Annotated in this window: 59 protein-coding genes; 39 read left to right on the top strand and 20 right to left on the bottom strand. The window is 58.4% G+C overall.

Annotation, left to right across the window (positions count from 1 at the left end; genetic code table 11):
* The first annotated feature begins 81 nt into the window (after positions 1-81).
* From V7082_RS09430 to V7082_RS09365, 14 genes are all read left to right on the top strand, one after another.
* A complete protein-coding gene (locus V7082_RS09430; RefSeq protein WP_334147930.1) occupies positions 82-3,849 on the top strand; it encodes a strawberry notch C-terminal domain-containing protein in 3,768 nt (1,255 codons plus the stop codon).
* 561 nt (positions 3,850-4,410) lie between these two features.
* Complete coding sequence (locus V7082_RS09425; RefSeq protein WP_334147928.1) at positions 4,411-5,661, top strand: helix-turn-helix domain-containing protein; 1,251 nt, start codon at positions 4,411-4,413, stop codon at positions 5,659-5,661.
* An 83-nt stretch (positions 5,662-5,744) separates the two neighbouring features.
* Positions 5,745-5,981 carry a hypothetical protein gene (locus V7082_RS09420; RefSeq protein WP_334147926.1) on the top strand — a complete coding sequence of 79 codons (237 nt, stop codon included), beginning with the start codon at positions 5,745-5,747 and terminating at the stop codon, positions 5,979-5,981.
* Positions 5,978-6,418 (top strand): hypothetical protein, encoded by a 441-nt coding sequence (locus tag V7082_RS09415; RefSeq protein WP_334147924.1) that lies wholly within the window; start codon positions 5,978-5,980, stop codon positions 6,416-6,418. The genes V7082_RS09420 and V7082_RS09415 overlap by 4 nt, the downstream gene beginning before the upstream one ends.
* A gap of 2 nt (positions 6,419-6,420) precedes the next feature.
* A complete protein-coding gene (locus tag V7082_RS09410) occupies positions 6,421-7,197 on the top strand; it encodes a hypothetical protein (RefSeq protein ID WP_334147922.1) in 777 nt (258 codons plus the stop codon).
* Entirely contained in the window at positions 7,194-8,204 is a 1,011-nt protein-coding gene (locus tag V7082_RS09405) for a hypothetical protein (protein ID WP_334147920.1), read from the top strand. Before V7082_RS09410 ends, V7082_RS09405 begins: the two co-directional genes overlap by 4 nt.
* Complete coding sequence (locus tag V7082_RS09400; RefSeq protein WP_334147918.1) at positions 8,204-9,199, top strand: hypothetical protein; 996 nt, start codon at positions 8,204-8,206, stop codon at positions 9,197-9,199. Before V7082_RS09405 ends, V7082_RS09400 begins: the two co-directional genes overlap by 1 nt.
* Positions 9,196-9,525 carry a hypothetical protein gene (locus tag V7082_RS09395; protein WP_334147916.1) on the top strand — a complete coding sequence of 110 codons (330 nt, stop codon included), beginning with the start codon at positions 9,196-9,198 and terminating at the stop codon, positions 9,523-9,525. The genes V7082_RS09400 and V7082_RS09395 overlap by 4 nt, the downstream gene beginning before the upstream one ends.
* Before the next feature lie 18 nt (positions 9,526-9,543).
* Complete coding sequence (locus tag V7082_RS09390; protein ID WP_334147914.1) at positions 9,544-10,086, top strand: hypothetical protein; 543 nt, start codon at positions 9,544-9,546, stop codon at positions 10,084-10,086.
* On the top strand, positions 10,076-11,710 hold the full coding sequence (locus V7082_RS09385) for a hypothetical protein (RefSeq protein ID WP_334147912.1): 1,635 nt from the start codon (positions 10,076-10,078) through the stop codon (positions 11,708-11,710). Before V7082_RS09390 ends, V7082_RS09385 begins: the two co-directional genes overlap by 11 nt.
* A 39-nt stretch (positions 11,711-11,749) precedes the next feature.
* Positions 11,750-14,038 carry a DotA/TraY family protein gene (locus V7082_RS09380; protein ID WP_334147910.1) on the top strand — a complete coding sequence of 763 codons (2,289 nt, stop codon included), beginning with the start codon at positions 11,750-11,752 and terminating at the stop codon, positions 14,036-14,038.
* Positions 14,039-14,111: 73 nt separating this feature from the next.
* Complete coding sequence (locus V7082_RS09375; RefSeq protein ID WP_334147908.1) at positions 14,112-14,750, top strand: hypothetical protein; 639 nt, start codon at positions 14,112-14,114, stop codon at positions 14,748-14,750.
* A 61-nt stretch (positions 14,751-14,811) separates the two neighbouring features.
* Positions 14,812-15,414 (top strand): hypothetical protein, encoded by a 603-nt coding sequence (locus V7082_RS09370; protein ID WP_334147906.1) that lies wholly within the window; start codon positions 14,812-14,814, stop codon positions 15,412-15,414.
* A gap of 163 nt (positions 15,415-15,577) precedes the next feature.
* Positions 15,578-16,813 (top strand): Fic family protein, encoded by a 1,236-nt coding sequence (locus V7082_RS09365; RefSeq protein ID WP_334147904.1) that lies wholly within the window; start codon positions 15,578-15,580, stop codon positions 16,811-16,813.
* A gap of 5 nt (positions 16,814-16,818) precedes the next feature.
* On the opposite strand, the gene V7082_RS09360 is transcribed toward V7082_RS09365, so the two are convergent.
* Positions 16,819-17,379 (bottom strand): hypothetical protein, encoded by a 561-nt coding sequence (locus V7082_RS09360; RefSeq protein ID WP_334147902.1) that lies wholly within the window; start codon positions 17,377-17,379, stop codon positions 16,819-16,821.
* 99 nt (positions 17,380-17,478) lie between these two features.
* Here V7082_RS09360 and V7082_RS09355 point away from each other — a divergent pair, with 99 nt between their 5' ends.
* A complete protein-coding gene (locus V7082_RS09355) occupies positions 17,479-19,977 on the top strand; it encodes a type IV secretory system conjugative DNA transfer family protein (RefSeq protein WP_334147900.1) in 2,499 nt (832 codons plus the stop codon).
* A gap of 64 nt (positions 19,978-20,041) precedes the next feature.
* Here V7082_RS09355 and V7082_RS09350 read toward each other — a convergent pair whose 3' ends face one another.
* Positions 20,042-20,503, bottom strand: a complete 462-nt coding sequence (locus tag V7082_RS09350) for a hypothetical protein (RefSeq protein WP_334147898.1) — start codon at positions 20,501-20,503, stop codon at positions 20,042-20,044.
* A 178-nt stretch (positions 20,504-20,681) separates the two neighbouring features.
* Between V7082_RS09350 and V7082_RS09345 the strand changes: the two genes are divergently transcribed.
* From V7082_RS09345 to V7082_RS09325, 5 genes are read left to right on the top strand one after another with little or no spacing between them, the layout of a single operon-like run.
* Positions 20,682-21,266, top strand: a complete 585-nt coding sequence (locus V7082_RS09345; protein WP_334147896.1) for a hypothetical protein — start codon at positions 20,682-20,684, stop codon at positions 21,264-21,266.
* A gap of 9 nt (positions 21,267-21,275) precedes the next feature.
* Complete coding sequence (locus tag V7082_RS09340; protein ID WP_334147895.1) at positions 21,276-22,778, top strand: M23 family metallopeptidase; 1,503 nt, start codon at positions 21,276-21,278, stop codon at positions 22,776-22,778.
* 9 nt (positions 22,779-22,787) lie between these two features.
* On the top strand, positions 22,788-23,183 hold the full coding sequence (locus V7082_RS09335) for a hypothetical protein (protein ID WP_334147893.1): 396 nt from the start codon (positions 22,788-22,790) through the stop codon (positions 23,181-23,183).
* 8 nt (positions 23,184-23,191) lie between these two features.
* Entirely contained in the window at positions 23,192-23,761 is a 570-nt protein-coding gene (locus V7082_RS09330; RefSeq protein WP_334147892.1) for a hypothetical protein, read from the top strand.
* Positions 23,761-24,438 carry an ABC transporter substrate-binding protein gene (locus V7082_RS09325; RefSeq protein WP_334147890.1) on the top strand — a complete coding sequence of 226 codons (678 nt, stop codon included), beginning with the start codon at positions 23,761-23,763 and terminating at the stop codon, positions 24,436-24,438. Before V7082_RS09330 ends, V7082_RS09325 begins: the two co-directional genes overlap by 1 nt.
* A gap of 43 nt (positions 24,439-24,481) precedes the next feature.
* Here V7082_RS09325 and V7082_RS09320 read toward each other — a convergent pair whose 3' ends face one another.
* Complete coding sequence (locus tag V7082_RS09320; protein WP_334147888.1) at positions 24,482-24,805, bottom strand: helix-turn-helix domain-containing protein; 324 nt, start codon at positions 24,803-24,805, stop codon at positions 24,482-24,484.
* 192 nt (positions 24,806-24,997) lie between these two features.
* Complete coding sequence (locus V7082_RS09315) at positions 24,998-25,249, bottom strand: hypothetical protein (RefSeq protein WP_334147886.1); 252 nt, start codon at positions 25,247-25,249, stop codon at positions 24,998-25,000.
* A gap of 152 nt (positions 25,250-25,401) precedes the next feature.
* On the opposite strand from V7082_RS09315, the gene V7082_RS09310 reads away from it, so the two are divergent.
* From V7082_RS09310 to V7082_RS09300, 3 genes are all read left to right on the top strand, one after another.
* On the top strand, positions 25,402-27,759 hold the full coding sequence (locus V7082_RS09310; protein WP_334147884.1) for a DNA topoisomerase: 2,358 nt from the start codon (positions 25,402-25,404) through the stop codon (positions 27,757-27,759).
* Between the two features lie 56 nt (positions 27,760-27,815).
* Positions 27,816-28,238: a single-stranded DNA-binding protein gene (locus V7082_RS09305; RefSeq protein ID WP_334147882.1), complete on the top strand. Its 423-nt coding sequence runs from the start codon at positions 27,816-27,818 to the stop codon at positions 28,236-28,238.
* 158 nt (positions 28,239-28,396) lie between these two features.
* Positions 28,397-28,720, top strand: a complete 324-nt coding sequence (locus V7082_RS09300; protein ID WP_334147880.1) for an HU family DNA-binding protein — start codon at positions 28,397-28,399, stop codon at positions 28,718-28,720.
* On the opposite strand, the gene V7082_RS09295 is transcribed toward V7082_RS09300, so the two are convergent.
* From V7082_RS09295 to V7082_RS09280, 4 genes are all read right to left on the bottom strand, one after another.
* Positions 28,707-30,026, bottom strand: a complete 1,320-nt coding sequence (locus V7082_RS09295; protein WP_334147878.1) for a type II toxin-antitoxin system HipA family toxin — start codon at positions 30,024-30,026, stop codon at positions 28,707-28,709. The two genes, V7082_RS09300 and V7082_RS09295, sit on opposite strands and share 14 nt — an antisense overlap.
* Positions 30,027-30,413: a helix-turn-helix domain-containing protein gene (locus V7082_RS09290; protein ID WP_334147876.1), complete on the bottom strand. Its 387-nt coding sequence runs from the start codon at positions 30,411-30,413 to the stop codon at positions 30,027-30,029.
* A 62-nt stretch (positions 30,414-30,475) separates the two neighbouring features.
* On the bottom strand, positions 30,476-33,286 hold the full coding sequence (locus V7082_RS09285; RefSeq protein ID WP_334147874.1) for a hypothetical protein: 2,811 nt from the start codon (positions 33,284-33,286) through the stop codon (positions 30,476-30,478).
* Positions 33,287-33,994: 708 nt separating this feature from the next.
* Positions 33,995-35,218, bottom strand: coding sequence for an RNA-guided endonuclease InsQ/TnpB family protein (locus V7082_RS09280; RefSeq protein ID WP_334147872.1), 1,224 nt, complete (start codon positions 35,216-35,218; stop codon positions 33,995-33,997).
* A 21-nt stretch (positions 35,219-35,239) separates the two neighbouring features.
* On the opposite strand from V7082_RS09280, the gene tnpA reads away from it, so the two are divergent.
* Positions 35,240-35,653, top strand: coding sequence for an IS200/IS605 family transposase (gene tnpA, locus V7082_RS09275; protein WP_334147870.1), 414 nt, complete (start codon positions 35,240-35,242; stop codon positions 35,651-35,653).
* 723 nt (positions 35,654-36,376) lie between these two features.
* Here tnpA and V7082_RS09270 read toward each other — a convergent pair.
* Positions 36,377-36,952, bottom strand: coding sequence for a hypothetical protein (locus V7082_RS09270; RefSeq protein WP_334147868.1), 576 nt, complete (start codon positions 36,950-36,952; stop codon positions 36,377-36,379).
* A 306-nt stretch (positions 36,953-37,258) separates the two neighbouring features.
* Here V7082_RS09270 and V7082_RS09265 point away from each other — a divergent pair, with 306 nt between their 5' ends.
* The 6 genes from V7082_RS09265 to V7082_RS09240 all read left to right on the top strand — a co-directional run bounded on the left by V7082_RS09265 (position 37,259) and on the right by V7082_RS09240 (position 39,890).
* Entirely contained in the window at positions 37,259-37,537 is a 279-nt protein-coding gene (locus V7082_RS09265) for a type II toxin-antitoxin system RelE/ParE family toxin (RefSeq protein WP_334147866.1), read from the top strand.
* A gap of 13 nt (positions 37,538-37,550) precedes the next feature.
* Entirely contained in the window at positions 37,551-37,835 is a 285-nt protein-coding gene (locus V7082_RS09260) for a HigA family addiction module antitoxin (RefSeq protein ID WP_334147864.1), read from the top strand.
* Positions 37,836-38,017: 182 nt separating this feature from the next.
* The gene (locus V7082_RS09255) at positions 38,018-38,386 is read left to right on the top strand and encodes a hypothetical protein (RefSeq protein ID WP_334147862.1); all 369 of its coding nucleotides are present in this window, start codon (positions 38,018-38,020) and stop codon (positions 38,384-38,386) included.
* Positions 38,387-38,473: 87 nt separating this feature from the next.
* Positions 38,474-38,722, top strand: coding sequence for a type II toxin-antitoxin system Phd/YefM family antitoxin (locus V7082_RS09250; RefSeq protein WP_334147861.1), 249 nt, complete (start codon positions 38,474-38,476; stop codon positions 38,720-38,722).
* Positions 38,712-39,005 carry a type II toxin-antitoxin system RelE family toxin gene (locus tag V7082_RS09245; RefSeq protein WP_334147859.1) on the top strand — a complete coding sequence of 98 codons (294 nt, stop codon included), beginning with the start codon at positions 38,712-38,714 and terminating at the stop codon, positions 39,003-39,005. The genes V7082_RS09250 and V7082_RS09245 overlap by 11 nt, the downstream gene beginning before the upstream one ends.
* Positions 39,006-39,251: 246 nt before the next feature.
* Entirely contained in the window at positions 39,252-39,890 is a 639-nt protein-coding gene (locus V7082_RS09240; protein WP_334147857.1) for a hypothetical protein, read from the top strand.
* Here V7082_RS09240 and V7082_RS09235 read toward each other — a convergent pair whose 3' ends face one another.
* Positions 39,891-41,096, bottom strand: coding sequence for an IS256 family transposase (locus tag V7082_RS09235; protein WP_334147855.1), 1,206 nt, complete (start codon positions 41,094-41,096; stop codon positions 39,891-39,893).
* Between the two features lie 139 nt (positions 41,097-41,235).
* Here V7082_RS09235 and V7082_RS09230 point away from each other — a divergent pair, with 139 nt between their 5' ends.
* The 7 genes from V7082_RS09230 (at position 41,236) to V7082_RS09200 (ending at position 44,635) form a co-directional block, all read left to right on the top strand.
* On the top strand, positions 41,236-41,547 hold the full coding sequence (locus V7082_RS09230; RefSeq protein WP_334147853.1) for a hypothetical protein: 312 nt from the start codon (positions 41,236-41,238) through the stop codon (positions 41,545-41,547).
* Positions 41,548-41,581: 34 nt separating this feature from the next.
* A complete protein-coding gene (locus tag V7082_RS09225; protein WP_334147851.1) occupies positions 41,582-41,824 on the top strand; it encodes a hypothetical protein in 243 nt (80 codons plus the stop codon).
* A 31-nt stretch (positions 41,825-41,855) separates the two neighbouring features.
* Positions 41,856-42,410 carry a DNA-directed RNA polymerase subunit alpha C-terminal domain-containing protein gene (locus V7082_RS21545; protein ID WP_442909775.1) on the top strand — a complete coding sequence of 185 codons (555 nt, stop codon included), beginning with the start codon at positions 41,856-41,858 and terminating at the stop codon, positions 42,408-42,410.
* A 258-nt stretch (positions 42,411-42,668) separates the two neighbouring features.
* A complete protein-coding gene (locus V7082_RS09215; RefSeq protein WP_334147849.1) occupies positions 42,669-43,007 on the top strand; it encodes a hypothetical protein in 339 nt (112 codons plus the stop codon).
* Positions 43,008-43,138: 131 nt separating this feature from the next.
* The gene (locus tag V7082_RS09210) at positions 43,139-43,441 is read left to right on the top strand and encodes a type II toxin-antitoxin system RelE/ParE family toxin (protein ID WP_334147847.1); all 303 of its coding nucleotides are present in this window, start codon (positions 43,139-43,141) and stop codon (positions 43,439-43,441) included.
* Positions 43,431-43,739 (top strand): HigA family addiction module antitoxin, encoded by a 309-nt coding sequence (locus tag V7082_RS09205; RefSeq protein WP_334147845.1) that lies wholly within the window; start codon positions 43,431-43,433, stop codon positions 43,737-43,739. The genes V7082_RS09210 and V7082_RS09205 overlap by 11 nt, the downstream gene beginning before the upstream one ends.
* A gap of 20 nt (positions 43,740-43,759) precedes the next feature.
* Positions 43,760-44,635: a hypothetical protein gene (locus tag V7082_RS09200; protein ID WP_334147844.1), complete on the top strand. Its 876-nt coding sequence runs from the start codon at positions 43,760-43,762 to the stop codon at positions 44,633-44,635.
* Positions 44,636-45,702: 1,067 nt separating this feature from the next.
* Here V7082_RS09200 and V7082_RS09195 read toward each other — a convergent pair.
* Together V7082_RS09195 and V7082_RS09190 are read right to left on the bottom strand one after the other, a co-directional pair.
* Complete coding sequence (locus V7082_RS09195; protein WP_334147842.1) at positions 45,703-46,968, bottom strand: Y-family DNA polymerase; 1,266 nt, start codon at positions 46,966-46,968, stop codon at positions 45,703-45,705.
* Between the two features lie 108 nt (positions 46,969-47,076).
* Complete coding sequence (locus tag V7082_RS09190) at positions 47,077-47,586, bottom strand: hypothetical protein (protein ID WP_334147840.1); 510 nt, start codon at positions 47,584-47,586, stop codon at positions 47,077-47,079.
* Positions 47,587-47,773: 187 nt separating this feature from the next.
* On the opposite strand from V7082_RS09190, the gene V7082_RS09185 reads away from it, so the two are divergent.
* Positions 47,774-47,908 carry a hypothetical protein gene (locus V7082_RS09185; protein WP_334147838.1) on the top strand — a complete coding sequence of 45 codons (135 nt, stop codon included), beginning with the start codon at positions 47,774-47,776 and terminating at the stop codon, positions 47,906-47,908.
* A gap of 25 nt (positions 47,909-47,933) precedes the next feature.
* Positions 47,934-48,293 carry a hypothetical protein gene (locus V7082_RS09180; RefSeq protein ID WP_334147837.1) on the top strand — a complete coding sequence of 120 codons (360 nt, stop codon included), beginning with the start codon at positions 47,934-47,936 and terminating at the stop codon, positions 48,291-48,293.
* Positions 48,294-48,341: 48 nt separating this feature from the next.
* Here V7082_RS09180 and V7082_RS09175 read toward each other — a convergent pair whose 3' ends face one another.
* The 8 genes from V7082_RS09175 to V7082_RS09140 all read right to left on the bottom strand — a co-directional run.
* Positions 48,342-49,817 (bottom strand): protelomerase family protein, encoded by a 1,476-nt coding sequence (locus tag V7082_RS09175; protein WP_334147836.1) that lies wholly within the window; start codon positions 49,815-49,817, stop codon positions 48,342-48,344.
* Positions 49,818-49,885: 68 nt separating this feature from the next.
* Complete coding sequence (locus V7082_RS09170; RefSeq protein ID WP_334147834.1) at positions 49,886-50,503, bottom strand: hypothetical protein; 618 nt, start codon at positions 50,501-50,503, stop codon at positions 49,886-49,888.
* A complete protein-coding gene (locus V7082_RS09165) occupies positions 50,500-50,697 on the bottom strand; it encodes a hypothetical protein (RefSeq protein WP_334147832.1) in 198 nt (65 codons plus the stop codon). The genes V7082_RS09170 and V7082_RS09165 overlap by 4 nt, the downstream gene beginning before the upstream one ends.
* The gene (locus V7082_RS09160; protein WP_334147831.1) at positions 50,697-51,077 is read right to left on the bottom strand and encodes a hypothetical protein; all 381 of its coding nucleotides are present in this window, start codon (positions 51,075-51,077) and stop codon (positions 50,697-50,699) included. The genes V7082_RS09165 and V7082_RS09160 overlap by 1 nt, the downstream gene beginning before the upstream one ends.
* Positions 51,078-51,247: 170 nt before the next feature.
* On the bottom strand, positions 51,248-51,508 hold the full coding sequence (locus tag V7082_RS09155; protein WP_334147830.1) for a hypothetical protein: 261 nt from the start codon (positions 51,506-51,508) through the stop codon (positions 51,248-51,250).
* Positions 51,509-51,527: 19 nt separating this feature from the next.
* The gene (locus V7082_RS09150) at positions 51,528-51,725 is read right to left on the bottom strand and encodes a hypothetical protein (RefSeq protein WP_334147829.1); all 198 of its coding nucleotides are present in this window, start codon (positions 51,723-51,725) and stop codon (positions 51,528-51,530) included.
* A 208-nt stretch (positions 51,726-51,933) separates the two neighbouring features.
* Positions 51,934-52,209 carry a hypothetical protein gene (locus tag V7082_RS09145; protein ID WP_334147828.1) on the bottom strand — a complete coding sequence of 92 codons (276 nt, stop codon included), beginning with the start codon at positions 52,207-52,209 and terminating at the stop codon, positions 51,934-51,936.
* 86 nt (positions 52,210-52,295) lie between these two features.
* A partial coding sequence (locus V7082_RS09140; RefSeq protein WP_334147827.1) for a hypothetical protein occupies positions 52,296-52,507 on the bottom strand: 212 nt, incomplete at its 5' end.

The following is a 52,507-nucleotide window of genomic DNA, read 5'->3' as shown; positions in this document are numbered from 1 at the left end:
TGAATACCGTATCTGATCAACTTTCTCGTCCAAATGGCAAGTTTGCGACAAAGCCATGCGGAGCGGCATGATTGCGAGATCGTGTATTCGTCCGCGACGAGCGTCAAATCGGGCAAGAACCTGCCCATTTACCGCCCGGCTCTGCCCGACACCGGCCTCGCGCATGAAGAATTGATGCTGGCCATCGAGCAGATGCCTTTAGCGATGCAGGAAGTGCTCGCTTCGGAAATGGCTCAAGGCGGCTCGTTGATCGAGCGCAAGATGCCTGATGCGGGGGTGGATCGCGATCTTGTCGTGCTTGCCGATATCTCCGCCGAGAAGATGGACTATGCCCGCAAGGCCAGCGACTTCATCGCCAGCAAGTTGCAGGAAATGCAGGAAATGTCTGCGGAGATCGCGCAGGCGGCAAAAAAGCAGTTCAAGGATCACGTTGGCGGGATGGCCGCTGCCGGGTCGCTCGACAAGATCAGGGTCGAGACCACCAGCCCGATGAGTCAGTTGGACAGCTTCTCGCGCTATCTCATGGGCTCGGTGAAGGGCATGTTCGTGCGCGAGCTTATCGAGGACAGCATCGCTCGCGGTGAGAAGCCGACGGTCGTTGTCGAATATACCGGGGACAGCGTGTCGGAATGGCTGATCGGCAACCAGCATCATCTCATGACGGGCGGACAAGGCGTGCCCGTCGCCGGGCACCCCAACATGGGCGATGTGCTCAAGCGGTTTGCCGAAAAACTGCTGATCATGAAAGGCACAGACGCTCTGGGAAACCAGTCAACCCTCAAGGTCGAGGGCTTTGACGGATGGCTTGCCGATTTTTTCGAGAGCATCGATCATTTCGACCTGTCAGAGTTGCGGATTAACGTATTCGACCGGGTTAGGGAGGCGTGCGAAGAGCTTGGCATGACCTTCGAGGACATCACGGGCCGCACCTATGAGTTCATCGAGGGCGAGGATGGGGTCGTTCGCGCGTATAATCGCGACATTCCCCCGGTGATTGATGCGGTCGAGCGCTACAATCGTGGTCAGACGGACGTTCTCGGCCTGAATTCGGGGTCGGCAACGGGTGTTTCGGCGCAGGCCAGCCCCCATAACGGCCCCGATCTGCGACGGCGCAGCATGATCAAGCTGGCCTATCAGCGCGAAATCACCGACGAGCGGCAGGTAGAAGGGCGTATTCACCGCGCCGGGCAGGTGTCTCCGCCGCGCTATATCACGCCCGTGACGGGATTTGCCGCTGACGACCGGATTGCCAATCTGTTCAACAGGGCGAACCGTTCGCTTACTTCTTCAACCTCGGCCACGCGCGACAGCAAGACAAATGCCAAGCACGCCGTCGATATTCTGAACCCGGTAGGCGAAATGGCGGTCGGTGCGGTGATGCAGCACAACCCGCAAATCGCGGCAATGCTCGGTTTCAGCGACAAGGAGCAGGACATGGCCCGCAAGCTGCTGGGCCGGTCTGTGCTTCTGCCACTCGATACCCAATCCGCGGTGCTTTCGGACGTGGACGCTACCTTCCACCTGATTAGCGACCAGTTGACGGCAGAAGGCCGCAACCCGCTCGAATTGGGCCGCTATGACTGGAAAGCCAAGATCGAAGAAGTCGAGGTTCTTGATGGTGGCGGGGTAGGTGTTGACGGCCTGTCCGCAAACAGGCTCGTGCTCAACCAAGTCACCTATGACGAACCAATCCGGTCGCTGCCGGTATCGCGGGCCTTGGAGCACGTTGATGACTATCTGGTACGGCGGCTTTCCGATCCCTTCCAGAATATGGCGGATTTCTTCGGTTACACCGAAGCCCTGCGCGCTGCGGGAGGGATGAACCTAGAGCACCATCTCTTCGGGGGTGTTACCGGACGCTCGAAGGAGGGCATGCGCTATCTCTTCCCGAGGCCGTTGCCGCAGGAAGTCAGCGCGCACCTTTACGGGCGAATGCGTTCTGAGGTTCTGGACAAGGAACGCAAGGTCAAGCGCACGATCAACGACGAGGAGCTGCGGGAGATCAGCGAACAGGTGGCCGAGCAGGCCATGAAATCGTCCGTTGGTCCCTTTGCGGAATTCCTTCGGTCGCCCCAGACATTGGACAAGGACGGCTCGTCGTTGTTCGAGGACTTCAAGATGGCGATGCCGTTACGGGCGCTCTACCGTCGCATCGAACAGGCAACCCGTCTCGAACCGATCCTGCGCGAGATCGAGCCCGGCAGGATGGTGGCCCTCGACAGCCGGGCAGTGAGCCCATGGGTTGGCGGTATGTGGGCCGACGCCTATCGGAAGGCCAATACGGACGGGTTCATTCCGGCCCTGATCGTCTCCGCGCGCTACGACGAAGACGCACCCTTCGCGGAGTCGAAGATGAACTTCTCGGTCTACGTGCCGGGCAATCAGCACATCGAGGGTCTTACTGTCTCGATGCTGAGCACCGCCATGGAGCACAATGACGCTTCGCGGGAGCGGGGCCTCGTGAACATCCGCAACTTCCTCTCCGATCTGGAACTGGCGGCTGATCCGCACCGGTACACGAGCGATCAGCGGAAGAAATCGGCTGCGGATGCCATCAGGGACCTGATGGGCGAAGAGGGCGCTCGCAAGGCGTTTCTGGCCGCAGCCGAACTGGCCTCGCAGCCGGAACTTGGGCCTGTCGTTTCGGCAGACCGCACGGTGAACAAGGTGGCCGTGGAGGCTCTATCGGGCATCGCAGCCGCGCTGCCGGCGAAATCGGTCAAGAAGAGCCGGCTGACCATGGAGGGCAATCTGTTCGCTGCCATGTCCATTGTGTCCAACGGGCACGGCAACAACATGGGCGAGAAGGTGGTCTACACCGATGCTGCCGGGAACAATCGCAACGCGATCCTTCTCAATGATCGCGGCGCGAAGGACATGATCCCCATTGTGAAGGCGAAGGCATCGCAGCGCTCGGTGCTGGCCACGGGTATCAACTCCCCGGATGATATCATTGCCTATCTGCGCGTCACCAACGCTGTCCTTTATGGTCTGCCTCGCTACGGTGGCACGCAGGAGGCGGCTCACGCCTTTGCCGAGGCGCTTCACCGCCTCTATCCCAAGGCGTATCCGCAGGACAGGATTGCGGAGATCGCTGCATACCCGGAGGCGGAAATCCACCGCATCCGCGCTCACGTGCAGCCCGTGGACAGCATCAAGAGCTACCCGCCCTCCTTGATGGCCGGCGGCGACATTTGGCGCTGGGCGGCTGACGAGAGCCAGCGGGCCACGGTAAGCAAGAGCAAAGGCGGCAGGATTGCGCTCAAACCGGGGGAGGGGGGCTCTACCCGGATGGAGGTCGTGATTGCGGACGATCCGAATGCCATGGGCGTTCGGGAAGTGTCCATCACCCAGCGTCATGACACCGAGAGGATCGCCAAGGCTCTGTGCGAGAGCATGGATAAGAAGCAGATGGGCGTCATGATGTTCGCAGAGGGGGTTGCGGTCGTTGCCATCAAAAAGGACCACCCGGTACTGCGCAATGGCGACCATCCGATAATCAGTCACCTGTCCCAGAATTTCACGAACAAGAAGCTTACGAAGGGGACACTGAGCGGCACGTTTTACCTCAACGATCCGCGCGAAATCCAAATGGTCGCGGATTTGATGCAGGAAACCGCCCGCGAGAACCACGGCGAGATCATGATCGGCGGCACGCTCAAGCAGGTGCAGAACGCACTTGCCATGCATGTGCGCGAAACATTGGATGCTCGTCTTGCGGCAGAGCGGGAGCGAATGGCGCAAATCGAGCGCGACCGTGAGGCTTCGCTAGCCGCACCTACCACATTTCAGTCCGACGCTACGGTGGTGCAGCGCCCGCAGATGGGGTTGAGCCATGCGCCGGGTTGACGCACGAGCAGCGCACCTGCCGCCAATTCCGCTTCCGGGTGCAAATGCGCCCGGAAACCGTTGCGGTATCCGGGCGCTTTGGCCAACCCGAACCGGTACAGGTGTGCCGGATGGGTTATCGGAAAATGTAGCCATCGCCCATATCCGCCGCAAGGCTTTGATCTGGGGTGAAAAAGTTTTCTTGTCAAATATCTGGAAGATATTTTACGCTGTGGGTGATTTGGCCGAGTCGGGGGCTTTTACGTGTCCCTGCGCGCCAAGGAGCGCATACTCGCGACTATGCCCGATTCGTCCGAAAGGGGCCAGTTCGCGGATCACCAGAAAGGAGGGCTTATGGAGAAAAGCAGAACCCAAAAACGATAAAACCGATGCGGGTTTCCCACGCATCGGGTTCATCGTTTGCGGTAGATCGGTCGAAACGCCAATAACGACCGAGGCGCCTTAAAGTCCCGCTCAATCTACCGCATTCGATAGAACCCAATCAACCCGAAAAGTGCATTTTCGGGAATGAATTTTTGCGTGCCGAAATTCGCGTCTTTCGAACCCAATGAGGACTGAAAGATGCAAAGCTTATCAAGAGCTTATGTGCAGCCGCCCCGACCTGTGCCTAAAAAGACCAAGAGCACCACATCCCGTCGAACCCGGATACAGGGTGCTTTGCGCGCCGCCCATGAACTCGGCCTGATCACAGACGCGGTGTATGGGACCGCCGCAATGATGGCGTCCTATGTGAAGGATGATTTCGACCGCGCGCTCTGCGCTGTGGAGGTCCAGAGGATCGCCCGCGACCGAGGGCGCGACGAGCGGACCATACGCCGCCATATCCGCGCCTTGGAGAAGGCGGGGCTGGTAGAGAACCGAACAGCCGGGAACGGCCTGCGCGGCTGCTTCAATGGTGGGACTGTCGTCTTCGGCGTCTGCTTCGAAAGGGCCTATGATCGCTGGGACGAACTATGCAGCGACGTAAACGCCAAGCGGTTGGAGGAAAGCCGCCTTTTGAGCCTTCGACGGGCAATATCGTTCCTGCGCCGTCGCCTGCGCTCGACCTGCGAGGAATTGCAGGACATGGGTGTGCTGGAATGGCTCTCGACCTTGCCCCGCCGCTATCAAGGTCTCTCGCCAAACGAACTGGCCCGACTGGTGGAGGAATGCGAGCGGCGGCTGGAAGCGCTGACCGAGGTACGCCGGCAAGCTGCGCGGGCCGTAGCCGAGATAGCGGACGTGTCAGAACCGGCGAAGACCAGCCAGAACGACACGCCGCAGTCAGCGGAACCCGATCATCGGCCTGTGGATAAGTATAGCGTTGGTCGGCCAAAAATGTCCGATGGACCGGACAGAAATGACCGACCTTATACTCTTACTAAAAAAGATAATAACGAAAGAATGATAAGTACGACGCGGCGTGTGGATAAAGCTGCGGGGACAGCGCAGGCATCAACGTCTGTGTCGGGCAACGAAAACAGGCTCAACGTTGCTGCATGCCTTGCCGCTATACCGCCTGAGTGGCGCGAGTGGATCGACATATATCGCGAATCCGGAATGGACGAAACGAGTGCATTCGTTCTTGTTGCCAAGCAGTTCTTCAACCGGATGGGCGGCAGCGAGAGAGCGTGGCTGATAGCCAAATCACGAGCCGGTGATCTGATAGCTGCGATGCTGGTGCTTGTGGCCGTCGCAAATCCTGTCCGCTGCATGGATGCGTGGTTGCTCGCGATGGTGCATCGCGCGGAAAATCAGGCGGTCAACTGGACAACGCCGTTCCGGTTCCTCGCGCGAACATCGCACCTTTCCCCGGCCATGGCAGCGGAATGACGGCTTGCTTTGAATAGCTTGTGATTTCGGCTCCGATCCGGTAAAAAATGCAGTGGCAACTTTACCGTTGATTGGAGCGCAGGATGGACGAAGCGGAAATCTGCCGTGAATGCGCATCACTGGCCGCGCAACTGGCGGACAGGATTGCAAAGGAACCGGCACCAATTCGTCTCATCGAAGAGGACACCCAGACCCGCGAACAGCCCGGAGCAGGGTCATCGCTTGTTGGACGCCGTGTCGTTCTCTGCGCGACCTTATTGAACCCCCCCATCTGCCAGATGGCGGAGATGATCGAGGACTACGCAGGAGCACAGCGATGAAGAAGCAACTGGCCAGCATGGCGATCTGCCTTGGTATTCTGACAAGCACGGCAGTGAGCGCCTACGCGCAGACGAATTGCAGGGTGGAGCAAGCCGCCCAGGCTGCTCTGGAGCGCGAGATCGAACTGATCAAGGCGCTGGCCACCGATCCGAAGGATAGTTTCCGGGGACCGGAATCGTGCATCAGCGGCGATATCCTGTCGTCTTTCGATCTCTCCAATGCCATTCCCGATCTGGCCGGGATGATGCAAAGCCTTTCCATGGACGCGATCAACAACGCGATCCAGTCGGCGCAACAGCAGGTCTGCCGGCAAATCAACGAGGCTGTTTCGGGAGCCATCGGCAAGGCGCAGGGGGCCATCAGCAATTTCAACTCGAACCTGACAGGCGAGCTTGATGGCATCTTGTCGAATGGTTGGAGCGATCTGAGTTTCTGACCATGATCGCCCGTTCCCAGCTCGCATCGGCATGCATGGCGGCGGCTCTTCTGGCCGCGCCAGCGCATGCCCAGACATTCGAGACGGCAATGGCCGGTCTCGCGCAATCGCTCGAACGCGCTGTCTCGGGACTGCGCATCGATACCCGCCAGCATTCGCTTGACGGCCAGCAGCTATCCAACTCGGCCACCGCTTCGAACATGGCGCTGTCGAATGTTGTAGTGGAGATGGAGCAGAACGTCGCCTTGCGGGATGCAGTTGCTCGCTACGAGAGCATGCAGAACGACATCAATGGTCTATGCGCGGCAGTGGCGGCGCAGCGGAACGTCTCGACCGCCTCCGACGCGACATCCAGCGCTTCGGCGTCTCTCGATGAGTATGAGCGAAATTGGCTGGCCGTAGGCGGGGATCGCAGTCAGACGCTGGCGCAGACGCAGCGCATTCGACGCACTGCGTTCTGCACCGATAGCGAGCTTGAGGCAGGGCTGTGCCTGCCGGAAGCCAGCAGGTCGATGGGCGGCATGCCAGCCGGTGACAGCGCTGCCGATGCTTGGCTCCTGCGGCGCGAATATGGAACCGCCGAAGCGCAATATGGCACCATATTCATGGACACCATTGCGCCCTTCCCAACAATCGAGACGCAAGAGGAAGCCTCCGGTTCGGTGCAGGGGCTGCTCAATCGCGCCGCCGCAAGACGCGAAATGGCGCTGATCGCCATTGCACGAGGCGGCTTCACCGATGTGCTGATGCGCGGCCTCGAAGGAGGACTTGAGCAATGATGAAGACGAAATGGATGCGGCGCGGCGTAGCGCTTATAGCTCTTGCAGCGGGTTTGGCCGCTCCCGGCGTGGCGCTCGCCCAGACTTGTGCCGGTGTCGAGTCGCGTGTCAACAGCGCCACCAGCCAGCTACAAGGCGCGGTGACGAGCCATATCACGACGAGAACGTCAGCGATGGTGGCGCAGGAGATCTACCAGCGGCAGCGCCTGCTCTCGGCCATGCATGTTCTCGTCCGTCAGGATGCTGTTTCCTCCGAACAGGTAACGAATGCGGATCGCGCCGCGAATGAAGCGTTGGCGAACGTCATCATTGAGCAGAGCGTGAACGACCAGATGCGGCAGGCGGTGGCCGACTATGGGTCCACCGGCCACAACGCATGCCAGCTTGTCGAGCAGGGACGGAACGTCGCCGCCATGTATGCCGCCTACGGCTCTGCACGCGCCCAGATGGCCGAGAGCATCCGCGAGCAGCGCACCGCGACGAACGATGCGGAATTCCGCGAACGCCTTGCCGAGTGGAGCGAGTTGGTCGCGAATGCCGACGACGCAACCATCGCCAGCGTTCTTAACGGCGATACGGATGCGGCTCGCGAGTTTATCGCCATCGTGGCTGGTCCGCCTCGACCTCCTGTTCAGGCAGGGACGGGCAGCGTCCGCTCACAGCAGGACCGGGTGCTGGCGATGCGCGATGACGCGCGCAATTCGGCTGGTGTCTATGTCTTGGCCGATATCGCGGCCAATCAGCAGCTTCGCACGGCAATGGAGGATATGTCGGAAAACTGGGTCGCGGACGGCGGCGAAGAATGGGCCTCACGGATGGCGACCGAAAATCAGCGCACCGTCCTGCTCGATACGGCCCGGATCGAAGCCCAGAACATCGCCATGTCAGCGTTGGAATTGCGACAGCAGGTGATGGAGGAATTCGCGCTGGCGAGCTTCGCCCTGTCATATGTCGATGATCTGGCGTCCCGGCCAGCACCCGTCCAGCAGGCAGGAGGGGTCCAGTGATGCGCAAGGTGTTGCTGAAAGCGGCTTTTGCGGCGCTGACGGCCACGGCTGGCCTGATCCCGTTTTCGGCGCAGGCAGGTGGCGTGACGTGTTCGGTCACTGATCCGATCTGGCGATCCGGGCATAATTCCGCTCAAGCGGCGCTGATCAGTGCAGTCGATGCCTCTGCGGCCCAGATCACGACCGAGCGGATGCTGACCAATGAGCAACTGATTTCCGCGATCCGGGTTGCCACGCGCCAGTCGAGCGTGAACGCGGAAAGAGAGGCGAACGCTCGTGCGAGCACCGCAGAGGCGGTGTCGCAGGCATATATCGAGCAGCGCACGGCAGAGCAGATCAGGCAGGCGCACGAGACTTACGGCCCGCAGGGGCAGATGGTGGGCGCGTGCGACATGATCGCGAGCCTTGGTCAGGCGGAGGCAGCGCTGGCCTCCCGAGCAGAGCGTGCCGGCGAGGTCATGTCGAGCGATGCCATCGACGTTCAGCCGGGCAACGCTACGACGCCTTTGCAGGCGGCGGCGCGGCGGTTGCAGTTCGACGCGCCGGAAGCCGTCTCGGCGGCAGCTTTCTTCGACAGATCGACATCGAGCGCGATGCGCGATGCCTACATGAACAATCTGATCGGGCTCCCGTTCGCACGGCCTGAGAGCATGGACAGCACGTCCGATCAGCTTCAGTTCATGAGGGTGAGGCGATGGGAAGCTCTGCGCAGCCCGGCAATCGCGTCTCTGGCGGCTGTGCGGGCCGCTTCGGAGGCGGGCAGCGGCTCCATGAGCTACATGGAGGCGCTGGATTACTACATAAACCAGTTCGGGGGCGGCGACGGGTATGAGGAATGGTCAGCAGCCCTCGTAACCAAGTCGGAGCCGGGGCTGTTGAAAGAAATCGCCCGGCTGCGCGCCATCAATCTGACGCTGACCAAATACAGGCAGGAAGGCGCTGATCGCAGGCAGGCGATCATCGCGTCCCTTCTGGCCGGGGCGGCTGTCCGATGAACCGGCTCACTCCCCATGATGCGGTTGTGCGCACCGTCCTCCCTCAAATCTCGGACGATGAGGGTGAGCCCGGCTATTACCCGGATGGCTTCGATCCAGAGATCGAGACCTATGCCGGCGAGCATTGGGTCTCCCGGCTCAATCGCGATTGGGCGGGCCGGGCAGGGGAGGCGGAATTCATCGCCCCCTTGTCCGTGATTGCCGGACGCATAGCGGCGATCAGGGGAGTTGCCATGCCGGAAATCGCTCCGGCGACGGATGAGGGAACCGTGCTCTATCAACCAGAGCCCTTTGTTGACGATCTGGATTCGTCGGAGAGCGAATAGGCAGGCGACTTAATGGAGATGTTTCGCGATCAGGATATCGGAAAGCTCGTCCACACCGCCTATCGCACGGTGGCGACTGGCACGCTCGAAAGCCTGCTGACCGCAAAGCTCGAATATCTGCGCCGCCGCAAGGACGGGACGCTGTTCGGCAAGAACAGCTATCTGGTGGTCTATGATCGCCGGCAGGCGTCCAATGAGAACGATCTTGGACACTGGCTCTATGCCGAATGGTCGGACGATCAGATCGCCCGGATGGAAGGCGATCACGTCAAGAACCGGGGCGACCGGGTGATCGTGGGTATCGGGCAGGTCAAGAAGCGCGCCGATCAGAAGCCGGCGATCTCGATCACCAAGATCGCCGTAGGGCTGATCGAGGACATGCGCAACTTCTACTATGTCGGCGGAGCCTGTCTGGCCTCCAACGGGATGGTCGTCACCAAGGTGACGGAGATATCCGAGTCCAAGTTCTACGCTGACGCACAGCGCTTCAAGGCCGATGCGCGCGATGGCGTCACCTATTCCACCAATTCTTTGCCGGGGAGCGGAAGCGATGGCGGCTAAATGGTTCGACTTCAAGGATTACGATGCCAAACTGGAGCGGATATCGACCGCGCCGGGGCATTACATACTGCGGCTCGAAATGCCGACAGCGCGCCTGCCGGAGCCGGAGGGTGACACGCTGGTTGGCGATATGCTCATGGATATGGGGTGGACGGTCGAGGCGGGCGACGACAAACGGGTGGTGCTGGAAAACCACCAGCCGCTCAACACCGCCATGCAGATCGTGACGGCGATCCGCAGCTTCTTTTCCGAAGCGGAAGTGGCTGCTGCACACAAGCCGCTTCCTCAATTGCGGCAAGGCGAACGCGCCGAGGGCATCGAGGCACCGAAAATCATCAGCCTGAAGGAACTCGAAGGCAGCATTCACGGCGTCGAAAAGAACAATTTTGATCGCATTCGAGCCTCCGTCTCCAAGGCCATTGCCAATATGGCCGAACGGGAGAAGCGGGCGGACAACGTGCTGTTCGCCGGCAAGGGTATGGCGGTGGGGGATCATCTGACCGACAGGATCGCCCAGCAAAAGGGCTGGATGGATTTGGAGGCGTCATATCTGGCCTACAGGACCATTGCCGAAGCAGCGGCGATGCCGAACTCAGGCATGGCCACACGCCTGACACAGCTTGGCAGGGCGCTCGCTGCCAGCGACGAGACGGAGATCAAATCCGCCGAGACGTGGATCATGGATGCGATCTTCGAGAACGCGGAAGGGCTTGGCGATCAGCAAGAGAAGCTGCGGCAGGAGCGCCTTTTCCAAGCCATATCCCTCCGGCTTGGTGAGGACAGCCTGATCCGCCCGCGCGATTTCGTGGCAGGCATGGTGATGAAGAATTCGTCGCACATGTCGGCGGCGATGATGACCGGCATAGCTGTCGGCCCGGATGACAGCTTCGAGGCGGCGGCAGCAAAGGTGCCCTTCCGCGTCCTGCGCGACAATTCAGTGCCGACACGCACACTCGTTCAGAATATGAAGGCCGTCGCCAAGGCGATCCGATACATCGCATCGGAAATGGAGATGGAGCCCAATGCTCTGTTCCCCGGTCAGGAAAACGTGCCTGCCCGGTTCTCCTTCGATGCGGTGAGTGCCGATAAAGGCGCAGAGGGTCGGGTTGCCTCCTTTCAGCAGAAAGCGGACGGGCAGGAAGGAGAAAACGACGCCACACGGCCACTGGTGCTCTCCCTGTCGGTTAAGAGAGGCGGCACTTTCATTCATGAGCTTGGCCATCTGGTGGATCAGGGGAACAAGCTCTCGGACGAGGAACGCCACGATATCCTTCGATCTTCCGGTGTCCTGATGCGGGTGAGGGAAGAGCTTGAACGCATCTTCCCCAATGGCGGCGAGCAATACGACTATTTCGCCATGGAAGAGGAAATCTTCGCGCGGACATTCGACGCCCATTTCGTCAATCTGGCGCGATCCCGAGGCGACAAGCTGCTTGAAACCATTGGGGGGAGGCAGGTCACTTATGGTGCCGATTTAGCCGCCCCGTTTGGTGATCTGGAAACCAGCAGCCGCTTCATGGACATGCTGAAATCAACGCTGGAAGCCAAGAAGGAAGCAAAGCACAGCGCGACGATCAAGCCGGCCAGCCCGATGGCGGAAATCCACGGGTCGATTGCTCCCTGACCCGAGGGTGAGGCGGGACCGGGCTACTGAGGGGCCGAGATGGAAGAACAACAATACGATTTCAGCAGCCTGTTCGAGCGTAGCGAGGGCGACTATGCCGGATCGCTGTTGGAGCGGTTGTTCGGAGGGGTTATCCCTTACTTGCAGGGAACCGCCGACGATCTGGGTGCCGGCAACTGGCTCTCCACCATCTTCGGCCTGTTCAACACTGCCGGCCTGCTGGCCGTGCTGATCGTGACCTCTTACACGATCTACACAGTCATCATGGACACCGCATCCGATGGCAAGGTCTTCGGCCAGCGGACGGACACCAAGTACACGATCATGCGGACCATGGCCGGCCTGATTGCGTTCGTGCCGGTGTCGGGTGGGTATTCGCTGGCGCAGGTCGCAATGCTGTTCCTCGTCCTGCAAGGGTCCGCATTAGGCGATGTGGTCTGGGCGCGGACGGCAGATGTAGCATTGAGAGGCCAGCCGTTGTTGGTGCAGCCAGCCGGCCAGACGGTTAGCAACTATGCTGTGCAGGGCCAGTTCGCCAGAGCCTATGACGCCTTGGTACTCGGGCATCTGTGCGCCATCAACGCCAACAGCATGGCATCGGTCCTTGGCGGCGACCGCGATCCCGATCTCTCTTCTCCAATCGTCGCCAAGAGTTCAGGCATTGTTGAAGTCAAAAATGACGCAGCGTGGCTCGGAGAGGGCGGCGTAAGTTTTTCATCCGGTGCGCTGCAACACGCCATCAGGTTCGAGGACACTTCGCAGTCATATTCCGGGCGCGACAATTTCTGCGGCGGGGTGGAGAACAGTGCTCTGATCCGCAATTCGGTGCCGGGCGTGGTCTCCTTTGTGGATCAGGTTGCCGGCGCGCGTGTGAGAGCGCAGTTCGAAAACTACGTGAGCACCATCAACACCCTGTCGAGCGATGCCCACAATCTCGCCATGCAGATCTACAACGGGCAGCGCGATGTGCAGGCTATGCGCGATGCGGCACGGGCGGCTGTTCAGAAGGCCACCGCGAACTATGTCTCTGGGGCAAGCGCGAATCTTGCCTTCGATAGCGACCAAGCCAATTCGCTGCACCAAGAACTTCTTAGAGATGCCAGTAAGAATGGCTGGACTTTTGCGCCGGCATGGCAGCGAGGAATCTCCATGGGGGCCTCTTGGTATGGATCGCCGGATGGTGATTTGCGCATCCAAGCCTATCGCGAGGCAAATCTGGTTGAGTTTTTGTCAGGGCAGGGGCATCGGACTGGCTTTTTCGGAGACTCGACCACAAACGCGATGCTGGCAAAGGCCACCGACGACTTCGAGACATGGGATATGATGAGCCCGTATCTGGCCTCGCTTGCCGATGCTGATACAGGAGAAAACGAGGAGGAAGGCAGCTATTCGTCTCTGAATAGAAATTCTGATGACCGCGTGATGGGTCGGATGATGAATTGGGTCTACCAGACCATGCTTCAGTTTTTCAGCCCGACCAAACCCGGATCGGAAGAGGCATATGGCTATGTCGATCCCATGGTGCAGGTCACGCAGCAGGGCAAGGTTCTGATGATCTCCGGTGCGGCGGTCTCGTTGGGCGGAGCGGCAGCATCAGGTGTGAGTTGGGTTCCGTTTATTGGTAAAATGGCGGATGCGGTGAGCGGATGGATGATCTCTGCGGGCACAATCTTGTTTGTGCTCGGGTTCGTGATCGGCACTTTGGTGCCCATGATCCCGCTCGTCTATTTCTATTCAGCGGTTCTTTCTTGGGTGATGCTGGTGGTGGAGAGCATGTTTGCCGTGCCGCTGGCTGTTCTGACCTTGTTTGCGCCCGCTCGCGAAGGAAGCCTGATAGGCTCGTGGAACCGGATACTGCTTTCCATCTTTGGCATCTTTTTCCGGCCATTCTTCACGGTAGTCGGGCTGATCTTTGCCATGATGGTCATCAGCTTTTCGCTGCTCTACCTTTACGATCTGTTCTATATCCTCATGGAATTCCTCGTGCCGGGAGAGACGATCTGGAACGTCTTCTCGATGATGGGCTTCCTGACGATGTACGTCATCGTCACAACCGTTACGGTGCTTCTGGGCGCGCAATTGATCAGCGAGCTTGGCGATGGGGCCATGAACTGGCTTGGAGTGACTTTCGGTGCGCTCTCGACGCGGCTCGATGTGGGCAGAGCGGCTGTTGGTGCAACGAGTGCAGGTAGCGTCGCTGAACAGGTGGGCGGCACCTTTGGTGCAGCGGGCAACACTTTGCGTGGGGGATCGCAGAAAGCAATTGCTGGGTCGGCTCGTCTAATTTCCTCGCGGATAGGCAGGATACGCGGAACGGGAGGTTCTTGATCTGACGAAATTACGTATTATATAATGCAATTGTAAGGATCACAAGCGGCTTCAGCGTCGCGGGAGTGATGCAATGAACGTAGAGACAAGAGAGACGGGTTCGGTTTTTGGGCGGATTGTCGCTGGCTTTCGTCGCTGGCAGGATCGTCAGGAGGCCAAGGCACGCGCACGCGCCGAGCGTCTTTCCGCCTTTCGCACCGAAGCCGAGCGCCTGTATCGCCTGACGATGAAGCCACTGTCGCAGGCGGAGCTTGATGCCTTGGTCGCGGAGAAGGGCAGGGACGCTGCTTTCACTGTCCTCGAAAAGAGGCTCAAGGGCCAGATAGTCGAGATCGTCCGCAGGGCGAACGAAGACTTCCGATTTGGTCTTCCGACTTTCAGTGCGGTGTGCCGCACGCTGCAAGAGCTTGATCTGGCCGGCATCGACAACATGCACGGCTTCGAACTGGTCGGCTGGTCCGATACTGGCCGGATCGTGCAGGACACGGTGAAGATTGCTGAACAGCGCCGTGCGGAAAGCCAGAGGCGAAGGGCCGAGCGCGAAAAAGCCGAACTGGCGGCATTGAAGGAGCCGATGTACTACATCCACGGACCTACCAACCGGTCTGTCGATAGGATCACATACATGCAGCTTCATCCCTCAATCAAGTACGACTGCAAGCCAGTCTACAGGGCCGAATACTATACGGCGATGGCGGAAGGGCGGCTCTAAGCCGCCCTTTATTATGCAATAATAGGATCACAAGCGGCTTCAGCGTCGCGGGAGTGATGCAATGAACGTAGAGACAAGAGAGACGGGTTCGGTTTTTGGGCGGATTGTCGCTGGCTTTCGTCGCTGGCAGGATCGTCAGGAGGCCAAGGCACGCGCACGCGCCGAGCGTCTTTCCGCCTTTCGCACCGAAGCCGAGCGCCTGTATCGCCTGACGATGAAGCCACTGTCGCAGGCGGAGCTTGATGCCTTGGTCGCGGAGAAGGGCAGGGACGCTGCTTTCACTGTCCTCGAAAAGAGGCTCAAGGGCCAGATAGTCGAGATCGTCCGCAGGGCGAACGAAGACTTCCGATTTGGTCTTCCGACTTTCAGTGCGGTGTGCCGCACGCTGCAAGAGCTTGATCTGGCCGGCATCGACAACATGCACGGCTTCGAACTGGTCGGCTGGTCCGATACTGGCCGGATCGTGCAGGACACGGTGAAGATTGCTGAACAGCGCCGTGCGGAGAGAATAAGGCGCGAAGAGGAAAGAAGGCGCGCCCTCGAAATGAGAGCGGCGCAGGAGCCCATGTACTATATCCATGGCCCGACAAACCAGCGGATTGAGACGATCAGGTATATCCAGCTTCATCCTTCGGATAAGCAGGCATGCAGACCGGTTTATTGACCCGGAAATCCACAAAGGGCGGCACTAGGCTATCGCCTCAAGGTGGCCCATCGGAAGGACGAATTCCGGAAGACAGACATTAGCTGGTGATCGGGATCGGCAGCGCGGCACTGGATGAAGCGAACTTAGGCCAGCATTGAACGACCAGTTTAGGCGCGAGACCATGAAAATCGCAGATGAGGTCGTGGAGAAAAAGCGCAAGCTTGATGCGCTGAAGGCGAAGATCAGACCCGGTGCGCTGGACAATCTGGACAGCGTACAGCGTATCGACATCACCTACACGTCGAACGCCATTGAGGGGAACACGCTCACGGCTGGCGAAACCGCGCTGGTCATCGAGAAGGGAATAACGGTTAGCGGAAAGCCCCTGAAAGATCACCTTGAAGCTGTTGACCATGCCCGTGCACTCGATTGGGTGATCGAGATCGGCATGCAAGGCCGTGTTCCATTGCGCGAGACCGACATAAGAACCTTGCACCAACTGGTCGTCGCCAAGTCCAAGCCTGAGATTGCTGGCCGCTATGCGGATACAGTTCGGTTTGTGAACACCAGCGCTGGGGCGCACCATTTTCCGTCCCATGTGGACGTGCCGACGCTGATGAAAGACTTCACAGACTGGCTGGCCGAGGCGGACGATACCCCGGAAATAGCGTTCGAGGCTCATAGACGGCTAGTTGGCATTCACCCGTTTAATGACGGAAACGGGCGAACGGCTCGCCTGCTCATGAACCTGATCCTCATCCGTGGCGGATACCCTCCAATCGCTATCCGACCGGAGGATCGCCCCGAATATACAAATGCCTTGGAGGCCGGGCAGGCCGGTGGCGACTACGGCGCATTTCATGATCTCCTGTATCGGCGGTTGGATCACACGCTGGACCAGTACATCGCTGCGGCGACCGAAGCGGCCCGATCTGATCATCGCATTGCTGTGGCCGATCAAATGGAGCGAGCGCAGGCCCTAGCCAAAGCCCTTGATCTCCCGCGCGCCATGGATACCGCAGAAGCTCTGGAATGGCTCAAGTGGCAACCTGAAACCGAGGTACATTATCAGGGGCCGGCAGAGCAGGCGGGCATTGCTGCACAGATTGCTTCGGCGGCTGAAAGGACCACGCTCTATGAAGCCTCGAATGTTCCTGTAGCCACCATTGGCAGGGAAATCCGGTTTGAATTCAAGAATGACCCGCCCTTGTGGGCTATCCAGATTGCCGATCAGTCTGCTCAGACGCTCTTCGAGCGCGCCTCCACTGATAGCCTTCGCGATCTCATGTTAGAAAATGTCGGCTTGACTGCGCAGTTGGTGCGCGATGCAAATGAGCGCCAGCAAGCAGGCCAACAGGACGGGGAAGAGCGGGCCGCAAAACCTAAGCGGCCTTCCGGGTCGAGCTTCACGCCGTAGGACCTTCAGGAGCGAAGTTCACTCCTTATCCATTCTGAAATCGGCGGGCTGGTTTCGAACATGCGCCGGTTGATTGCTTGCCAGTGCCGGTAGCGTAGCGATAGTGCGCGCACGAACAGTGTCGTCCCGAACAGAAGCCCACCGATCAGGGTGAACATATTGCCTGCGAGGAAGCCGAGAGCCCCGAATCCTACGCAGACGGCGAACGCCATCATCGCCAGTTGATCCGATGCCCTCTTGAGATAGGCGGCGTCGGATTGCGCCTCATTGATGATCTTATCGATGCTGACCGTGTAGCCGCAGGCAGGGCAGACCAGCGATCTTTGTGGATGCAGTGCGGCGGGGAGTGTCTCTCCATCCTCCGTCTGCACATAATCGGCAGTGTCGTAGACATCCTCTATCCTGAGCAAGCTGCCGTCATTGGGGCAGGTGCGGCGGGCACCTTCGATTGCGGCGCGCAGACGATTGAATTCCTCGTCCACCCGCAAGGGAGAGCGTTGCACGCGAGGCATGCGGAAGCGCAGGAAGCGCTTTCGCGATTTCTTGTCTCCGTCCGTGTCGGACATGGGGAATCCCTCTTTTACTCTCCCGCATATTCGGTAAAGTATCCTACGGAGATTTTACGGGCAAGCTAAAGCTGGCCCGGATCATGGAAGGGGAGCCCCATGGCCCGATCCGACAGCAAGAAGCGGTTTTCTGGTGTCAGCCGGCAGCATCGGGTAAAGATTGATGCCCGGCGCGACGATACGCGCACATTCAGCCAGAGGATGCTTGAGGAAACCGCCACGCCGGGCGGCACCCTCAAGGTGTTTGGCTTTCTCGCCTGCGCGGCCCTCGTCCTTTCATGGGCTCCATTCATCCCTGAGATCATATTCCTGATCTCGCTGGGCGTGTTCTTCCGCTACTACCGTTTCGGAAAGAAGTTCTGGGACATGCCCTTCCGTGTCCCGTCCTACCTGAACACCAAGATCGCCGGCTCAAAGGTGCTCGATGCTTCCACACAGGCCACCGCAGCGGGCAATCTGTATCTGGGGATGGATGAAGAGACGAACGAGGAAGTGTGGGCCTCGACCAGCGACGTGAACAAGCACGTACTCATGATCGGCACAACGGGATCGGGCAAAACAGAGGCCATCATGGGCCATGTGTTCGGCCTGATGGCGCGGGGTTCGGGAACGCTCATCGTTGACGGCAAGGCATCGGTCAACACCTACGATTCGACCTATAAGATCGCGCGTCTGTTCGGGCGTGAGGTCGATCTGTTCGCCATGGACTATCTGACAGGCGGCAAGGACGTGATTGGACCTCAACAGGATCGCCGGTCGCACACTTTCAATCCGCTCGCCTTCGGAGGTTCGGCGCAAAAGGCGGAAATGATCGTGTCGCTGCTCGACAGCGACGGGGATATGTGGTCGGGGCGTGCGATCTCCTTCATCGAAAGCATCATTCCACCGCTCTCCTATCTGTCGGAGCGGGGCTATGTGCTGCTCAATCCGTCGCTTCTGGGCGACTTCTTCCTGCTCGAAAACATCGAGAACCTCGTATGGTTCGGTGTTTTCGTGGACCTGAACGGTCGCATCATTGACCTGAAAAACAACTCCAAGGCCGAGTGGGAAGAGCTACAGCAGCGCTGCAACGGCATCATGCTGTATCTGGACAACCTTCCATCGTACAGCCTGTGCCGGCCGACCAAGCCGCATAAGCCGCAGCGGCTGGATGAAGATATGGTCGAAGAACTGATGGCCAAATACGGGGGTGGGCCTGCGGAAAGCGATGGCGACGCCACAGCGCGCCAGAAGGTTTCCGAGCAGCACGGCTACATCACGATGCAGCTTGTTCGCGCCATCAACAACCTGTCGAACAACTATGGCTTCATCTACGGTGCCGAGATTGGCGAAATCAGCTTTGAGGACTTGGTGCTCAACCGGCGCTCATTGGTGGTGCTCCTGCCGTCGCTTGAGCGTTCGACCTCGAACCTCGAACAGCTTGGGAAGCTGACCGTGCTGGCGCTGAAATCGGTGCTGGGCTCGCTGCTCAATACGCGACCGGAAGGCTCGCGGCGCGAGATCATCGAAGGCAATCCGTCGAACTCCAAGATACCGTTCGGTGCCATTCTGGACGAAGTGGGCTACTATATCGTCAAGGGCGTCTCGGTCATTCCAGCGCAGGCCCGCTCACTTGGCGTGGCAGTGTATTTTGGGACGCAATCAATTCCCGATCTGATGAAAGCCGATCAGGGGGAAGGCAAGGCAATCATCGACAACACGGCGCTGAAGCTGTTCGGTCGCCTCGCCTCAGACATGGAATCCGACACCGCAAAGACCGCCATCAACGCTGGGGGCAAGGCATATGTGCAGGTGGCGGATTCCATGCACTATGAGCGCAACCTTGGGGTCATGGGCTCTTCTCTCAAACTGGAAGAGCGCTCGGCACTTCAAGAGCAATATCAGATCTCTTACGACGATCTGACGAGGCAAGAGAACGGCCAATTTCACCTGATCGTCGGTGCAAAGGATTTGGATGACAAGGGTTTTGAACGAGGCGGTCAGCGCGTCATTCGCATGCTGGCCTTCTATACCGCCAACATCGAAAATGTTGAGGATTGGCGTCGAAATCCCTTTGTCATCGTCAAGCCGCCATCCGTGGACGAAGTGGTGCGCATACGGGAAGCTGAAACGGCTTCACGCGCATTGCGCAGGTCGCTTTCGGCGGTCATGGAAAATCCGCCAGAAGGCTTGCTCATGCGGCTTGCGGAGGCCGAAACGACCTTCATGGCGCAATTCCTCAAACATCGCCGTGAGGCCGTGGAGCGAGGCGAGTGGCCCACAAGCGCTGAAGAGCGCGAAGCGGCTGTGAAAGCTTGGTACAAGAACCATCTTGCCAAAGTGCTCATCGAGCGGGACATCGAGCAAAATCACAGGGTTCATGAGAATTGGTCCCGCAAATTGCAGGCGCTTGCGGCCAACACCGCACCGTCGCCCGTCAGCAGCAATATGTACCTAGCTGCGCAATCCGTTGCCAACGACTGGCATCAGGAGATCATCGGGGGGTTGGAAAGCCAACTCACGGGAGCCTCAAACAGGCCGAAAGTGTCTATGGAAGCGGTACTCGTGCATCAGGAACTCGCACGGGATGCTGCCGAAAAGGTTATTGCTGCGGAGTAGGGGAGGGAGAAGCGGGGCGTCCGAAGCGGTCAGACGCCCCGCTGCCTCGAAGCTGGACTCTTTATCAGAGGGGGCTTGGCGGGGGGGCTAAGGAACCCACTCTTTCACTGTCCAGATCGAGGGATAGGAAATCGCACATATCCTCGATGACCAACTCGGAATCAATAATGTCGCGAAGGGCGAAGGAATTGCCCCTCGTCTCAGGGGGTGTCTCGTCCTCAGAATAGCTGACCCACAGACTGTCGTTGAATACCTCATAATGGGCGTAGATCGGCACCAATCCTGCCGCTTGCGCGCGTGGATTGTTCCCGAACCGACTGAAACGCAGATGTAGGCGGCGTTCGCCGCTGTCCTGATCTTGCCAGACAGTCACCGTACCTGTGCGCTCGTCGCCGGCCAGTTCCGGCGCATCGACGTGGATTTCGAAAGCTCCTGCCGGCAGTTCAAATATCTGTGTGAGGAAGCGCGGAGCCGCAGAAGCCTTGAAGGCTGCTGCCACGCGGTCATGAGGTGTGAGATTGGCCATCAGTGTGTGCTCGTGGCTTCAGATGAACGTGTTTTGAACTTGGCGATCCCTGTAAAGCAGTTTACGATAGAAACAGTCTTTACGGAAGAGGGAAGCCATGCCTCGCAACCATACCATATCCCGTGCTGCCGGGTCCGTGTTTCCGCTACGGCAACGCGCGTTTCTCGCCGCCGCATGCATGGCCGGCGTGATCGGGCTGACAAGTGCTCCGGCTTCCTCGCAGGAAGGCGGGTCGATCCCTGACGATCCAGCTTGGATTCCAATGCAGGAACTGACGACAGGAATAAAGCCACCGGACAACGTGGTTGTGCGGATATGGCAAGATGTACTGCAAGCGGAAGCCGACACCATCCGCTCAGGCGACGGCCAGATTTATGTGAGAGGGGAACGCACAACCCTGCCGGACGATGGTTTCCGCCCTTCCGACTTTCTTTGGGCACGGTTTGAAGCCGAAGGGGCGGAATATATCGTCTCCATCATGGGCCAGCGCCCACCGGCCTGCGATAATGGCCCAAATAGTGCGACTGCTACGACAATTCATTCAGTCTGTCCCGCTCGACTGACCACCATCCCGAAGGATGGCTCTAATGCAACCACGGTTGAGCAGCCGGGCGCATGCGCCATTTGGCCGAGCCAAGCTGTGGAGCCAGAGCCGAACACGGGATCGTTCGCCAAGATGGAAGGCGACATCATCTCACTTGAGGCGATGCAGAACGGGACGCCTGTTCCCGACTGTCGCCTTACATTCTCCCTTGAAGAGTAGGGGGGGCTCATGCGGCACTTCATAAAGGGCCTGTTTGCGGCCTTTGTGATCCTGATCGCCTTAGCACAACCTTCGGTGGCGAGGTCGTATCTGGCTCCGAACATTGAATACAGTCAGCAGGAAATTCAAGGCTTCTTCGAAGCCAGCGGCAACGCTTATCTGGCTGAGAACGCCGCGACATTCGCGGCCATGTCCTACAACGTTGAGAGTGGCGGCAACTCGGCCATCAACAACGGTAGCTGCTGCACGGGTCTCATGCAGATGAACCAGTCCAATTTAAGGACATTCTGCAACTGCACGCCCGCCGAATATGCAGCCATGAGCGGGCAGGAGCAGATCAATATCTATGCGAGATACTATGAATCGATAGCGAACGCCTCGTCAGTCCAGACATTGCTGGACATGCAGGCAAATGGTCAGTCTCTCGGCGGTTATCAGGTCGATGGAGCCATGATAGCCGCATGCATTCAGCTTGGAGTCGGCAACTGCCAGAAATCCATCAATAACGGCTGCTCTGGCGTCACGCCGGCAGAAGGTGGCGACGGACACGTCAACATCTGCACAATGGCGGCAAAAGCCAATGGCGGCAGTGGCGGCGGCGGCGGTGGTGGTGGTGCATCGGGAGGCATGTGCCTCCAAATCCCGATCATGTCGCAGGCCGGAGAAAGGGCGACCTCGCCATTCGGCGTTGATCGGACTGGCCGTGCGTCTGCCGGCTACCATCTTGGGCTCGATCTCGTTAACTCGGCAGGCGCAGGCGACCCGATCTATGCGGGAGTGCCGGGGCGCGTCGTCTATGCGCAGAACAATGCCACCAATTCGGTCTTCGTGGAGACGAGTGACGGCAGCATGCGCTTCGGATATCTCCACGGCAACTCAATCAACGTCCGCGTCGATGATGAGGTTCAGAACAACACGCAGGTCATCACCATGGGTGATACGGGATCGAAAGGCGCGGTCCACCTGCATCTTTACACGGCTCTGTCCGGTGATCTGGTCAAGAGCATGGGCGAGGCGGCTGGTGTCGTCTGGCCCCTCGCGGATGGCGATTTCTGGGGCGACAAGCGGTCGGGCGGGCTATCGGGTGCCGGACTGGCCGAAAGCGCGCCGGCACCGTTCTACATGGTCAACCCGGAAACCTATCTCCACCACCGGGTTCCGTTTGCGCAGGACGTTCTCAATTCGGAGCAATATCGGCGTCAGGGCTTCAGTCGGCCCGATGGAATGACACTTGAGCCGACCTGCGCGCCGCCGCCAGATTTCTTCTCGCGGGGGCCGCTTCGCTCCGATAATGGCGGCTCGACGGTAAACGGCGGCATGGCCGCTACCGGGCAGGCCGCTGGCAGCAATCCGCAGACGCTCGTGAATATGGCGGCTTCGGACGGAAGGGACGCCATTATTCAACGTGGCCTGTCCTCGATTGGAGAAACAACGCGCAACCTCAATTACGGCCAGTCCCGCCGCACTGCGGCTTCCGTCTGGGCGGGAATGATCTTTGCGTTCGAGCGGTAGGGCGGAAGCATGATGACTGTTCTTGGGATCAGGAAGGGAGCATTGGCAGCGCCTATGGCGCTGTCCCTTGCCATCGGGATTGGCTGCTGGGGAGTGCAGGCACAGGAAGGCGATCCTCCGCATGTCGATCAAAGCCCTGCGCAAGAGCAGACAGGCGGTCGCCAGCGTGCCGATCAGCAGCAATCGCCGTCTCTTCCGCCGATGACGGAGCGGGAGATGCAGCGCATGGAGCGCGACCGCGACCTTACCGATCCGCTCGAAACGGACCCGCTCCTTGGTCTGGAAATCGAGACGCTGCGCGCGATTATGCGGCAGATGGAAGAAAGCATCGAAGTGCTCTCCAATCACGTCGAAGCGCTTGAAGGGCGCATTGCCGTGCTTGAGAGGCGGAGTGGCAGAGAATAGAGCCAGCCATGCCCGATCTTGACGAAATCCTGATAGGTCTCGGCACAGAACTACTGCCAACAAGCGTCCAGTTCGCCATGGTCCTGATGGCGCTCGTCGGCTCCGTGGTTGTCGCCATCGCGCTTTTCGATATCTACAGGATGATCTCCGACGACACCACCGTGAACCAGAACGGCACCACGGTCGGTGGCTCCATGATCCGCATCTTTCTCGGCGGGTTAATGGTTACGCCGTCCGTTACGCTCTGGCGCGCGGCGGACGCGCTTTTGCAGGGCGGCAATGTCACCCAGAGCGACCTACTTGGCTACATTGGCGGTGATATGGGCACCAACTATTGCGACCGCTTTGCGTCTGCAATCCAGTTGCTCTTCATCCTGATCGGCCTGATCGCCATTTATGTGGCCTACCGCAATGCCGATGATCAGGCACGCGGATTTGACCGCAACGGCTATCGCACAGCCGTGCCGTATTTCTTCGGAGGGCTGGCCTGCTTCTTCATAAACGACATCATCGGGATCATCGGAGCCACCCTCGGGATAAGCGTCGGTTTCCCTCAACTGTGTGAGGCGCTTGGCTGATGGACGTGGCTCGCCGGCGCTTTCTGGCGCTTGCCGCATGTGTTTTCGGTCTCTACGGTGGCGTGGGCCATCCGGGGCGAGCGTTGGCGAATACGCCGCAAACGCTCGCCAGCACCTTCATCAGCGATCTGGTAGCTGCGGCCCGGCGCAATGACGTGGACGCGGTGGAGGCGGTTCTGGATCGCTACGTGGACATGGCCTACATCGCCAATGCAGCAATAGGCGACAGGGCGGAAGGGATCAGCCCAGACACGCTGCGCCGAATGATCCTTGCTTTAAAGCGCCATCTGGCTCAGCAGGCGGCAAGCTTCATGGCCTATGGCCACTTGGGCAATGTCCAATGGGGGCAGGAGAGGCAAAGGGGCAGGACCGGCGTGGAAATCTCGGCCCGCTTCATCAGCAACAGTCGGGAACTGGATCTTCCGCAAGGCGGGCTTGCCATCGGCTTCTTGGTTGGTCCTGACGCCCGGAGGGGCGATCTCGCCATTCGCGATATGGCTTTGGGCAGGGAATGGGTCTCGGACACTCTGCGGCAGACGCTGGACCAGATCGCGGAGGTTTCTGACGATCCCGAATTGTGGATCGCAGCTTTCGGAGGCGAGCCCATGCCTGTCCCTGATATCGCCTTGGAGGATATCGAGATCGAGCCGGAGCAGGCCGGCTCGCATTCGCATTGAGCGGCTGGCCGTCTTTGGCCAGCGCAATGCCTGCCCGCGCCTTCTAATTCTGTCGATATTTCTGGATCAGGCGCTTTTTGATAGAGCTACGATCCTGACCATCGCCGTTAGCTCGAAGGCGCGACGGCCAGTTTGCCGGGCGATACCCGTCGAGGTAGGCCCGCAGCAACAGTTCCACAGCCGGCCCCGGCGTTCGAGTGCCGCTTTCAATTTCGTAGATGCGCGACCTCGCGCGATAGCCGAGCAAGGGAGCCATTTCTTCGGGGGTCAGGCCCAGCATTTCCCGCGCTGCTCTTATGCGCAGCCCGTTTTGAACGCGGATGGCGGTCTTCTTCTCGTTCTCTTCTTCCGCTTCCTTCATTGCCATCTAGCGGCTTCTGATACCCATTGGAGCCCAGGCGCTTTCGGTCCTGTCAGGTTCCCCGCTCTCTCGGGCAACGCTGGCGGGCGAGAAGGGGTGTGAATCAAGATCGGACATTCCGTTCCTCCGTGAATGGCAGAAATATACGCAGAGCGTATAAGGCTGTCAATCGAAAATACGCAGAGCGTATATCCAGAACTATCTGCCGATCAGGTTGGAAAAGTGGCGCAGGACGAAAAGGGCCAACCAGATGGACCATGCCCCCATGGCCGCGTTGTAGAAGGCGAGATACCAAAACAGGATGGGCTGGTGGTCGCGTACTGCATGGAAGTCTCGCCAGTGCAGTATGCGAATGGTGCCGGTGCGGAAGCCCTGCACCAGAAAGTACCCTGAAAATCCGCCCATCCCGACAGCAGCCAGCATCGCAAAACTTGCCTGTGAAACGGTCACGACTTCGCCCTCTCCTGTAGGCCCGCATGAACGCGATGCTGCTTGTCGAGAAGGACTACGCATTGCGTACATGATGGCATTTCAGTGCGGACTTGCATTAAGCAGCAAACCGGTAAATAATCCAATGGAAACTTTACCGGACGAGGCGCTTTATGTCAGGCAGTATCGTCATAGCGGAGAAGCCGTCTCAGGCGCGGGATTATGTGCGCGCCGTAGGCTCTCGATACGGCAAGGTTCTTGCCGCTCGCGGGCATCTGTTCGAATTGGCGTCCCCGGAAAAGGTGAACCCGGAATGGAAGGAGTGGACGGCCAGCATCCTGCGACCGCCCTCCGGCTTTTATCCGACCGAGATCAAGTCTGATCCGGGGGTGCAGCGCCTGTATCGCGAAATCAGGGAGGCGGCGAAGAATGCCTCCACTATCTATATCGCGACCGACCCTGACCGCGAGGGTGAGGGGATCGGCGGCAATATCCTTGCTGCACTGCGCCGCGATCTGAAATGGAACGGGCGGGTGCTGCGTGTCCTGCCGCTGGGCACCGACGACAAGAGCTTGCAGGAGGCGTTCGCGCAGGCTCGACCCGCAGACGAGTTCCGGCCTCTTTTTCAGTCCTACGTCGCTCGCAGCCAAGCCGACCAGATTTTCAATCTGTCTCTGACGCGCAGCGCCTCTGTCACTTTCAAGCCGCCCGGCTGGCGAGGCCCATTGTCGGTCGGGCGCGTTCTGACGCCAACGCTCGGTATCGTCTGCCGGCGCGAGCGTGAACTGGCGAACTTCAGGCCGCGCAAATACTATCTCCCATGGATCGACGCCATGGGCGATGCCGGCACGGTTAGGCTCACCTTCAATCCCGGCGAGGAAGGGCGCTTGTTCGATCAAGCGGAGGCGGAGTCCCTCGCCAGTCAGGCGGCGGCGTATCAAGGGCCGATTTCAGTGGAGAAGGCCCGGAAGAAGCAGGGTCCGCCGCCCCTGTTCTCTCTATCCAAGCTGCAAGCCGAAGCCTCGCGCCGCCTCAAATGGGGCGTGGAAAAGACCGCTCGAATCCTGCAATCCCTGTACGAGACACATCAGGTAGCGACTTATCCGCGATCATCGGAAATCAGCCTTCCGGAAGCCGAGATTGCAAATGCCCCTGCCATGATGAAGGGCATACTCCGTCTTCCCTTCATAGGCGATGTCTCTTGGTCTGGCGAAGCTCCCGTTATCCGTAAGAAGCGAGGCGCATTCTCGGACAAGGATTTGAAGGGCGCGGCGCACTATGCCATCGTGCCGAACGTCAACACGGTCGATAAGTGGGGCCAGAAATGGGACGCCATGAATGGAGACGAGCGGGCGCTCTTCGAGATCATAGCTCGTCGCTATCTGGCGGTCATAGGCCCGGATCGCGAGTATGACAGCACAAAAATGTCGGTGACGGTCGCCGGGCGTGTCTATGCGGTCAGCGGCTCCGTGGAGCGCGTGCCGGGTTGGAAGGAGGCGACGGGCAAGGTGGCCCGGCTTCCCGGCAATGATGCAGCGGATGACAGCGAGAACGGCGAAGACGAGGGCGATGCTGGCGACCTGCCGCCTTTCAAGGATGGCGATCCGGTAAGGGCAACGGATGCCGGCGTGGCGGAGAAGGTTACGACACCGCCACCGCGCTATACCACCGCCACACTCGAAATCGCCATGAGCGAGGCATGGAAGCTGCTGGACGATCCGCAGACCAAGGCAGCGCTCAAGGAAACAGACGGCATCGGAACCGTCGCGACCCGGACCCATGTCATCAAGAACCTTTTGAACCGTAACCTGATCGAGACCTTCGACAAGAGCGATTCCGTCAGGGCGACAGATGCGGGCATGCAGTTCTTCGAGATTTTGGAGAAGGTCGAGCCGCGTCTTCTTGATGTGGGACTGACGGGCGAGATGGAAATCACGCTGGAGAAGGTCAAGAGCGGCGAGGTCGGAGCAAAGACTGCGGTCGAGAAGATCGTGGCCGTTGCAGAGGATGCATTGAGGAACATGCTGCAAGCCAAAGAGGGCGGCGCGGCGATCACGGCGAGCTTCAAACGTCCGCCGAGCGAAAAAATGAAGGCCGCAGCCAAAGCCAAGGCCCAGCGCGAAGGCCGCAAATCACCACCGCCCGGTGTGCTGAGCGATTTCGAGAAATGCCGAGATTATCTCGGGCCGATGCCTGATCGCGATTCTGGCCAAGGCCCGCACAAGCCTTCCGAAAAGCAGATCGAGTTCGCCAACAAGATCGCGGAAGCGGCCAGTGTGGCAATTCCCGACGATGCCATGAGTGATGCCAAAGCCCTCTCGGACTGGATCAACAAGCACAAGGGAAAGCTGCTCCCGAAGGGGAATGGTGATGGCGGAAACGGTGCGCCAAAGGGTGATGATGATGGCAGGCCATCAGGAAAGGCAATCAGTTTTGCCGAACGCATCGCCCAGCGCAAGCGCATCCAAGTGCCGCGTGAAGCCTATCAGGACCGGGCACGCCTTTCGGCGTGGATCGACGCCAACAAGTAAGCGCCGGTCCTGATGCCGGCCAGACCCAAACCAGCAGAGCAGCAAAGGAGTATTCGATGACGCAGAGTGCAAGGATCAACAACAAGGCTTATGTCCGAGGTCGCCTCGTGCGTGATCCCGTGTTCACGGAGGCCAAGGACGGCAGCGGTCGCCAGATGGCATTTGGTCGGGTCGCCGTCGATTCGCCCTATGTGGACAGCAAGGGAGACTCGCGCGTTCGCACCGACTATTTCGTGCTCAAGGTCTTCAACAGCGAAGTGGCGAGCAAGCTGAGAAATGAAGGTGCGATCAAGGGATGCCTGATCGAGGCCAACGGCTCCATTACCGGCGAGCGGGAGGAATACGAGGACAGGGAAACGGGCGAGATGAAGGTCGTCTTCAATGTCGTTCTGAGTGTCGATACCACCGATGGGCATTCGGTTGCCATCGAGAGCTTCCCCAGCAGGAGCCGCAACGAGGCGGAGCAGGCCCAAGCCTGAATCCGCATTTGCTGGAACTCACGAGCGCCGTGGCGTGCCGACCAGCGCTGCGGCGCATTTTCTTGCGCAAATCGGGCTGAGAATGCTTTGAGGTTGTGTTATATAATTGCTAAAGAGCGCCGAACGAGCCCCTTCCGGTGCTTGAGAGGCACACAAGAATGACCACGCGCGCATCCACCAAGACAGAAATCATCGAGCGGCTTGCGGTCAAGACCCATCTGCCTCGACGGGATGCCGAGCGGGTCTGGGCAGCACTGGTGGAGATCGTGCGGGAGAATATCGAGGAAGGGCGTAATCTTTCCTTCGCTCCCGTGGGCCTTTTGAAGGTGAAGAAGCTGCCACCGAGGCAGGCATTCGCTCCGCAGGCAGGGCGCAAGGTTGATGTGCCGGCCCGGCATGCCGTGTCGTTTCAGCTATCGCGGGATTTCGACCGCACCTTGCGGGAGATGATCGCGGAAAAGCACGAGACTATCCCAGAGTAGGGCCATTTGTGCGGGTGGCGTGAGCGGTCGGCTTCGGCAGGCCGAGCGCGCGGGCGCGCTCTGCTTCCGGATGCTCGAAGGCGGGTCGGTAGGTGGCGATATCAGTGGCGCGCATGCCAACGTCCCGTGCGAGCCCTTCCCATTTCTCTTGGATCGTCCGCGCCATCGTTCCGACGATGCCGGCAGCTTCATCGCTCTCCAAGTCGAAGTAGAATGCGTGCTCCATCAGCAGTTGGATTGAAGCGTCCGGCGCTGCCGGATCGGCAATCGCCGTTTTCAGTTCCTTGAAGCGCTCTGGCGCTGGATTCACGTCAAATGCCGGAGCCAGCTTCCACTTGCCGTCGCCGGTATAAAGAAACCCGTGATTCTTGAGATGATCGTCAACATTGGAAACGAGAATGGTGAAGCTGATACGGCGGAATAACTCCTTTAGCTCTGCCGCAGGCGCGGAAGAGTGTTCGCGGATGGCATCTGCAAGGTAAAGATAGGTGCCTCCGGTTGCGCTGGGGAGGTCAAGCATGGTCTGGGCGGAAATGTAAGGCGACCGGCCATTGGCAGTGCGGTCGAAGCGTTCGATTATCGCCACGGGAAGGTCGTCGGACATCTCGATCCGAGCGGATGGAACGTCGAGGCCGCACATGCGGGCAAGCCGCAGTGTGAGGACTTCGGCTCGCTCGACCGGATAGGTATCGTGCCTCGATGTGAACTTGGCTATCGCCAAGCGACCATTCCTGTCGATGATGGAGCTTTTCGGGCGCGCACCCCCGAGCGATGTGCCGGGCTGACGTAGGCGTTGGAGGGCCAATGCATCTGGCTCGTCGCTTTCAACATTCGCGATAGCGCGACCGATTTGGTCCAGATGCAGGAGCGGTGGGATCGAGTGCCTTCCTCTCTGCTGGTTGTGAGCGGCGAGGAATGGAGCGCCATCCTTGGCTTCACGCACTCTAAGAGCCCCGACGCGACTGAAATCGTCAACGGCGGTGAGGAAGTCGATCTCGGTAAACGGAGCGTTCTTGCTGCCGCTCATTCGCGCATCCTTGCGGATGATAGACCGCCCCCATGAATCCGGTGTGGTGTCGGCCAGAGGCGGCGGGAGAGGGGACTGTTGTTCCTCGCCGGCCCTGAAGAACTTGCGTCCACCGTCCATGGTGAGTGCCGGCGCGATGGCAAAGCCCCGATGGTGATCGAGCCAGCTTTGCGCATATTGAAAGCTCGAATGCTCGCGGCCACCAACTGACTCGAACCAGAGGGTGCCGACTTCAATACCGGCGTCTCCGATGCAGATCGTGTAGGTTGCTTGCGCCATTCAAAAGGATTCCTTGTCAGGGCTGGATGGAGCCTCCGTCCGATCCGAAGCTGTGTCTTCAGGGCGGCGAGGGCGGCTCCTCTTGGGGCGAACACGCTTTGGCAAGGCGTTCACATCAAGGGTCAGCCCGATATCGTCTTTGGCAACGTCCAGCAGGTTGGCGAGGCGATTGTGCTCACCGAGGGTCAGCATGACCATGGCGAGGACTCCGAGCGATACACCACCGTCGCCGCTTTCAAGTCGTCGGATGGTCGCCACATTCACGCCAGCGCCTTCGGCCAGTCGCTGCTGGGTAAAGCGGCGCTTCTTGCGGGCGATGGCAATGTCCTCACCAAGCTTCCGAAGCTCGGCTTGCATGCGCAGGGAGGGGACAGGTTTTTTGGCCATAATAGCGCATATATACACGATAAAAGGGAATAAAGCTACATATATGCGCTAATATAATAGCGTTAGAATGAGATTGCAGGCTCTGGTCCTCGATCTTTGCCGTCCTGTGGCTCAGGCGACGGCTTCGCCGGCATGCCGGTGGCGATGTCCCATTCTCGCCGGGCACGCTCATCCACATGCCGCACCGCCGCCTGAAGCGCGTATTCAGGGTCGGGAAAACTGCCGAACTGCCCCGGCGCATTGGCCAGTTGAACCGAGCTTTGGCCTGTGATCACCCCATTGGTGACGGTGACGGAACCCGGATAAAACGAATACCCCTCCGAATGGCGCTTCTGCATGGCGCAGGGTACTTCAATGGAACCATCCGGCATCTCTGCGTAATGGCGAGCGACTTGGACCGGAACGTCTTGATTGGCAGGCTCCAGTCTGAAAAGCCTCTCCCGCAGTTGCTGGGCGTCGTTAGTGCCCTTGTCCGGATGATTGGCGAGAGCGGCACGCAGCTTCTTGGCTTCATTTCTGTCGTAGTCAGTGTCGATCTGGATCATGCGCACCACGGTTGCAGAACGAGTGCCATATACCGCAGTAGCCTGTTCGCGGGCTTTGGAAACAGAAGGGGCGGGTGTGCCTGCCTGCCGTATCGCTGCGGCTATATCAATCCTATCAGCATCAGGCATGTCGGATTGGAGAAGATCGGGGCATATTGTTAGGGTCACAAAGCCACTAAATTCATTGTCATCGCCAATGGCCGAGCGATCCCCAGCCTCCCATGCTCTCCCTTCTGGGCTCTCGGGGTGGAACGGATTGTCCATCTCTTCCCTGCTTCGGTTGGGAACAAGGAAGCTGTAATCGCGCGTGAAATAGGCGTGCCCCGGTCGCTGATAATTGTGGTTGGCGCTCCACAGGACCGGCATGGCCATCAGCTTGGCAATGGTGGCGGGTTCCCCGTGCAAGTTCGGTGCATCTTTGCTGATACCTGTCATGAGTTGCACATGGTGGATCGCGTGGTCGATTGCCTCCATCCGCTTGTCGTAGGCGGCAGGAAGCGTTGTAAGGCTCCCCGGCAGAGGAACGAGCAGAGATGTGTCCGGATCGTCGTTCTCGATGATAAAGCCGGGCTGGAACAGGTCTTTAGTCGTGAAATCGGGAGCCGTTCGCATCTCGGCTTGCAGGATGACAGGATGGATCGTTTGCCCGGTCACTGGATGGCGATATTCCTCGCCATCTTGGATGAGCATATTAGGATGGCGGTATTCCACCATACCATAGGCAGACGCCATGGTCGAAAAGACTGCCTCGTTGAAGATACTCTGGGCGTCACGGGGTTGATATTCGCCGCCCACAAAGCGGCCACCTACGAGCCTTGCCATCTCGATAAGGGCTTCGCGACCAACCTGCCGGTCTGGACCAGTCCATAGCTCCATGAGCGCGGCCCTCTGGTCTGTAAGGCTCTCGAACCCCAGCGTCTTGAAATATGCGGAAAACTTAGGATCGAGTTCGAGGGCGCTGCCCAGATGGGCAAAATACTCCTTCTCTCGACCCGTAGCGGTCCTGAAATCGAACGGTATATCTCCGGTGTCCATATGCTGCTCGTCGCCTGAAAATACCCGTTCGCTCATGACTCTGACCCCTCCGCCGAGGCGAGCGCGATCATACATGCTAACATCTCGCACGCGGGCGTTTCCAGACAGGTCGGATTCCCCGGAGAGGTAGCTGTATCCCTCTGCCACCGCATAACCGTGAACTCGGGAGTGTGCCGTCGCTGCGGCGTGGTCTTTCAGGAGTGCCGCTCCCTCGACGCGGGCGTTTGAGCAGGCATAGGCATTATCCGCAATCCATGCCTGTCCCTCTTGGCTAAGGTTGGTCATGTTCTCGACATAGCCACCTAGATCCCCTGCCTTCACATTATGAGCAGGAATGTCGATCAAGGCCCTGATCTGGTAGAGAGGCCGGAAAACATCTCCATCCGCTATCGCAGTAGGGTGGGGACGGTCGTAGAGAATTTCATACTTGGCTGGCGGGCCGAAGTCGGGCTCGCGCTCTTGAGCCTCGAAGGCAGCAATCCCTTCATGTTCGGAAACCTGCGCTGCGTAGTCTGTTCGCAGTTCATCCGCGATCCTGTCTCGCTCGTCCTCGATCTCTGCTTGCTCATGTTGAAACGCGAGATAGTCGGGATCGGGCTTCCAATCAGTAGGTTCTATTTTTGCTGTCGCTTCGCTATCGCGCAAAAATCTTTCATAGTCGGCGGCAGTGACCGTGCGATCCGCCGCCGGCACATAGTTTTCGAAGCTGGAAAACATATCAGCCGGTTTCCGTTGGTCCCAAGCAATGGATGCCAACTGAGCATGGATGGGGGACCGGGCAGCAAAAGCATTTGCCACCTGTTTGGCATTAGAAACCTGTTGCCGCCCTCTTTCTCGGGCATCGGGATCATCCGACCACGGGTATAGGAAGTCCGTACGCTTGAGCAGGGTATCGAGTTCGACAAGCTCTTGGCTGTCCGGAAACTCTGCCTGTGAGAGACGCTGTTCCGGGTCAGCTAGTCGCGCTTCTTCGATTAGCGCATGTTCGGCGGTGGCCGCATAGTGATAACCATCGGCAGCATTCTCGTCCGGCTTGCGCCATTCCGAATTTTCGGGGTCCCAATGCCATCCGGCAGCGCGGGCGGCTTCCTCTTGCTGCGCCTCCTCTTTAAATCGGCTTCGCGCACGCTCTTCCACTGACGCCCAATCTATATCTTGCGAAGCCGCATAGTGTTGGAGATCGGTCAGCAAGTCGGTGAGGTTCGTCTGCGCGTCACCTTGGTCGCCATTGGCTTCGACCCATGCCGACAGGACCGCGTTCCCATTGCTGGCGCGTTCGGATTCGTCGCTCATTCCTTCCACCCTTCATGCTGCCTCAAGGTGGGAAATACGATAGCCGAGCGAGTCAGTTAGGTAAAGTTTCGAATAGAAACGTTACGGCGCCACGGGCATGCGGTCGCTAAGAAATTTTCGCCACCAAGCAAGGGCGTCAACTGCCTCGACCTGTCCAGAGGCACGGGACACGCTTGGCAGGTAGTAGGTCACACCGTCGTGGTGCAGTGATGCCCAGCGGCGAATGGTCTTCTGCACTGCCCACGCCGGCCCGTGCAGCACAGGGAGCCGGCCCAATGCGGGATCAGGGTGCTTCTCGAAGACGATGATACCGTCCGGTCCAACATTGGCATAGAGCGTGTCCCCACTCCGAGCGCTGGTAGTTTCCTAAGTGGTGTTCGCACTTGATATTTGTCGTAAAATACGACATACCTAGCCCCATGCCAACTGATTTGTCGCAAAATATGACATGGTTTTCGAAGGCAGTCCGAGCAGCGCGAGGATGGCTAAACTGGTCAACGCGGGAATTAGCGGATCGCGTCGGTATAAGCCTGCGTCAGATGCAGCGCATTGAGGTGGGGGAATCCGGAAGCGTCCAGACTAGGGGCAAGATCGAGGAAGTTTTCCAACAAGCAGGGGTGCTGCTAGGGCCGGATGGCATCAAGGTGGTGCCACCAAAGGGGAGCTTGACATCCTCCCCGGCCTGAAGGCCGGAGATTCCTACGGCGCTCAGGGGCGGCATTGAGCCGCCCCTGAGTCGCTTCGGTGGGTTCCTGCTGCTGGCGACCCTACTGCATCGCTCACTTCACAGGCGAACCGGGCGTGTCCCGCCCTTAGCACATTGATCGCGCCGACCACATCGGCGTTTTCCTCGAAGCCACATTCCACACACGCAAATCGGGCTTGCGTCTGCCGGTTGTCGGCAGACACATGGCCGCAGCACGGACAGGAACGGCTCGTGTTCTGTGGCGGCACTGCAACCAGCCAGCCGCCTTGCCACGCCAGCTTGTAATCCAGTTGGCGGCGGAACTCGAACCAGCCTTGATCGAGGATGGACTTGTTCAGGCCGGACTTGGCCCGAACGTTTCGTCCCGGTTGTTCGGTAGTACCTGCCGCTGACCTGGACATGTTCCGTACCTGCAAATCCTCGATACACACCATCGCGTGGTTTTGGCTGATCGCGGTCGAGGTCTTGTGCAGGAAGTCGCGGCGGGCGTTGCCGATACGGGAGTGAATGCGCTGGACTCGGGCTTTCGCCTTCTTCCAGTTGTTACTGAATTTGGTTTTGCGGCTCATGGCCTGCTGCGCTTTGCGCAGGGCCGTTTCATGCCGCTTGAAGCTGTTGAGCGGCGCGTAGAACGTGCCGTCCGAGAGTGTGGCGAAGCGGATCACGCCCATGTCGATACCCACTGCTGTGGTGGCCTGCGGCACGGGCTGCTCAACTTCGCGCTCGGTCTGGATGCTTACGAACCACTTGCCGCAAGACTGGCTCACGGTGACATTTCTGACTGTGCCCAGCACCTCGCGACTATTGCGGTAGCGCAGCCATCCCAGCTTGGGCAGGAAGATACGACTGTTGCCCTGATCGAGCTTGATCTGCTTCGGGTCGGGGTAGCGGAAGCTGTCGCGCTGGCCTTTCTTCTTGAAACGTGGAAAGTCGGCCCGCTTGGCGAAGAAGTTGCTGTAGGCCCGCTCCAAATCCTTGAGCGCCTGTTGCAAGGGATGGACCGGCGCATCGGCCAGCCAAGCCGTTTCCGCGCTGTTGCGCCACTCGGTGAGCATCTTGCACAGCCCGGCGTAGCCCAGCTTCTTCTCTCCGCGCTCGTAGCGCTCTTTCTGCAACGCCAGCCCCTTGTTGTAGACGAACCGGCACGAGCCGGCGAAGCGGCGCATTTGCCGCTCTTGCTGGCCGTCTGGTCGCAGTTCGTATTCGAAGGCTTGGAGGCGTTGCATGCGGATATTATAATTTGGCCTATGAGCGACGACAACGATATTAGGCATGGACGACACTGCGTTTTTAAGATGCATGTCCATTTGGTCTTTGTAGCGAAATATCGCGGCAGGGTATTCGATGGCGACGCCATCAACCGGCTGCGCACGATCTTCGCCAAGGTCTGCGCCGACTTCGAGGCGCAACTGATCGAGATGGACGGCGAGGACGATCACGTTCACCTGCTTGTGGAATACCCGCCCAAGGTGGCTGTCTCCAATCTCGTGAACAGCCTCAAAGGCGTCTCCAGTCGCCTGCTGCGGAAGGAACGGCCCGACATCCAGAAGCGCTACTGGAAAGGCGTGCTGTGGTCGCCGTCCTATTTCGCTTCAAGCTGCGGCGGCGCGCCGATTTCCATCGTGCGCCAGTACATCGAGCAGCAGCAAACCCCACACTGAAACCCAAAGACAAGGACGGCTGCGCCGTCCGCGCTATCCTTCCCCGCCCTGAACGGCGGGGCTTGTCGCGCACCGGGTCAACGGGGGCAGAGGTTAGATGCTTATTTCAGTCGTGTTTCCGGGAGGAAAGGGCCGTTTGCCACGATGAGCATGATTCACAACGAGCGAACCAAGCTCTTGGCGAACGCATTGGATAGGGCCTCGACAGGCTGTCTGATCGCGGGTTTTGTCGCCCCTACGGTTACTATCGGCGTTTCTTTCTTGGCGTCTGTTTCAACGGCCATTTGGCTTTTTGCCGCTTTAGTCCTACATTTGAGTGCGAGGCATGTCCTCGGAGGCTTGAAGCAATGACATTCGGCACCGCCTTTTACCTGTTCGTTCTGCCTATCGCCATCGCGGCAGCGGGAGTGATCATTGCGTATTACGGCAGGAGCGACAGCCAGCACCTTCACCCCGGCGAATAAAAAGCGCGCCGGGCCGAGCGGGTGTTAGCCGATGCAATCCGGATCGGATGAACCAGCTTTTATAGCTTCTCGAAGCGCGCTCACAAGTCCGGGTTCATGAGGATGCTTTGCTCCCGCATTTGGAGCCCAGCTTTCGATGACCTCTCGGACGTACTTGGGAACGCAGCGCATACCTTTGCGAAAGCCAGCCTCAACCATTTCAATGGTTGGTTCGGACGCGACAACAGAATAGCCCTCGAAGGCAAGCTGGTTTATCGCATCAGGCCCTATGATTTGGGCTGGCGTCCTTTTCACTCTTGGCGGCTGGATCGAAGTCCTCGGCTTCGAATTCTCGGGCAAGGCTCTCCCATTCTTCCGTGTTCTCACGGACATAGTTGAAGATCTCTTCGGAAGGCTCATAGATCACCGTTTCCTCAACCTCTGTGTCGTGACTAATCAGTGACCAGCGATGGCATGCCAACTCTTCGAGAGGGGTAGGGTGGTCTGCGAAATCAGGAGTGCTCCTGAGCAGGTCGAGCATTGATGCTGGATCGATTGGAAAGGGAAGGCCGATAAGATAGCGACCACCTCCGTCATTGATCTCCTGATACCTAGCAAAAGCGCAGGTCTGGTTTTCGTCTTCAGAAGGAAAGACGCAGATGCAAGGCTCATCCCCGTCATCGCATTTTGGCGTCAATTCGGGATAGGTGTTGTTGTAGTCGATCATATCTACGACAGTATCAGACAAGTATAGGACGAAGGTCGTATTTTTGGTCCTGCCAACCCATTCGTCCAAACCTTCGTACTCGTTATCATGTTCGAGATTTGGACCTTGAAGAAAGACAGTCGCCGCCATCACGTGCTCCGTTCATGCCAACATCTCTTAGGATAGCCAACTAGCCATGATCGGTAAAGTGTCCCACAGACACGTTACCAATATCCTGTCTCGCTGCAAATCTTGCAGGAACGAACGGCGTGGCGCGCAGGCTATACACTCTATCGACGGTTTGGAGAACGCGGCCTCCCTCGTGGTGTGGGTTCAAAATAGGTGGCGAACAGCACAGTCTGGCCGGGAGGTCAGTAGAAGACAGTTCCAAATAAGGCGCGTGGACATCGGCAATTTACGATTGACGTACTACGACGACCGTAGTATGCTAGTCGCATGATAAAGACATGGGCCAACAGTGCGACTGAACGCTTTGCTGTCGATGGCAAAAGCAAGTTTTCAGGAATGGACGAAGATTTGGCCTTTGAGCGCTTGGCTGCGCTGGATGCAGCGGAGGCATTAAGCGATCTCAGTCCACTGAAATCGCTCAATCTGCACCCCTTGAAGGGCAACCGGAAAGGGCAATGGGCGATCAATATCAATGGCCCTTGGCGCATTTGCTTCCGTTTCAAGGACGGCAATGCATGGGAAGTCGAGATAACAGACTACCATTGAAAGGATGATGAACATGATAGCGGTTCACCCCGGTCGGATATTGAGAAGCGAGCTTGAAGCACGCGCGCTGTCGGCCAACAAGCTTGCGCTTTCCCTGCGCCTGCCGTCTGGCAGGATCACCGACATTCTGAACGGCAAGCGAGGCATATCGCCGGATACGGCACTACGTCTCGCGCGCTATTTCGGTAACAGCGCCCGGTTCTGGCTCAACCTGCAAACGGCTTATGAGCTTGCGCAGGCCGAGCGAGAGGTTGGATCGCGGATCGCCACAGAAGTGACGCCTGCCGAAGCGGCCTGACGAGTTCCAAATAAGGCGCGAGATGACGGTGCGGCATATTCCGAACAGCGGATGGAATGGTCGATTGAAGATCATTCGAGACGAGCGCAACCTGTCACAGCAGGCGTTTGCTGATCTCTATGGATGGGAGCATGTCCGACCGGAGTTTCAACTAAGGCTCGGGTTCCAGCAAAGGCGAGGCAATGGCACGAAAGACGAGAGAAGAGATCGACAAGGACCGGATGCTGGCGCAGCAGCTTCGCAAGGCTCGCAAGCAATTCATCAAGAGGTTTGGGCGGGAGCCGAGAGAAGGCGATCCGCTGCTTTGGGATGAGGATGCGCCGGGTGACGAGCCGGTTCCCATGACCGAGGAAAAGCTGCGCAGGCAAATGCTCGACAACATGGCAAAGGCAGGGACGCCGGGCCACCTGATCTATGCTTTTGAAAAGACTGGGCTGATCGTGGACGATGCAGGCTATCGGAGGTTGAGCGCAGACGACCGAGCCGCTTGGGACAACGCGATGGCGGAATATGAGGCCATGGAGAAGGCCCAGCGCAGGAAGCCGCAGTAAGTTCCAGAATAGGCCCCTGTGCGTCATTGAAGTGACCTGTTAATGGTGCTAAATAAAGCACCATTAACAGGATCAAGGAGTGAACCTATGGCTCACATAGTCCTCGCAGAAATCACGGCCAGTGTCTCGGAACTGAAGAAGAACCCGATGGGTACTGTCGCAGCCGGCGAAGGGGCTGCGGTTGCAATCCTGAACCGAAATGAACCCGCATTCTATTGCGTTCCCGCCCGTGCCTATGAGGCCATGCTGGAGCGCCTCGAAGACATCGAACTGAATGCTATCGCTGATGCCAGAGCAGGCGATCCCGTCACCAAGGTGACGCTGGATGACCTATGAGCTTGGGTTCGTGGACGCTGCTCTGAAAGAGTGGCGCAAGCTCGACAGCGATACACGGAACCGCTTCAAGAAGAAGCTGGCTGAACGCTGCGAAAACCCACGAGTTGCCTCCGCCAAACTATCGGGCAGCAAGGATAGGTACAAGATCAAGTTGCGAGGCATAGGCTACCGATTGGTGTACGAGGTCAGAGAGACAGAAATCCTCGTAGTGGTGGTCGCGATAGGAAAGAGAGATCGCGGGGCGGTCTACAGAATCGCCGCCCGGCGTGAAGTTCCAGAATAGGCTCGGACAATGGGTGAGATACGAACGACAAAGCAGGACGCCGAGAAGGTCTATCGGCTGTACAGGGACGATCCAGAGGCAGGTCGGTCGAGCTATCTCCACAATCACTATCGCCGTGGGTGCGAGGGCATAATGGAGCCGGAACGGCAGGCCCTTCTCGCGCATGCGGCATGGCGAGCCGGGCGCGACAGCGTGAAAGCGAAAAGTTCCAAATAAGGCGCGTCACGATAGACGGAAGACGAGGCTATGATCTTTGCAGATGAAATTCGATCACGCTTGAAGTGGGGATTGGAGCGGTATTTTAACCAGATGCCGAGCGAGGTTGCGGAGGAGATCACTCAGTTTCATGCTGCAATAGGATCGGCTCCGGCTTATTGCATTGAAGAAACTGCCCTACAATTTCTGTTTTCCGTAGTGCCCAACACAATGGCCTTGCAGGTCAAGGCAAGTGAAGTGAACCTGCCGTTTGATCGTGTGTTCGTGGAGACGCGCAGTGCCTTTACCGTGCCGGGGCACTGGAAGACTGGCACGTTGATCTGCAAACAGTCCGATCGCATCGAACTGTTCGAGTTCTTTGACTTTGATATAGGCGACCTGTCGGGCGAAGTTGGCTTGGATCGCAGGTTGTTGGGAATGGTGGAAGAAGCCAAACGAGGACAAACAGACAAGATGAGGTTCGCCTTTTCAATCCCGATGAACCGGAAAGTCATGTTGCTTGACGGAGATATAGGGCAGGAAGGCGTGCAGCCGACACAAGCGGGAATATGGGCGCGACAGACTTTCAAGATGGACACTGTGGCAGACGTGTTCCGGCAGAACTCGGATATGTCGCGAAGGTCACGTCCGTCAAGGTGGTGTAATTTCCCGGATGGCCTGAGGGCATGATCAGGCGGCTTTCGTTGTAATGCTGAGAATGGGGTCGATCTCCTCCTTGTCGATCTGAGCAAAGGCTTCGACCATCATGTAGCGGCTTGCGGTCTGCCATTCGTCGTTCTGTTCGAACAGCACGGCACCTATCAGGCGCATGATGGAGGCCTCGTTGGGGAAGATGCCGACGACATCGGCGCGGCGCTTCACCTCCTTGTTCAGGCGCTCGATCGGGTTGGTCGAATGCAGCTTGGTGCGGTGCTGCCGCGGGAAGGACATGTAGGCCAGGACGTCGTGTTCGCTGGCGTCCATGAGATCGGCCAGCTTGGGCCAGCGCGAACGGAGTTGTTCGGCGACCTTGCGCCAGGTTTCGCCAGCATGGGCGCGGTCGGGCTGGTCGAAAGCCTGGCGGATCGCTGCGGCGATGACGGTGTGCTGGCCGCGCGAGACATGCGCCAGCGCGTTCCTCATCCAGTGAACGCGGCAACGCTGCCAGGTGGCTTCGAAGACCCGGGCGATGGCGGCCTTGAGGCCGGTATGGGCGTCGCTGATCACCAGCCTGATGCCGCCCAGGCCGCGGGCGCGCAGGGATCGCAGGAACTCGGTCCAGAAGGTCTCGGCTTCGGAAGGGCCGATACCCAGGCCGATGATTTCTCTGCGTCCCTCGGTGTTGGCTGCCACGGCGATTATCGCCGCGACCGGCACGATGCGACCGCCCTGGCGGACCTTCAGGTAGGTGGCGTCCAGCCAGAGATAGGGCCAGTCGCCGGTCAGCGGTCGGTTCAGGAACTCGCCAACGCGCTCGTCGATGTCCTTGCACAGCTTGGACACCGTGCTCTTAGAGATGCCTGACAACCCCATGGCTTGCACCAGATCATCGACACGACGGGTGGAGACGCCGCCGATCCACGCCTCCTGGATCACCGCGACAAGGGCCTGTTCCGAGGTCTTGCGGGCTTCCAGGAAGCCGGGGAAGTAGCTGCCCTGACGCAGCTTCGGCACCCGCAGGTTCAACGTGCCCAAACGGGTATCGAGAGCGCGCTCTCGATACCCGTTCCGCCAGGTCGTGCGTTCGCCGTTGCGCTCATGCCGGCCAGCACCGATCAGGCCGTCGACATCGGCCTCCATGATCAGCTGCAGAACAGCCTCGGCGATGCTGCGCAGGAAGTCGCCCTCATCGTGCTTGGCCAGTAGCTCGGACAGGTCCATGTTGGTCTTGGTCATCGGGGTCTCCGTAAGGTTCGTGGTTGAAGTCGCCAAACTCCACCTCGACCATACACCTCGATGGCCACCCGGGATTACACCGATGAAGGCGCAGAAATTACACCACGTGCGCGGACACTAACTGTCGCGACTGGTCTGGATGCCGTTGTTTCTGCTGATTGAGCATCGCGAGTTTGAGACGATCCGCGTGACGGAGGCAGATTACGAGAAGCTGAATCGAAAAAGAGAGAAGCAGGGCAAGGATCGCCTCGTTCAGCGTCGAACCATTCAGCTTGGTCAGCTTGGTGTGCGCCACATGGAATCACCGGATGCTGACAGTGCCCGAACTTCGCCTCGCGCGCATTTTGTGCGCGGGCATTTTTTTAGGCATCAAGACCGGCTGATATGGCGACGCCCACACGTTCGTGGGGCGGGCGATCCCGAAAGGCCGGTTACGCAAGTCAAGGTCTAAAGGTTCCAGAAATGGCGCGTTGTGTGAGGGATGGATGGCAGGATCATCGAAAGGCTCGAAGACCATGACGAACGACGAGATTATTGAGGGCTATCGCGATGGCTATGCCGATGACCGGGACGAGCTTCCGGCCTCGCTGGCGAACCGCAGCGAAAGCTACCGGCACGGCTGGCTGAACGGGCGAGACGACAGGCTCGGTCGCCCGCGTGCCTCGGCGGAAGCGATCCGCCAGCGAGCGCGCGAGGTCGAAAAGATCGACACATGGACGATCCAATAGGGCCAGAAAAGGCGCGGAGAAGGACGTTGGGATGCCGCGAGAGAAAATGCAGAGTGAGCATTTGAAGGGCGTGAAGGAACGTCTTAGAGCCGTTATGCAGCGATACGGTCTCACCTTCAATGATTTAAGCGCTATTGCTCTGGGCGAAGACCCCGCCCGGCAACGCAATACTTGGCGACCGGAACCGCTTCCATGGAAAGGGGAAGACGGCCTCGCTAGGCAAATGACAGTTGAGGGCATCTATCGTTTGAATAAGGCCCTTGGGGTCATGCCCGCTTGGTTGGTAGCAGGTGAGGGGCCGAACGGGTTCGACCAGTGTGGAGAATCAGGAATTTCTTGGGCACTTTCGGAGAAGGTCTCTTCACTCCCTCTGTCCCCCCGCCCGGCAAAATGCCTAGCGGACGACGATATCGTCTTCATCGGTGAACTGGTCCAGAAGACTGAGAGTGAATTGCTCCGGATGCCGAACTTCGGACGAAAGTGTCTCAATGAGGTCAAGGAATGTCTGGCTGTGAAGGGGCTTTATCTGGGGATGGAAACCCACGGATGGCATTCGGGCCACGTCGCTCTTGTCTCCAAGAAGTGAACATTCCGATAGGGCAGCGGAACGCCTCTGAAAGCCTAACAGAGTTTGTGAGGCGCGAGGGCGCGGTAACGACAGCAGCGGTATCACATAGATTTGGGTGGGACACAAAGCGCGCCTATGCCGAACTGCTGGCGTTGAGGAAGGCCGGCGTTTTGGTCTCGAAGCAGGAAGACAGGGGCGCGTCCACGGTGGCGGTCGAATGAACGGCTGGCGGATCGCGCCAGCCAGAGGTCTCAGTTAGGGTTCAAGGCGCGGAGAATGGATTTTACTAGCTCGCCCGAATTCGTCTTTGGAGCCGTTGTCGGTGTATTGCTGGGCGGAGTTTTCTCACTGGTCATGGATGTACTGCGCCGTCGCGCAGAAAAGAATCGGCTCTTAAGGGCAAGAAAGCTGGTTATGGCACGCGGCTTTTACCCCGCGCGCTACATGCCAAAAATAGCGGGTCAGGACAGCGAATTTGGCGCAGCAATGTTGCTGGTGGCCAGTGAAGGCGAACTGCTGCTCGACCGCAACAACAACATTGCGGGATACATCTCAAGTAAGCCACGCGGGCCGCATCTTCGACTTGTAGTGTCGAATGACAGTATTCCGGAATAAACATCACGTTCCATAAAACCAGTGCCGGCCATCCGCTAGAAAGAGCAATAACCGAGTGGGAAAGGTCTAGCGACTTCCAATGGGGCTTGATAACGAAAAGTGTCCGGCGATGGTTGACAGATTGTCCGGCGATGCCGTACATATTGCCCATGATTGAGAGCTTTCGCAGCAAGGCCCTGAAACGCTACTGGACTAAGGGTGACGATGCAGGGATCAGGCCAGAATGGCGGAAGAAGGTTCGCATCGTCCTGTCTCGCCTCGACATGGCCCGAGACCCCGCCGAGATGAATGTTCCCGGCTTCGGATTTCACGCATTGAAGGGCGATCAGGCAGGGCGATTTGCTGTTTGGGTCTCTCGGAACTGGCGGATCACGTTCTCATGGAACGGTGAGAACGCTAAGGAAGTCGAGATGGAGGACTATCATGGTGACTGATACGCTTCGCCACCAGTCCATTGAGCCTGCACATCCGGGTGAGATGCTTGGTGAGATCATGATCCCGGCCACCGGCAAGAGCAAGGCGGAGATCGCGCGCCTGCTCGGCATTTCGCGGTCTACGCTCTATGAGATTTTGAGCCAGAAGCAGCCGGTAACGCCTGCCATTGCCGTTCGGCTTGGGAAGCTTTTCGGGGACGGTCCCGGCATCTGGATCAGGATGCAGGCAGCTTACGATACATGGCACGCTGAGCGCGAGATCGATGTTAGTGGCATCGAGACCTTGGAAGTGGGTTAGGCCAGATAAGGCTCGCAACGATGACGATGGAAAGCATACGCCTTTCTGAGCATCTGCTGGTCGAGATATTTTGGCAGATGGGGCGCGCGAGGGGCCACTGGATGGCTCCGGAAGGTCTCCATGATCTGGTCAGCTTTATCGAAGGTATCTTCAATGAGCGTGGACCAGATGAAGACGGCGCAGTTCGCATCATGATGCAGGACGTTACGCTCGATATCTATTTCGATGATCGTGATCTTCGACCGGCTGATCGGGAACTCAACATCGAGTTTCTTGGCGCGATCATGAAGAGCAGGCAGGTGAAGGAAGAGGTAAAGCCGCCCCTCCCGTATTCGACCGTGGAAGTCGAGGCTGTCGATCCAGTCGATGCTAACGCAGTGGCATTGGCGGAGTGGTATGCCACGGAAGCGGAAGACCATTGGAGGACTGATGATCGGATTCGTGGCTTCTTCTACGATTGGGCAGAGAAGCGTGTTTATGTCGCCAGCATGGAGATGATGCGCAAGGTGCGCACGAGGGAAATTGGCGTGCCGGACTTTGCAGGAAAATTGATTGGAATGCTCGTCACGAGCGCGATGATCATTGATGGCAACATCATTGCGGTGGAGGAGCCGATAGATGCTGAAAGCGTCAGATTTGACGGGCAGGGTTTCATCGACAAAGAGCTGATGGATGCTCTTACGGTCCGAGGGATCAAACGGGTATTTTCAGGGAAACGAGCGAACCGACCAGAGAGTGCTGAGGATCGCATCCAGAATGCCGACTACTTCGCTACCCGCTGGACGTTCAGCGGGGCCGAGACCCCAGACGTTCTAAGGGCTGTTTATCGATATTGCGTGCTTGGCGAGACCGGCGATGACATTAAGAGGCGGCTACCGCCGACAATACGAGGATAGCCTCGAAAGCTGACTGTTGCCAGAAAAGCGCAGACACATTTTCGCGTGCAATGGCGGTGTGGAGCCGCGCGGTGCCGGAGAATTGGCGCGAAGCATAGCAGGGGAGTGCAGAATGCGGTTTCTATTGCGTACAGGTGCGATGATATTGGCGCTCACTGGAAATTGCTTCGCCGAGGGTTCCCGGCACAGTCCTGTCGAGACGTGATCCTGCGTGCCGCCGAGTAATTCCGTGCTGAGGCTGGTTTCGTCCGCTCCGGATTTTTTCGCCCATGCCGGCGATGCCCCTGTGCGCAGAGGCGAAGGTTTCGGTTGCCACTGCGCTAGGTGTGGGCGGACGATCTCGGCACCCTTCGGATATGAACGTAAGCTGGTCTGGTGCCTGTATTGCGGCATGGACGAGGGTTATGTGCCGGCAGTCGATAGCCCTTGGTGCCACCGCTGGACATTTGGCATCACTCGCGAAGAGGCATTAGAAGACCGTGAGTGGATTGCAAAAGGTTGCTTCGAGGAACAGGCCGAAGCGAGGGCACGGCGTGACGGGCGCATAATCGATCTGTTTTAGGCGCACGCAAGCCCCCATTACAGGTGGAGCATGCAAAGGAGCCAATCGATATCAGTCCTGATGAAGGCAGGTGGTTATACGCACATCCAGATTATGTGTTGTCATGTGGTGCAGAAGCCGTTGGCAACCCTGCCTGCGTCCAAGCTCGACCTTTCGGTCGATGAGATCGCAAGCTCTTTTGTCTGCCGAGCCTGCGGGAAATCCGCTTCGCCAGCGCGAGTGGGGCTCTGGAAGCATGGTATGAAGCGAGTGGGCTAGGCTAGACCACCTACGAATCCGCTCAGTTCATCGAGACGCACCATCGAGAGGCGAACCGGGCCGCGACAGCCCCGTGCCCGGCAAACAGTCTCTCGCTCCAGTTCATCGATGTACAGAAACTCCCGCTCGGGAGACGTGCATATCGCCTCGCGTGTGAGATAGTGAATGTGGCCGCACTTCCTGCACCGTGCTTCAAGCTTCTGAGAATCCGCCAGATCGCCAACACGGATTTTGTGTTTCCAGCTTGTCACCAGAAATCCTCCGCTGAAGGGATGCGCGTGTAGCTGATCTTGCCTCCTACATGGCCGGACTTCGGCGGATTCCAGTAGCCGAGACTGACCACAGTGCGGGCATAGCGGGAATTGAGGCCATCTATTGTGGAACTGGCTCGCTCCCAGCGGCAGCGTTGGCGGTCGTCATTGAGCAGCATATCAAGCTGTCTCTCGTCAGCAGGTGACAGATCATACAATGTGACGCCAACCCGATAGATTGTGCTGCCAGACAATGAGCTTTGCCTTACCTGATCCCATAAGTCGGAAAGAGCCGTGAGGACGGCCTGATCATCATTGACCACCGGCAGACGGCGTTTTCCCATCCAAGCTTTGTTCCGGAAGGCGAGCCAGAGCCAGAGGCCGCGTGCATAGAAGCGCTCGCGTCGAAGGCGGCGAGCGGCCTTTATCAGCAGCAGGCGTGAGATTTCACGTGCGCCGCCGATAGATCGTGCTTCGGGGGGCAGCACGCGACCATGGCCGAACATCCCACGGCCAGAAGGCGGGGCCTGAATATCATAGCCATGTAAGGCGTACCAAAGCCGCTCGCCCGTCACATTGCGCCAGAGTTTGCGCATGTGTTTCGGCTCTATGCGGTAAAGCTGTTCGGTCGTGAATATGCCGGCTCGATTAAGACGCCGCGCCATGTTCCCGCCGACCCCAGGAATGTCTTCCATGGGAACCGCAAACAAGGGCGCAGGAAGGTCTTCTGGTCTCCAAATTGCCAACCCATCACCATAGCGCTTGCCCGAGCGCTTCCCCTCCTTGCAGGCGATCTTCGCTAGCTGCCGGTTCGCTGCGAACCCAATGGAGCAAGTGATCCATGGCCCGAAATTATCGGCTATTGCGACTTTGATCCGCGCCGCCAGATCGACCGGATCGGCGCGGGCTGTCATGTCTAGGCGGCAGGTCAGTTCATCAATCGACTTGGCGGCATCGATAGGAATCACGGTCTCGATTTCTGACAGAAGCGCATTGTGCGCGCGTCGGTACAGGTCCGGCTTCTGCGGCACGAGAATGAGTTCGGGGCAAAGCCGCTTGGCCTCGCGGATGGGCATTACGTTCTTTACGCCATAGGCTTTCGCCTCACGGCTGCAAGCGATTACCGCCGTCCGGTCGGTTCCATCGAAGGGAACCACACCCACTGGCCTACCGCGCAAGCGCTTGTCGCAGGCTTGTTCAACAGAGGCAAAGAAGCCGTCAAAATCCAGATAGAGCCGTTCAATGGTCTCTGGTTTCCGCATGATGGGGTCTTCCAAATGCCAAATGAGAACAAAGGAAGAACACCCGAAGCGGAAAAGAGTCAAGAGGAATTTTGTCCTAGCAGTCCTGAGCGTTGGTGTGTGCGCGGATCAGCCATCGTTGGCGTAGCGCTGGCGATATAGCCAACCGCCGAAGGCAGCGCCGCCCAGCATCAGCAACAAAGAGATGAGCATGGGCACGCTTCGCTCTTCATATCGCAGTGTCAGGCGCTCGGTTTTGTCGCCATCTATGAAGCGGCTCCCGTCGCTGACAATACGCTCGACTTCGCGTCCGTCGAAACCAAAACCGGCTGTGAGCGGGATCGGCTCACCGCGAACGTTCGCTACGGCGCGGGATCGTGCCGAATTGGAGGGATCAACCTCAACTCGGAAGCCCTCGATCTCGCTGGCGTCATAGGAGAGGGCTTCCGTCTCCGTTCCGAAGGCGGCGAACTGCGTCTGCTGACATCGACCATGATCACAAATGATAGCCCCACCAACAGGGTGCTTCAGGGATATGGCGGAGCCACAGAGGAGCATGAGACCGGCAAGTATGAGCTTGATGTTCCATGGATCAGCGCCTCGATAGGTGGGGAATACAAATCGCATCGTTCTAGGCATCTCGCCTCCCATTCCGGTCAACGTTCCCAAGCGAATCCTAAACAGCCATCGACTGAACTTGTTTCGCCTGCTCAATATAGGCAAATTCCAATCCGGCTGCACTTCCCACGGTAAAATAACGAGTTGAAACTTTACGAAAGGCACGTCATATTTGGCAGGAAATATGCGCTGCCAAGGGGCAAGAGCAATGAAAAGGAAAGCATTGGATGTCGCCGCTTTCCTCGACCGGCCCAGCGCCATCGTGGGTACGACTGGTGCTGGTAAGACCTTCGCGGCAAAGGGGACGGTCGATCTGGCCGATTGGGTGAGACAGGCTCTCTAGCGGGATTGCGAGGAAAGGAGTCGAAGTGCGCTACATTCTTGCGATAGCTGCCATTCTGGTGAGTTCGACGGCCCGCGCCGATGCTCCGGCCTTTATAGGAACATGGGGAGTGGCGGGCGTAGAGCCGGACGCTTGCGCTCATCACAATGTAACGACCTACAAGGCGAACGAGATCGAAACAATGGAATCTTTCGCCGTCTATGACAGCGACAGCTATTCGGAGGTATCCCCCGGCCACTGGCGGATCGAGGCCCAAGGCGTCTACGAGAGCCAGAGGTTTCCCCTGACATACGACCTCTATGTGGAGGGGGATACGATGCGGGAGGTCATCACGGGCGAAGACGGAAAGCCAGATGAGACCACGCTGGTGCGTTGCCGTGATTGAAGAGCCATGAAAACGGCTGCGCCATTGAGACTGGCGCAGCGGGAATGGTCAGTCTGACTCGTGTGAAAGGCCAAGCTTGTCCAATCGCTCGGCCTGTTTCTGTGCAAGCCTTCCCTTGACCCTTTTGGTAGGGCCTGCGGTCTTCTGGTCGGGCAGGTAGTATTTCATGTAGGCGGTAGCCGTCTCGATGTCCTTTTCGGTGTGACCGAGGACTTCGGCAAAAAAAGCAGCCTTCGATTTGGACTTCGGGCGGAAGAACTGATCCGCAATCTCGGCGTAAAGCGCCCGCAGATTGTTGGCGGTCAGCCGCTTCCCTTCGGTTGCATTCTTGCTATCGTCCAGAGCCGGTGCTGGCCACAGAGGGGCGAACATTTCAGTGCGGATATCGCGGAAGAGGGTGTTCGGCAGGCGCAAGAGGTCGTTCTTGAATTCCTCGTTGGACATCTGACGCCAAATCTGGCCGTCTTCGCTCATGCGCAAGACCGTCCACGCCAGAACGATTTCCTTGGCAGGTGCGAGCACCGGGATGGCGAATGAGGTCTCGAACTGTGTTCCTTCCCGGCCTCTCGTCTTGGATTGGCCGCTGAAGAGAACGCGCCACGTTTCATAGCCCCGTCCGGCCACATGGTTCTGCTGGTCAAACATTAGCGGCATCGGGGCGATGGCTCCTTGGCAGAATACCTCATAGGGGCGACGGCCAGTAAGAAGGCCGAGAGCAACACCGTAGCGAACCAGTTCCCCGCGCTGGGCCTTTGCGGCGATCTCCGTCGCTGCTTCCTCCAGCTTGGACCAACTGGCATCTGTTTTCGGCAATGCGTCTCTTGCTGTATCGACTAGATCACGCCAATGGGGGACAGCAATCAATTCGTTGTGCTGCTCGATCACCGAGTCCCGGTACGTCTCGGAGACGGCCTGCTGGATGTCCTTGGGCGCGACCACCACCGATAGGGTGTCCTCGTCTGCAAGTTTGGCCTCGCGCAGTGCATTGCGGAACAAGCTCGTATTGGCGAGGACCGTGGTCGACTCAATCCGGCCCCGCCAGTCGTCGGTGATGGCTTTCCAGAGCTTGGCAAGCTGACGCCTATAAAGATAGTCGGCCTGTTTCTGTGTCTTTTTCCCGGCCTTGATGATTGCTTGGCGCTCCTTGTCGAGCGCCTGCACCTGCTGGACGAATGTTTCGATGGCCTCGCGGCGAGTAGGCTTCCGCCCAGCATTCGACCGGCGATCAGGAGCCGTTCGCAGCGGCTCGTCGCGGCTTTCGAGAACCTTTATGAACGCCAGCGCCGGGTGGCGGTCCCCGAGTGCTTCCTTGATGGCAGTTCGATAGCGGGACACATAGGCAGAGCGGGTGGAGAGCGCCTTGCCAGATATGCGCTCGTCCCATTCCCTCTGCCAGAGGTCTTCATAGCCATCTTCAACCGTTCGAACGGATTCCACGAATTGCGGAATAGCGTCGGCAATTACCGATGGACGCCCCATGCGCTTTGGCGCTTCCTTTTTGGTTTCAGCGGTTGTCTCGGCCATTGCGATCATCCTATTTGCGTAGATGGGGTAGAGAGTACCAAAATAAAAACAAGACACAATAGTTTTATTTAAGTGGACGCGGGCAAAGGATTTCTTTTTATATAATCGGCTAGAATGCGATCAGACAGGGTTTTCCCCTTATCAGGATCGATGCGTGCGCCGTTTTGCCAGTATTCTATGTGGCGGTATGGCCGCTTCGGGATCACATATCCGAGCCCATAAGGGCCGGGCGAATAGCTCTGCCCAATGTGCATGACGGCAACGAACAGTTCCGGCCTGCCATCGAGCACAGTGGGATCAATGTTGATGAGTGTGGCATCGAATTCGGCATTGGCCGCAGTTTTGGCATCGAGCCGCTTGGAATAGCTCGGCATCGCGAGATAGGGGCACACCTGTAGGGCATATGTCATGCATTCGTGGTGCAAAGGCGTGTCATTATACCGTCCAAAGGGATGGAAGGCACTCAGAGGTCCGCCGACCGACCAGCGTCCGCGAAACAGCTTGCCGCCGCAAATGGCGCAGCGATCCTCGCGGATTATGCGCTGGCGCTTTGCCTCGTCGTTCATCGTGAAGTGCGGGCGACCGGAGTTGTCGCGCAGAACGATCACAGGGACTGGATAGCCTCGCTGATCGCGGGGAAGCTGCTGCATTCTGGCCGGGACTGGAATGCTGTGCTGGGGTTTCATCTGTCCAACGGCCTCATTGCCTCGTTCAGAACGCGCTCAGCGTCTTCCGTCGATATTCTCGGCCATGTCGTCGTGATAAACTCCCAAACAGCATCGTCGTTCGGGAATTTGAGCGTGTCGATGGCGACGTTTTCGATCATCCAACGTCGAACCTGCAATGCCCTGCTCTCGATGGTTTCGGTTGCGGTGGTCATCATTCTTCTCCGGAGTCGTCTTCGTCCTTCGCGCTCATCCATTCTTCGGCGCTATCATCGCTCGTGTAGGCCACTCCTTTGAGCTTGAAAGCCCACGGGGCACGACCGCTTGATGTGAAGGTATTCTCGACTTCCTCGTCTGCCATGGGCCGAAAGAAGCCGATGGCTATCAGGGCCTCGCGCGCACCGCGCAGGACAGCACGTGCGCCGGGGCTTGAACCGTCGCGAACCCATCCTTCCGCCCGGTCCAGCGCGTCGAGGGCTGCATCAACCGCGTCATAGGGATACTCGCGGTCCACATCGAGCAGGTAATCGACCTCGCTCCGGAACTCGGCATTATCGCTCGCCATGATCAGGGCAATCGCTTCCTCGCGGGTCATAGGATCAGGCTCCATTTCGGGTCTTCGGCAGAAGCGCCGAAATCTCATCGTCTGTTAGGTCCGCGAGCCGGACAAGGCAGGTTGCGTTACGATAGACCAAGAGCGTGCGTGTGCCGTTGATGCTTCCCTTAAAGTCGTCGTGGGTGGAGCGCCAGATTTCTGTTCGCGGGTCATGGTGCCTTTTCCTGAATGGCTATGGCCTCGGCCATCAGATCGTCGCAGATTTGTCCGATCTGCATCATCCGCGCGTCGTGGATTTCACGATCCCGGCGAAATCCATCGGGATTGCCGATGTAGTCACGCATGTTGGGGGCGACGTTTCCAAGCGCCTCCCGCGCGTTTTGAAGAGCCTCACGGGCATCAAGTCGCATCTGGATCAGATCGGCTGCGCTGGTGCCGTTGAGGCTGATTGTCGGCTGCATCATTGTCATGAGACTTTTCCCTCGGGTCTTATGCGGCATACTCAAAGCCGCTGCCGTCATGCGGCTCCGGGTCACGGGCCGGGTCAACATAGCGCCAGTCGATTACCGAGGATTTGGGTTCAAACTCGCGCAGCAATGGCCGCATGGTCTCCGAGATGCAGTCGCAGGCTTCGGCCTCGCAGCCTACATCGACCAGAATTTCAATAGTTGCCTTGTAGTAAGCCATGGGTGGTGATCTCGTTGAGTTTGAGGGTATCAGATCGAGCAAGAGCCGGATCGGCACTCGACCATGCGTCGTAGATTGGCTGAAGCCTCCGCCTCAATCATGAGCCGTTGGGCATCCTGCGGCGATGAGACGGGCTGGCCATAGGGCGAGCGAGTAACCGCATCGATAACCAGCCAACGCCCATCCGAAGTGCGTTCCACCGTATAGTTCATGAGGCATCGTCCCATTCGGTTACATCATAGTGCGTAAGGGGATAGGGGCATGGCTGGCCGGGTTCCGCCGGGCCGAAGGTGGCGCACGTTCCGGCGAAAGCGCTTTCTTCCCTGCGGGCAGGAGTGGAGCGCACTTGCAGTCGGCTTGACAGGTAGTCACGCATTTCATCTCCGATAGCCTCCATCCGACGAGCGAAGGTCGCCGCCAACTCTCTGTCGCCAAGGAGTTCGATGCAGTCGAGCATCTCATCAAGCGTGAGGGTCTTCGCCATGGCCGTAAGTCCCTAAGTCGTTGAAACCATGGTTGTATTATACAGGAGTTGCCGGGCAGGGCAAGAGAAAAATAAAAGTTAGAGCGTTATGCAATATGAAATATGCGCAATTGGCGCAACAGGGATGCGCGGATTGCATGGGTAGGCAAGGGCAAGTAAAGCCGCAGTAGAATAAAAGTAGTAGAATAATAAAGAATAGCGGCGGGCAATATAATAAAAGTATAGACAAGAATAAAAGTAGGTGTTGCACAACGGCCACACAGCGCGCCGGGCTTGACTTTATATACAACTACACCGG

Source organism: Hyphomicrobium sp. (assembly GCF_036833075.1).
Taxonomy (GTDB): Bacteria; Pseudomonadota; Alphaproteobacteria; order Rhizobiales; family Hyphomicrobiaceae; genus Hyphomicrobium_C.
The sequence above is the reverse complement of the archived record's forward strand: the minus strand, read 5'-3'. Positions and strand labels throughout refer to the sequence as shown.

Bases quoted from the DNA above. Each gene is read 5' to 3' on its own strand.
- V7082_RS09335 (WP_334147893.1), top strand. From the start codon at position 22,788: ATGATGACTGTTCTTGGGATCAGGAAGGGAGCATTGGCAGCGCCTATG.
- V7082_RS09320 (WP_334147888.1), bottom strand. From the start codon at position 24,805: ATGGCAATGAAGGAAGCGGAAGAAGAGAACGAGAAGAAGACCGCCATC.
- V7082_RS09145 (WP_334147828.1), bottom strand. From the start codon at position 52,209: ATGGCGAAGACCCTCACGCTTGATGAGATGCTCGACTGCATCGAACTC.
- V7082_RS09340 (WP_334147895.1), top strand. From the start codon at position 21,276: ATGCGGCACTTCATAAAGGGCCTGTTTGCGGCCTTTGTGATCCTGATC.
- V7082_RS09205 (WP_334147845.1), top strand. From the start codon at position 43,431: ATGGTGACTGATACGCTTCGCCACCAGTCCATTGAGCCTGCACATCCG.
- V7082_RS09265 (WP_334147866.1), top strand. From the start codon at position 37,259: ATGATAAAGACATGGGCCAACAGTGCGACTGAACGCTTTGCTGTCGAT.
- V7082_RS09405 (WP_334147920.1), top strand. From the start codon at position 7,194: ATGATGAAGACGAAATGGATGCGGCGCGGCGTAGCGCTTATAGCTCTT.
- V7082_RS09360 (WP_334147902.1), bottom strand. From the start codon at position 17,379: ATGTCCGACACGGACGGAGACAAGAAATCGCGAAAGCGCTTCCTGCGC.
- V7082_RS09270 (WP_334147868.1), bottom strand. From the start codon at position 36,952: ATGGCGGCGACTGTCTTTCTTCAAGGTCCAAATCTCGAACATGATAAC.
- V7082_RS09240 (WP_334147857.1), top strand. From the start codon at position 39,252: ATGATCTTTGCAGATGAAATTCGATCACGCTTGAAGTGGGGATTGGAG.
- V7082_RS09415 (WP_334147924.1), top strand. From the start codon at position 5,978: ATGAAGAAGCAACTGGCCAGCATGGCGATCTGCCTTGGTATTCTGACA.
- V7082_RS09375 (WP_334147908.1), top strand. From the start codon at position 14,112: ATGAACGTAGAGACAAGAGAGACGGGTTCGGTTTTTGGGCGGATTGTC.
- V7082_RS09425 (WP_334147928.1), top strand. From the start codon at position 4,411: ATGCAAAGCTTATCAAGAGCTTATGTGCAGCCGCCCCGACCTGTGCCT.
- V7082_RS09365 (WP_334147904.1), top strand. From the start codon at position 15,578: ATGAAAATCGCAGATGAGGTCGTGGAGAAAAAGCGCAAGCTTGATGCG.
- V7082_RS09170 (WP_334147834.1), bottom strand. From the start codon at position 50,503: ATGAAACCCCAGCACAGCATTCCAGTCCCGGCCAGAATGCAGCAGCTT.
- V7082_RS09400 (WP_334147918.1), top strand. From the start codon at position 8,204: ATGCGCAAGGTGTTGCTGAAAGCGGCTTTTGCGGCGCTGACGGCCACG.
- V7082_RS09370 (WP_334147906.1), top strand. From the start codon at position 14,812: ATGAACGTAGAGACAAGAGAGACGGGTTCGGTTTTTGGGCGGATTGTC.
- V7082_RS09310 (WP_334147884.1), top strand. From the start codon at position 25,402: ATGTCAGGCAGTATCGTCATAGCGGAGAAGCCGTCTCAGGCGCGGGAT.
- V7082_RS09165 (WP_334147832.1), bottom strand. From the start codon at position 50,697: ATGACCACCGCAACCGAAACCATCGAGAGCAGGGCATTGCAGGTTCGA.
- V7082_RS09215 (WP_334147849.1), top strand. From the start codon at position 42,669: ATGGATTTTACTAGCTCGCCCGAATTCGTCTTTGGAGCCGTTGTCGGT.
- V7082_RS09285 (WP_334147874.1), bottom strand. From the start codon at position 33,286: ATGAGCGACGAATCCGAACGCGCCAGCAATGGGAACGCGGTCCTGTCG.
- V7082_RS21545 (WP_442909775.1), top strand. From the start codon at position 41,856: ATGCCGCGAGAGAAAATGCAGAGTGAGCATTTGAAGGGCGTGAAGGAA.
- V7082_RS09210 (WP_334147847.1), top strand. From the start codon at position 43,139: ATGCCGTACATATTGCCCATGATTGAGAGCTTTCGCAGCAAGGCCCTG.
- V7082_RS09155 (WP_334147830.1), bottom strand. From the start codon at position 51,508: ATGACAATGATGCAGCCGACAATCAGCCTCAACGGCACCAGCGCAGCC.
- V7082_RS09195 (WP_334147842.1), bottom strand. From the start codon at position 46,968: ATGCGGAAACCAGAGACCATTGAACGGCTCTATCTGGATTTTGACGGC.
- V7082_RS09410 (WP_334147922.1), top strand. From the start codon at position 6,421: ATGATCGCCCGTTCCCAGCTCGCATCGGCATGCATGGCGGCGGCTCTT.
- V7082_RS09420 (WP_334147926.1), top strand. From the start codon at position 5,745: ATGGACGAAGCGGAAATCTGCCGTGAATGCGCATCACTGGCCGCGCAA.
- V7082_RS09160 (WP_334147831.1), bottom strand. From the start codon at position 51,077: ATGACCCGCGAGGAAGCGATTGCCCTGATCATGGCGAGCGATAATGCC.
- V7082_RS09300 (WP_334147880.1), top strand. From the start codon at position 28,397: ATGACCACGCGCGCATCCACCAAGACAGAAATCATCGAGCGGCTTGCG.
- V7082_RS09190 (WP_334147840.1), bottom strand. From the start codon at position 47,586: ATGCCTAGAACGATGCGATTTGTATTCCCCACCTATCGAGGCGCTGAT.
- V7082_RS09350 (WP_334147898.1), bottom strand. From the start codon at position 20,503: ATGGCCAATCTCACACCTCATGACCGCGTGGCAGCAGCCTTCAAGGCT.
- V7082_RS09250 (WP_334147861.1), top strand. From the start codon at position 38,474: ATGGCTCACATAGTCCTCGCAGAAATCACGGCCAGTGTCTCGGAACTG.
- V7082_RS09175 (WP_334147836.1), bottom strand. From the start codon at position 49,817: ATGGCCGAGACAACCGCTGAAACCAAAAAGGAAGCGCCAAAGCGCATG.
- V7082_RS09150 (WP_334147829.1), bottom strand. From the start codon at position 51,725: ATGGCTTACTACAAGGCAACTATTGAAATTCTGGTCGATGTAGGCTGC.
- V7082_RS09230 (WP_334147853.1), top strand. From the start codon at position 41,236: ATGCCGTTGTTTCTGCTGATTGAGCATCGCGAGTTTGAGACGATCCGC.
- V7082_RS09395 (WP_334147916.1), top strand. From the start codon at position 9,196: ATGAACCGGCTCACTCCCCATGATGCGGTTGTGCGCACCGTCCTCCCT.
- V7082_RS09390 (WP_334147914.1), top strand. From the start codon at position 9,544: ATGTTTCGCGATCAGGATATCGGAAAGCTCGTCCACACCGCCTATCGC.
- V7082_RS09225 (WP_334147851.1), top strand. From the start codon at position 41,582: ATGGCAGGATCATCGAAAGGCTCGAAGACCATGACGAACGACGAGATT.
- tnpA (WP_334147870.1), top strand. From the start codon at position 35,240: ATGAGCGACGACAACGATATTAGGCATGGACGACACTGCGTTTTTAAG.
- V7082_RS09380 (WP_334147910.1), top strand. From the start codon at position 11,750: ATGGAAGAACAACAATACGATTTCAGCAGCCTGTTCGAGCGTAGCGAG.
- V7082_RS09330 (WP_334147892.1), top strand. From the start codon at position 23,192: ATGCCCGATCTTGACGAAATCCTGATAGGTCTCGGCACAGAACTACTG.
- V7082_RS09235 (WP_334147855.1), bottom strand. From the start codon at position 41,096: ATGACCAAGACCAACATGGACCTGTCCGAGCTACTGGCCAAGCACGAT.
- V7082_RS09295 (WP_334147878.1), bottom strand. From the start codon at position 30,026: ATGGCGCAAGCAACCTACACGATCTGCATCGGAGACGCCGGTATTGAA.
- V7082_RS09280 (WP_334147872.1), bottom strand. From the start codon at position 35,218: ATGCAACGCCTCCAAGCCTTCGAATACGAACTGCGACCAGACGGCCAG.
- V7082_RS09260 (WP_334147864.1), top strand. From the start codon at position 37,551: ATGATAGCGGTTCACCCCGGTCGGATATTGAGAAGCGAGCTTGAAGCA.
- V7082_RS09290 (WP_334147876.1), bottom strand. From the start codon at position 30,413: ATGGCCAAAAAACCTGTCCCCTCCCTGCGCATGCAAGCCGAGCTTCGG.
- V7082_RS09345 (WP_334147896.1), top strand. From the start codon at position 20,682: ATGGCCGGCGTGATCGGGCTGACAAGTGCTCCGGCTTCCTCGCAGGAA.
- V7082_RS09325 (WP_334147890.1), top strand. From the start codon at position 23,761: ATGGACGTGGCTCGCCGGCGCTTTCTGGCGCTTGCCGCATGTGTTTTC.
- V7082_RS09255 (WP_334147862.1), top strand. From the start codon at position 38,018: ATGGCACGAAAGACGAGAGAAGAGATCGACAAGGACCGGATGCTGGCG.
- V7082_RS09200 (WP_334147844.1), top strand. From the start codon at position 43,760: ATGACGATGGAAAGCATACGCCTTTCTGAGCATCTGCTGGTCGAGATA.
- V7082_RS09355 (WP_334147900.1), top strand. From the start codon at position 17,479: ATGGCCCGATCCGACAGCAAGAAGCGGTTTTCTGGTGTCAGCCGGCAG.
- V7082_RS09385 (WP_334147912.1), top strand. From the start codon at position 10,076: ATGGCGGCTAAATGGTTCGACTTCAAGGATTACGATGCCAAACTGGAG.
- V7082_RS09245 (WP_334147859.1), top strand. From the start codon at position 38,712: ATGACCTATGAGCTTGGGTTCGTGGACGCTGCTCTGAAAGAGTGGCGC.
- V7082_RS09305 (WP_334147882.1), top strand. From the start codon at position 27,816: ATGACGCAGAGTGCAAGGATCAACAACAAGGCTTATGTCCGAGGTCGC.
- V7082_RS09185 (WP_334147838.1), top strand. From the start codon at position 47,774: ATGAAAAGGAAAGCATTGGATGTCGCCGCTTTCCTCGACCGGCCCAGC.